The 57,671-nt window shown below is 68.9% G+C and carries 50 protein-coding genes and 3 pseudogenes; 28 read left to right on the top strand and 25 right to left on the bottom strand.

What is annotated here, in order from left to right; genetic code table 11:
* Positions 1-7: 7 nt before the first annotated feature.
* Positions 8-487: a VOC family protein gene (locus VJT49_RS25135; protein ID WP_324167377.1), complete on the bottom strand. Its 480-nt coding sequence runs from the start codon at positions 485-487 to the stop codon at positions 8-10.
* Positions 488-608: 121 nt separating this feature from the next.
* Here VJT49_RS25135 and VJT49_RS25130 point away from each other — a divergent pair, with 121 nt between their 5' ends.
* Positions 609-1,490: a 4Fe-4S dicluster domain-containing protein gene (locus tag VJT49_RS25130; protein ID WP_324167376.1), complete on the top strand. Its 882-nt coding sequence runs from the start codon at positions 609-611 to the stop codon at positions 1,488-1,490.
* Entirely contained in the window at positions 1,487-2,401 is a 915-nt protein-coding gene (gene nrfD / locus VJT49_RS25125) for an NrfD/PsrC family molybdoenzyme membrane anchor subunit (protein WP_324167375.1), read from the top strand. Before VJT49_RS25130 ends, nrfD begins: the two co-directional genes overlap by 4 nt.
* On the opposite strand, the gene VJT49_RS25120 is transcribed toward nrfD, so the two are convergent.
* Positions 2,358-2,900 (bottom strand): hemerythrin domain-containing protein, encoded by a 543-nt coding sequence (locus VJT49_RS25120; RefSeq protein ID WP_324167374.1) that lies wholly within the window; start codon positions 2,898-2,900, stop codon positions 2,358-2,360. The two genes, nrfD and VJT49_RS25120, sit on opposite strands and share 44 nt — an antisense overlap.
* A 56-nt stretch (positions 2,901-2,956) precedes the next feature.
* Complete coding sequence (locus VJT49_RS25115) at positions 2,957-5,626, bottom strand: LuxR C-terminal-related transcriptional regulator (protein WP_324167373.1); 2,670 nt, start codon at positions 5,624-5,626, stop codon at positions 2,957-2,959.
* Positions 5,627-5,781: 155 nt separating this feature from the next.
* Here VJT49_RS25115 and VJT49_RS25110 point away from each other — a divergent pair, with 155 nt between their 5' ends.
* On the top strand, positions 5,782-6,984 hold the full coding sequence (locus VJT49_RS25110; protein ID WP_324167372.1) for a helix-turn-helix domain-containing protein: 1,203 nt from the start codon (positions 5,782-5,784) through the stop codon (positions 6,982-6,984).
* A 40-nt stretch (positions 6,985-7,024) separates the two neighbouring features.
* Positions 7,025-7,246: a hypothetical protein gene (locus VJT49_RS25105; RefSeq protein WP_324167371.1), complete on the top strand. Its 222-nt coding sequence runs from the start codon at positions 7,025-7,027 to the stop codon at positions 7,244-7,246.
* A gap of 587 nt (positions 7,247-7,833) precedes the next feature.
* On the opposite strand, the gene VJT49_RS35445 is transcribed toward VJT49_RS25105, so the two are convergent.
* Both VJT49_RS35445 and VJT49_RS25100 read right to left on the bottom strand, forming a co-directional pair.
* Entirely contained in the window at positions 7,834-8,130 is a 297-nt protein-coding gene (locus VJT49_RS35445; protein WP_414636090.1) for a cutinase family protein, read from the bottom strand.
* Positions 8,131-8,158: 28 nt separating this feature from the next.
* On the bottom strand, positions 8,159-8,368 hold the full coding sequence (locus VJT49_RS25100) for a cutinase family protein (protein WP_324167370.1): 210 nt from the start codon (positions 8,366-8,368) through the stop codon (positions 8,159-8,161).
* A gap of 264 nt (positions 8,369-8,632) precedes the next feature.
* Between VJT49_RS25100 and VJT49_RS25095 the strand changes: the two genes are divergently transcribed.
* Both VJT49_RS25095 and VJT49_RS25090 read left to right on the top strand, forming a co-directional pair.
* On the top strand, positions 8,633-9,838 hold the full coding sequence (locus VJT49_RS25095) for a CaiB/BaiF CoA transferase family protein (RefSeq protein WP_414636089.1): 1,206 nt from the start codon (positions 8,633-8,635) through the stop codon (positions 9,836-9,838).
* 67 nt (positions 9,839-9,905) lie between these two features.
* A complete protein-coding gene (locus tag VJT49_RS25090) occupies positions 9,906-10,055 on the top strand; it encodes a hypothetical protein (protein WP_324167368.1) in 150 nt (49 codons plus the stop codon).
* 153 nt (positions 10,056-10,208) lie between these two features.
* On the opposite strand, the gene VJT49_RS25085 is transcribed toward VJT49_RS25090, so the two are convergent.
* The 3 genes from VJT49_RS25085 to VJT49_RS25075 all read right to left on the bottom strand — a co-directional run bounded on the left by VJT49_RS25085 (position 10,209) and on the right by VJT49_RS25075 (position 13,266).
* The gene (locus tag VJT49_RS25085) at positions 10,209-11,345 is read right to left on the bottom strand and encodes a glycosyltransferase (protein ID WP_324167367.1); all 1,137 of its coding nucleotides are present in this window, start codon (positions 11,343-11,345) and stop codon (positions 10,209-10,211) included.
* Positions 11,346-12,082: 737 nt separating this feature from the next.
* Complete coding sequence (locus tag VJT49_RS25080) at positions 12,083-12,658, bottom strand: DUF3558 domain-containing protein (protein WP_324167366.1); 576 nt, start codon at positions 12,656-12,658, stop codon at positions 12,083-12,085.
* 47 nt (positions 12,659-12,705) lie between these two features.
* Positions 12,706-13,266, bottom strand: coding sequence for a DUF4240 domain-containing protein (locus VJT49_RS25075; RefSeq protein WP_324167365.1), 561 nt, complete (start codon positions 13,264-13,266; stop codon positions 12,706-12,708).
* Positions 13,267-13,509: 243 nt separating this feature from the next.
* Here VJT49_RS25075 and VJT49_RS25070 point away from each other — a divergent pair, with 243 nt between their 5' ends.
* The 3 genes from VJT49_RS25070 (at position 13,510) to VJT49_RS25060 (ending at position 16,704) form a co-directional block, all read left to right on the top strand.
* A complete protein-coding gene (locus tag VJT49_RS25070) occupies positions 13,510-14,160 on the top strand; it encodes an NUDIX hydrolase (RefSeq protein WP_324167364.1) in 651 nt (216 codons plus the stop codon).
* A gap of 154 nt (positions 14,161-14,314) precedes the next feature.
* Positions 14,315-15,424: a toll/interleukin-1 receptor domain-containing protein gene (locus VJT49_RS25065; protein WP_324167363.1), complete on the top strand. Its 1,110-nt coding sequence runs from the start codon at positions 14,315-14,317 to the stop codon at positions 15,422-15,424.
* 8 nt (positions 15,425-15,432) lie between these two features.
* A complete protein-coding gene (locus VJT49_RS25060) occupies positions 15,433-16,704 on the top strand; it encodes a helix-turn-helix transcriptional regulator (RefSeq protein ID WP_324167362.1) in 1,272 nt (423 codons plus the stop codon).
* 110 nt (positions 16,705-16,814) lie between these two features.
* On the opposite strand, the gene VJT49_RS25055 is transcribed toward VJT49_RS25060, so the two are convergent.
* A complete protein-coding gene (locus VJT49_RS25055) occupies positions 16,815-17,750 on the bottom strand; it encodes a helix-turn-helix transcriptional regulator (protein ID WP_324167361.1) in 936 nt (311 codons plus the stop codon).
* Positions 17,751-18,186: 436 nt separating this feature from the next.
* Here VJT49_RS25055 and grpE point away from each other — a divergent pair, with 436 nt between their 5' ends.
* From grpE to VJT49_RS25010, 9 genes are read left to right on the top strand one after another with little or no spacing between them, the layout of a single operon-like run.
* Positions 18,187-18,768: a nucleotide exchange factor GrpE gene (gene grpE, locus VJT49_RS25050; RefSeq protein ID WP_324167360.1), complete on the top strand. Its 582-nt coding sequence runs from the start codon at positions 18,187-18,189 to the stop codon at positions 18,766-18,768.
* On the top strand, positions 18,761-20,431 hold the full coding sequence (locus VJT49_RS25045) for an Hsp70 family protein (RefSeq protein WP_324167359.1): 1,671 nt from the start codon (positions 18,761-18,763) through the stop codon (positions 20,429-20,431). Before grpE ends, VJT49_RS25045 begins: the two co-directional genes overlap by 8 nt.
* Before the next feature lie 2 nt (positions 20,432-20,433).
* Positions 20,434-23,085, top strand: coding sequence for a hypothetical protein (locus tag VJT49_RS25040; protein WP_324167358.1), 2,652 nt, complete (start codon positions 20,434-20,436; stop codon positions 23,083-23,085).
* Positions 23,085-24,272, top strand: coding sequence for a zinc ribbon domain-containing protein (locus VJT49_RS25035; RefSeq protein WP_324167357.1), 1,188 nt, complete (start codon positions 23,085-23,087; stop codon positions 24,270-24,272). The genes VJT49_RS25040 and VJT49_RS25035 overlap by 1 nt, the downstream gene beginning before the upstream one ends.
* Positions 24,269-26,686 carry a GTPase-associated protein 1-related protein gene (locus VJT49_RS25030; protein ID WP_324167356.1) on the top strand — a complete coding sequence of 806 codons (2,418 nt, stop codon included), beginning with the start codon at positions 24,269-24,271 and terminating at the stop codon, positions 26,684-26,686. Before VJT49_RS25035 ends, VJT49_RS25030 begins: the two co-directional genes overlap by 4 nt.
* 3 nt (positions 26,687-26,689) lie before the next feature.
* A complete protein-coding gene (locus tag VJT49_RS25025; protein ID WP_324167355.1) occupies positions 26,690-28,279 on the top strand; it encodes a TRAFAC clade GTPase domain-containing protein in 1,590 nt (529 codons plus the stop codon).
* Positions 28,276-28,461: a hypothetical protein gene (locus tag VJT49_RS25020; RefSeq protein WP_324167354.1), complete on the top strand. Its 186-nt coding sequence runs from the start codon at positions 28,276-28,278 to the stop codon at positions 28,459-28,461. Before VJT49_RS25025 ends, VJT49_RS25020 begins: the two co-directional genes overlap by 4 nt.
* Positions 28,431-29,990: an Hsp70 family protein gene (locus VJT49_RS25015; RefSeq protein ID WP_324167353.1), complete on the top strand. Its 1,560-nt coding sequence runs from the start codon at positions 28,431-28,433 to the stop codon at positions 29,988-29,990. The genes VJT49_RS25020 and VJT49_RS25015 overlap by 31 nt, the downstream gene beginning before the upstream one ends.
* Positions 29,991-30,000: 10 nt before the next feature.
* Complete coding sequence (locus VJT49_RS25010) at positions 30,001-30,636, top strand: vWA domain-containing protein (RefSeq protein WP_324167352.1); 636 nt, start codon at positions 30,001-30,003, stop codon at positions 30,634-30,636.
* Positions 30,637-30,806: 170 nt separating this feature from the next.
* Here VJT49_RS25010 and VJT49_RS35440 read toward each other — a convergent pair.
* Positions 30,807-31,109 (bottom strand): annotated as a pseudogene (locus VJT49_RS35440) (YceI family protein); the annotation flags it as partial.
* Between the two features lie 481 nt (positions 31,110-31,590).
* Here VJT49_RS35440 and VJT49_RS25000 point away from each other — a divergent pair.
* Positions 31,591-31,929, top strand: a pseudogene (locus tag VJT49_RS25000) (UTRA domain-containing protein); the annotation flags it as partial.
* Between the two features lie 181 nt (positions 31,930-32,110).
* On the opposite strand, the gene VJT49_RS24995 reads toward VJT49_RS25000, so the two are convergent.
* The 5 genes from VJT49_RS24995 to VJT49_RS24975 form a co-directional block, all read right to left on the bottom strand.
* Positions 32,111-32,425, bottom strand: coding sequence for a hypothetical protein (locus VJT49_RS24995; protein WP_324167350.1), 315 nt, complete (start codon positions 32,423-32,425; stop codon positions 32,111-32,113).
* A 313-nt stretch (positions 32,426-32,738) separates the two neighbouring features.
* Positions 32,739-33,383 carry an RES family NAD+ phosphorylase gene (locus VJT49_RS24990; protein WP_324167349.1) on the bottom strand — a complete coding sequence of 215 codons (645 nt, stop codon included), beginning with the start codon at positions 33,381-33,383 and terminating at the stop codon, positions 32,739-32,741.
* A gap of 4 nt (positions 33,384-33,387) precedes the next feature.
* Positions 33,388-34,053 carry a hypothetical protein gene (locus VJT49_RS24985; RefSeq protein ID WP_324167348.1) on the bottom strand — a complete coding sequence of 222 codons (666 nt, stop codon included), beginning with the start codon at positions 34,051-34,053 and terminating at the stop codon, positions 33,388-33,390.
* Positions 34,054-34,063: 10 nt separating this feature from the next.
* On the bottom strand, positions 34,064-35,683 hold the full coding sequence (locus tag VJT49_RS24980; protein ID WP_324167347.1) for an Hsp70 family protein: 1,620 nt from the start codon (positions 35,681-35,683) through the stop codon (positions 34,064-34,066).
* Positions 35,684-35,697: 14 nt separating this feature from the next.
* Complete coding sequence (locus VJT49_RS24975) at positions 35,698-39,570, bottom strand: CHAT domain-containing protein (protein ID WP_324167346.1); 3,873 nt, start codon at positions 39,568-39,570, stop codon at positions 35,698-35,700.
* A 335-nt stretch (positions 39,571-39,905) separates the two neighbouring features.
* On the opposite strand from VJT49_RS24975, the gene VJT49_RS24970 reads away from it, so the two are divergent.
* Positions 39,906-41,483 (top strand): Rieske 2Fe-2S domain-containing protein, encoded by a 1,578-nt coding sequence (locus VJT49_RS24970; protein WP_324167345.1) that lies wholly within the window; start codon positions 39,906-39,908, stop codon positions 41,481-41,483.
* An 87-nt stretch (positions 41,484-41,570) separates the two neighbouring features.
* On the top strand, positions 41,571-42,086 hold the full coding sequence (locus VJT49_RS24965) for a hypothetical protein (protein WP_324167344.1): 516 nt from the start codon (positions 41,571-41,573) through the stop codon (positions 42,084-42,086).
* 199 nt (positions 42,087-42,285) lie between these two features.
* On the opposite strand, the gene VJT49_RS24960 is transcribed toward VJT49_RS24965, so the two are convergent.
* The gene (locus tag VJT49_RS24960; RefSeq protein WP_324167343.1) at positions 42,286-42,573 is read right to left on the bottom strand and encodes a hypothetical protein; all 288 of its coding nucleotides are present in this window, start codon (positions 42,571-42,573) and stop codon (positions 42,286-42,288) included.
* A 6-nt stretch (positions 42,574-42,579) separates the two neighbouring features.
* Here VJT49_RS24960 and VJT49_RS24955 point away from each other — a divergent pair, with 6 nt between their 5' ends.
* Positions 42,580-43,359, top strand: a complete 780-nt coding sequence (locus VJT49_RS24955; protein WP_324167342.1) for a MerR family transcriptional regulator — start codon at positions 42,580-42,582, stop codon at positions 43,357-43,359.
* Between the two features lie 166 nt (positions 43,360-43,525).
* On the opposite strand, the gene VJT49_RS24950 is transcribed toward VJT49_RS24955, so the two are convergent.
* Positions 43,526-43,885: a hypothetical protein gene (locus VJT49_RS24950; protein ID WP_324167341.1), complete on the bottom strand. Its 360-nt coding sequence runs from the start codon at positions 43,883-43,885 to the stop codon at positions 43,526-43,528.
* Positions 43,886-44,330: 445 nt separating this feature from the next.
* Positions 44,331-44,777 carry a hypothetical protein gene (locus tag VJT49_RS24945; RefSeq protein WP_324167340.1) on the bottom strand — a complete coding sequence of 149 codons (447 nt, stop codon included), beginning with the start codon at positions 44,775-44,777 and terminating at the stop codon, positions 44,331-44,333.
* A gap of 293 nt (positions 44,778-45,070) precedes the next feature.
* Between VJT49_RS24945 and VJT49_RS24940 the strand changes: the two genes are divergently transcribed.
* From VJT49_RS24940 to VJT49_RS24900, 6 genes and pseudogenes are all read left to right on the top strand, one after another.
* Complete coding sequence (locus VJT49_RS24940) at positions 45,071-45,541, top strand: hypothetical protein (RefSeq protein ID WP_324167339.1); 471 nt, start codon at positions 45,071-45,073, stop codon at positions 45,539-45,541.
* 287 nt (positions 45,542-45,828) lie between these two features.
* Positions 45,829-46,098, top strand: coding sequence for a GlsB/YeaQ/YmgE family stress response membrane protein (locus VJT49_RS24935; RefSeq protein ID WP_324167338.1), 270 nt, complete (start codon positions 45,829-45,831; stop codon positions 46,096-46,098).
* 283 nt (positions 46,099-46,381) lie between these two features.
* Positions 46,382-47,450: pseudogene (locus VJT49_RS35435) on the top strand (zinc-binding dehydrogenase).
* 116 nt (positions 47,451-47,566) lie between these two features.
* The gene (locus tag VJT49_RS24910) at positions 47,567-48,097 is read left to right on the top strand and encodes an EF-hand domain-containing protein (protein WP_324167388.1); all 531 of its coding nucleotides are present in this window, start codon (positions 47,567-47,569) and stop codon (positions 48,095-48,097) included.
* A gap of 15 nt (positions 48,098-48,112) precedes the next feature.
* Positions 48,113-48,493, top strand: coding sequence for a recombinase family protein (locus VJT49_RS24905; RefSeq protein ID WP_324167387.1), 381 nt, complete (start codon positions 48,113-48,115; stop codon positions 48,491-48,493).
* Positions 48,494-48,605: 112 nt separating this feature from the next.
* Positions 48,606-48,743 carry a hypothetical protein gene (locus VJT49_RS24900; protein ID WP_324167335.1) on the top strand — a complete coding sequence of 46 codons (138 nt, stop codon included), beginning with the start codon at positions 48,606-48,608 and terminating at the stop codon, positions 48,741-48,743.
* 463 nt (positions 48,744-49,206) lie between these two features.
* Here VJT49_RS24900 and cas2 read toward each other — a convergent pair whose 3' ends face one another.
* Genes cas2 through cas3 form a run of 7 tightly spaced genes read right to left on the bottom strand, consistent with a single transcriptional unit; the run spans position 49,207 to position 56,632 of the window.
* Complete coding sequence (cas2, locus tag VJT49_RS24895; RefSeq protein WP_324167334.1) at positions 49,207-49,497, bottom strand: CRISPR-associated endonuclease Cas2; 291 nt, start codon at positions 49,495-49,497, stop codon at positions 49,207-49,209.
* Positions 49,497-50,513 (bottom strand): type I-C CRISPR-associated endonuclease Cas1c, encoded by a 1,017-nt coding sequence (gene cas1c, locus VJT49_RS24890; RefSeq protein ID WP_324167386.1) that lies wholly within the window; start codon positions 50,511-50,513, stop codon positions 49,497-49,499. Before cas1c ends, cas2 begins: the two co-directional genes overlap by 1 nt.
* Positions 50,506-51,138 carry a CRISPR-associated protein Cas4 gene (cas4, locus tag VJT49_RS24885; protein WP_324167333.1) on the bottom strand — a complete coding sequence of 211 codons (633 nt, stop codon included), beginning with the start codon at positions 51,136-51,138 and terminating at the stop codon, positions 50,506-50,508. The genes cas1c and cas4 overlap by 8 nt, the downstream gene beginning before the upstream one ends.
* Positions 51,139-51,148: 10 nt before the next feature.
* Positions 51,149-52,036 carry a type I-C CRISPR-associated protein Cas7/Csd2 gene (gene cas7c, locus VJT49_RS24880; protein WP_324167332.1) on the bottom strand — a complete coding sequence of 296 codons (888 nt, stop codon included), beginning with the start codon at positions 52,034-52,036 and terminating at the stop codon, positions 51,149-51,151.
* The gene (gene cas8c / locus VJT49_RS24875; protein WP_324167384.1) at positions 52,033-53,778 is read right to left on the bottom strand and encodes a type I-C CRISPR-associated protein Cas8c/Csd1; all 1,746 of its coding nucleotides are present in this window, start codon (positions 53,776-53,778) and stop codon (positions 52,033-52,035) included. The genes cas7c and cas8c overlap by 4 nt, the downstream gene beginning before the upstream one ends.
* The gene (gene cas5c, locus VJT49_RS24870; RefSeq protein WP_324167331.1) at positions 53,778-54,443 is read right to left on the bottom strand and encodes a type I-C CRISPR-associated protein Cas5c; all 666 of its coding nucleotides are present in this window, start codon (positions 54,441-54,443) and stop codon (positions 53,778-53,780) included. The genes cas8c and cas5c overlap by 1 nt, the downstream gene beginning before the upstream one ends.
* A complete protein-coding gene (gene cas3 / locus VJT49_RS24865; protein WP_324167330.1) occupies positions 54,440-56,632 on the bottom strand; it encodes a CRISPR-associated helicase Cas3' in 2,193 nt (730 codons plus the stop codon). Before cas3 ends, cas5c begins: the two co-directional genes overlap by 4 nt.
* Between the last annotated feature and the right edge of the window lie 1,039 nt (positions 56,633-57,671).

The following is a 57,671-nucleotide window of genomic DNA, read 5'->3' as shown; positions in this document are numbered from 1 at the left end:
TACCGGTTCAGGATTGGGCGGAGTCGTGCGCCCGCTTCAGTTCGGCGATGTCGAGTTTCTTCATCTTGTACATGGCCTCGGTGGCGGCGCGGGCCTTGACCGGGTCGGGATCGCCGATCAGCTCGTGCAACTGCTTCGGGACGATCTGCCACGACAGGCCGTAGCGGTCCTTCAGCCAGCCGCACGGGCCTTCCTCGCCACCCTCGGACAGCTTGGCCCACAGCTCGTCCACCTCCTCCTGCGTCTGGCAGGTGACGGAGAACGAGATCGCTTCGGTGAACTTGAACTCCGGGCCACCGTTGAGCGCGATGAACGGGACCCCGTCGAGTTCGAAGCCCACCGTCATCACCGACCCGGCCGGCCGCGGCCCGGCCTCTCCGTAGCGGCTCACGTCGGTGATCTTCGAGTTCGGGAAGATCGAGGTGTAGAGCCGCGCCGCCTCTTCGGCCTGGCTGTCGAACCACAGGAACGGGACGATCTTCTGCACGGCGTTTCCCCTTTCCGGAAAGTTGACCTGCCAGGTAGACCGGGCGGCGGTGGAAAATTCGTCGGTGCGCGGGCCATCGGCTACAGGTGTGAAGCAGGCGGAGAGCGGGTACCCCGGCCGGATGATTCGCGACCAGCTGCTCGACGACCGGGGCCGGGTCGGGTTCTTCACCGACACCTCGGTGTGCATCGGCTGCAAAGCCTGCGAGGTGGCCTGCAAGGAATGGAACGGCGTGCCCGACACCGGGCTCGACCTGCTCGGCATGTCCTACGACAACACCGGCCAGCTCGGCGCGAACTCATGGCGCCATGTCGCCTTCATCGAACGGCGGCCGGTCGACCTGGGGATGCCGTCCGTGCTCCCGGAAGGCCCGCTGGGGGCAAGCTCCCAGACCCCCTTCGACCTGCCGGGGGCGACCGCTCCGGAGGAGACCCGTACGGACTTCCGCTGGCTGATGAGCTCCGACGTGTGCAAGCACTGCACCGAAGCGGGCTGCCTCGACGTGTGCCCGACGGGGGCACTGTTCCGGACCGAGTTCGGCAGCGTCGTCGTGCAGCCGGACATCTGCAACGGCTGCGGCTACTGCGTCTCGGCCTGCCCGTACGGCGTGATCGACCGGCGCGAAGACGACGGAAGGGCATGGAAGTGCACGTTGTGCTACGACCGCCTGCGCGACGGCATGGAACCCGCCTGTGCCAAGGCCTGCCCGACCGACTCGATCCAGTTCGGGCCGCTCGACGAGCTGCGTGAGCGGGCCGCGCGCCGGGTCGAGGCACTGCACGACGAAGGCGTGACGGACGCCCGGCTGTACGGGAACGACCCGGACGACGGGGTCGGCGGCAATGGTGCCTTCTTCCTGCTGCTCGACGAGCCGGAGGTCTACGGTCTGCCACCGGATCCCGTGGTGCCGACCAGGGCCGCGCCGTCGATGTGGAAGTTCGCCGGGGTGGCGGCCTCGGCGCTGGTGGCCGCCGTGGTGTCGGCGTTCTGGGGAAAATCATGACGTCGTACTACGGCAGGCCGGTGCTCAAGCCGCCGGTATGGGAATGGAAGATCCCGGGCTACCTGTTCACCGGCGGGCTCTCCGCCGGTTCCGCCCTGCTCGGCGCGGGCGGTGACCTGACCGGCCGCCCCGCACTGCGGCGCGCGGGACGGCTGGGCGCCCTGGCCAGTCTCGGCGTGAGCACTTACCTGCTGGTCGCCGACCTCGGCAGGCCGGGCCGGTTCCACCACATGCTCCGGGTCGCGAGACCGACGTCGCCGATGAGCGTGGGCAGCTGGCTCCTGATGGCGTATGCGCCGGGCACGGGAGTCGCCGCGCTGTCCGAGCTGGTGCCGCGGCGGCTGCCGCCCCGGTGGCGGCCGGTCGTGCGGGCGGCCGGGCTGGAGTCGGCCACCGTGGCTCCCGCCGTCGCCTGCTACACGGCCGTCCTGCTTTCGCAGACCGCGGTACCCGCCTGGCACGAAGCCCACCGCGAGCTCCCGTTCGTCTTCGCCGGCTCCGCCGCCGCGAGCTCCGGCGGTCTCGGCATGCTGTTCGCCCCGGTCGAGGAGGCCGGCACGGCCCGCGTCTTCGCCGCCTACGGCGGGGTCACCGAGCTGGTCCTGTCGCGCGTGCTGGAAAACCGGCCCGGCCTTCTCCGGGAGGTTTACCGGACCGGCCGGGCGCACCGGCTGCGGAAGTGGTCGGAGGCGCTGACCGCGGCCGGGCTGGTGAGCGGCATCGCCGCCCGCCGGAGCCGGGCGGCCGCGGTCGTCTCCGGGCTGGCGCTGCTGGCCGGCAGCGCGCTGCAGCGGTTCGGCGTGTTCGAGGCCGGTGTCGCTTCCACCAGGGACCCGAAGTACGTCGTCGAACCCCAGCGGGAACGCCTCAGGGCAGCATCTTCCGGATCCCGTCCCGTACCCGGTCCATGATGGCCGCGGGCGGGCCGAGCAGGATGTTCGCCACCGAGCTTTCCATGCCGGGGTGGGGGCGCGTCGGCGCGATGGCTTCGGCCGCCCGCACGGTGGCGGCCATCGCCTCCAGCCGCTTCTGCTCGGTTTCCCGCCGTAGCATCGGAAACTCTTCGCGTTCCTCGTGCTGGGCGTGGGCGATGACGTCGTCACGCAACTGCAGCAGCAAGATGTCGAAGCCCTCCGCGTCCGGGCCCATATCGTCCAATGTGGACAGAAGTTCCTTGGCGCGGTGCTCCTCACCGACCCGGGCGTCCGCCACGGCGTCCCCGCCCTGGATCCGCCGCACCTCGGGGTGTACCAGTTCCTCCTCGGCGGTCTCGTGCACCGACAACAGCCGGACCAGGCTGTGGAACGCCTCCTTGCGCTGGTCCCCCTTCGCCTGCTCCACCTCGTCGAACAGTTCGCGGATCTGGAGATGCTGGCGTTCCAGCAACGTCACCACGTCTTCTTCGGCCACGGGTTCCTCCTCCCAATCGCTTGCCGTTCAGGGGTACCCGGGCGCGCCGCGTCCACTCACCGGAAGAGCGCCGACAGCTCGACGCGCGAGCGGATGCCGAGTTTGGCGAAGATGTTGCGGAGATGGTGGTCGACCGTGCGTGGGCTGAGGAACAGTTGCGCGGCGATCTCGCGGTTCGTCGCGCCTTCGGTGACCAGGCGGGATATCTGCGCCTGCTGCGGGGTGAGGTCACCGATGCTCGCACGGCCCTCCGGCTCGACGGACTCGCCTGCCGCGCGGAGTTCGGCACGGGCGCGGTCGGACCAGTAAGCCGCGTCGTAACGCTGGAACGTCTTCCAGGCGTTACGCAGGTGCTCGCGCGCGGCTCGCGGCTTCCGGTTGCGCCGCAAGCGTTCGCCGTAGAACAGTTCGGTCTTGGCCAGCTCGAACGGCCGGTCACCGCGCCGGTGCAGCCGCACGGCCTCGCGGAACCGCTCGTCCGCCTCGGTGCCGCTGGCCAGCAGCGCCTGGCACCGCTGGGAGAGCGCGAGCTGGCCGGGGTTGCGGGTGCTGCACGCCCAGTCGTCGAAGACTTCGAGCGCGTGGGTCGCCTTCTTGCGTTCCCCGCAGCGCACCGCCGCCTCGATGAAGTGCGGGGTGGCCATGATCCGCACGAACGGGCTGCTGCCGTCCAGGCCGGTGATCACCGGGCGAAGCCGGGTGAGCGCGTCCGAGGGCCGTTCTTCGGCCAGGTCGAGGCAGGCCAGCGCCCACCTGGTGACGGCGCTGGGCCAGGCGAGCCTGCGCCCGCGGGCCTGGTCCGCTGCGGTGGTCAGGCGGGCTTGCGTGGTGTCCTTGTCGCCCTGCAACGCGGCGATCAGGGCGAGCAGGCACAGGTGGCTGATGGTGGAGTTGTGGTGCTTCGCCGCCTGGGCCAGCCGCAATCCTTCCACCGCGCTGGTCAGGGCCGACGGGTAATGGTCCAGCCGGAGCGCGGTGTGGGCCAGGAACTCCAGCGCCCGCGGCGTGTGGACCCCGGTCCCGTCGGCGCGGGCCACATTGACCGCCTGCGCGGCCAGGTGATGGGCCCGCCGGTCGTCCCCGCGCACGAGCGCGGCCAGGCAGCCCCAGAACTTCGGCGTGCACCCGTGCACCTGCCCGGCCAGCGTGACCACCCGGTGCAGCGGCTCCTTCGCACGGTCGTACTCACCCTGCACCATCGCGGACAGACCGGCGCAGTGATCGCGCATCAGCCGCACCAGCGGATCGTCATGGCCGGACAACGCCCTCACCCGCCGTGCGGTGGCGATGTAGCCATCGAAGTTCCCGGCCGCGATGCTCGCCTCACCCGCGCGCATCAGAGCGGTGATGGCCAGGGCTAGGTTCGTCCCGGTCAGCCGGTCGGCGGCGTCGAGCAGGATCTGGTGCCCCACCGTCGGCACTCCCTCCCGCAGTTCGATCTCGCCCTCGAGGATGTCGGCGAGACTCCGCACGGTGTCGTTGCCCGCCATCGGGCGCAGGGTGCGGAGCAGTGCCCGGCTGCGGTGGGTGTGGCCCGAGAGCCAGAAGTCGCGCGCGGCGGTGATCAGCCGCAGCGCCTTGGCGTCCGGATCGGCGGTCAGTTCGGCCGCCTGCTGGTAGGCACGGGAGGACGATTCGTAGTCCTTCGATCTCCGGGCCTTGCCGGCGGCGAGGTCGAGCTCGTCCGCCAGTGGCTCGTTGGGTTTCGGCGCGGTCGCCGCCCGGTGCCAGAGTGCCTTCAGGCGCTGCTCCGCGCGGTCGAGCACGCCGGCCAGCAGGTCGTGCGTGGCGCGCCGGTCGGACAGCGGGGCGTCGGCGTAGAGGGAGGAGCTGATCAGCCGGGTGGGTATCTCGGCCCGCTGACCCGAGACTCTCAGGAGCCCGGAGGAGGCGGCCTCGTCCAGTGCGTGGAGATCGATCCCGGCGTGCGCCGCCGCGCGAACCACCGTGTCGAGGTCGAGCGCCTCGTCGGCCACGGCGAGCAGGACCAGCTTTCGCGCGTCTGGTGAAAGCGCTTCCAACCGCTCCCGGTGTCGGGTGCGCAGGCTGCTGTTCGCGGGGAGCGAAACCGGGGGAGGCTTCGTTCCGGCCAGTTGTTCGAGGCTGAGCGCCGACACCAGTTCGACCAGCGCCTGCGGGTTCCCGGAGGCCAGCGAAACCAGTTCTTCGCACAGCTCGGGGGAAAGCCCGTCGGGGACGTGGTCGTGCAGGATCTGCTGCCCGGCGACATCGCTCACGGGGTCCAGGACCAGCCGGGGAAGCCGGGTCGGCCGCTCCGGGCAACCGGCGAACAGCAGGATCACCGGGTCGCCGCCCAGCCGCCTGGCGGCGAACACCAGCGCCGCCCTGGACACCTCGTCGAGCAACGGGAAATCGTCCGCGCAGCACAGCACGGGCTGGTCACGGGCGACCTTGGCGAGCAGTCCGGTGACCGCCGAGTACACCGCGAAGGCGTTTTCTTCACTGGCGACGCCGGTCAGGTCGTGCTCGTCCAGTACCGGTCGCAGCAATTGGTGCAGACCGGCGAATGGAATCGTCCTTTCGGCCGACACGCCTTCGGCGTCCAACACCAGAAAATCCGAAGCGGCCGACTTCGCCGCCGCGAGCATGGCAGTTTTGCCCATACCCGCGTCGCCGTCGATCTCGAGTGCGCCGCCACGCCCGTCCTTTACGTGGGCGAGGAGTTGGTCGAGCGTGGCGAGTTCGCTGTAGCGGCCGCGGAGCATGGCGCCAAGTGTTGTGCCTGGGTAACGATTAGGGAAGGGACTGGCGATTTCACCGATGCATGCAGCGACTGATCGCACACAAGATGCGACGGCCGGAGTTACTGCTCAGTTCTATTCGGGAGGCCTCGATGCGTGCGCATGCGGGGAACGTAGCCGTGGACGATGACCGCCTGTCCGGGATCGCGGCACGAAGACACCGCCTGGCGGCGATCCTGCGGCCCGAACTGCCCAGCATCGTGGAGGAGCTGGTGCGCGAGGTCCGCCGGGCCTTGCCCGAGTACGGCCGGTTGCTCGACCAGGCGCAGGGCGCCGTGCTCAGACAGCGCGTCGAGTACATCGCGAAGCTGTTCGTCGACCTGGTCGAGTACCCGGAGCTGCCCAGGACCGAGTCGGACAAGACGTTCCGCGCGATCGGCCGTGCCGAAGGTCACGCCGGGCGCACACTCGATCCGCTGCACGCCGCGTTCCGCATCGGCGGGCGGCTCGCGTGGCGCCGCATCGCCCGCGTGGAGCGGCAGCGCGCGCTGTCCGCCAACGACGTGTCATGGCTGGCCGAGCGGCTGTTCGCGTTCCTCGACGAGCTCACCGCACTGTCCGTCCAGGGGTACCGCCAGGCACAGGACCAGGCCCGCGACGCCGGCCACGGGCTCCGCCGGAGGCTGCTGCAGCTCGTGCTCAAGCGGCCGGCCGTGTCGCGCGCGGTGATCACCGACCTGGCCAGGGCGGCCGGCTGGACGGTACCCGAACAATGCGCCATGGTGGCGCTGGACGCCGAGCCGAGCGGACGTCTGCACCCCGACCCGACGCTGGGCGCCGACGTGCTGGCCGACCTGCGCGAGCCCGAGCCGTGTGTGCTGGTGCCCGGGCCGGTCACGCCCGAACGGCTCCAGCGGCTGTCGATGGCCTTCCGCGGTGCGCACATCGCGATCGGCCCCACCGTGGCGCTGGGCGACGCCGCCGCGTCCCTGCGTTGGGCACGCCACGCACTGCGCCTGGTCGGCGACGGCGTGCTGCCCGACGTCCCGGTGACGGTGTGCGCCGAGCACTGGTCGACCCTGTGGCTGCTCACCGACCCCGCGCTGCTGCGGCAGGTCACCAAGCGGCGGCTGTCACCGCTCGCGCAGTTCCCGGTCAAGCAGCGGTCACGGCTGGCCGGCACGCTGTTCGCCTGGCTACGCGCGCAGGGCAATGTGCAGGAGACCGCGGCCAAGCTCAAGGTGCACCCGCGCACGGTGCGGTACCGGATGCGGCAGATCGAGACGGCGTTCGGCGACGACCTGCGTGATTCGGACGCCAGGTTCGAGATCGAGGCGGCGCTGCGGGCGCTGGAACTGCTCGGCGTTCCGTACAGCTCATGAACGGAGCACCCGCCGGCCGCGCCGGCGGCTGCTCGACCAGTTGATCTCCGGCCGCGGGCGGGACCGGGTGGCGGCCACCGGCACCGCCCGGCTCGCGGGCTGGCCGAAGCCCGACAGCGTGCGCGTCGTGGTCGTGGACGGCCCGGCCCACACCCGCTTCGCGGGACCTGGCCCACCCCGGGTGCTGGTGTCCGATCCGGTGGGCCGGGAGTGGACCGAGACGGCCGCCGGCGGGTCATCCTGGGGCCGATCGTCCTGCTGAACGACGCCGCCCGGTCCCTGCGGCAGGCCATGGAGGTCCGCGAACTCGTGGTGGCCGGCCCTGCTGCCCAGCGCGCGGCCGATGTGGCGCGAGGACCACCTGCGCGCACTGCTGCTGATGTGCCACCGGGGCCTGGTCAAGCAGCGGGCCGACCGGACGCTGGCCGCAGGAAGCGGGCCGGCGCCAGGTTCACCTTGCTGGCCTGGCTGCGGCCCGCGGGAATCTCGCGGAGGTCGCCGGGCTGCTTGTGGCTGCGTCCGCGGACGATCCGTTACCGATGAAGGAGCTGAACCGGCTCTTCGGCGACCGGCTCGACGACCGGGTTCCGGTTCGACCTGGAACTGGTGCTTCGCGCGCTGAACGCGGTCTACGCCGGCTACACCGAGCACGACGCGCTGCCGAGGCTGGAACGTCTGCTGCGCAAGCGCGGCATCCGCGATCTCGCCGACCGCCCCTGCTCCACCGGACACCCCCGGTTCTTCTGGGGGAAGGAAACCCCCAAACCCTTGATGTCTTCCGGGGCAGCCCCCAGGCCCTCTTGCCGGTCGGGCGCTCCCGCGGCGGGGAGGAGGCGCCGTGGCTGGTTGTTACCGCAGTTTCTGGGCCGCGAAATCGGCGGCCTTGGTCGCGCTTCCGTCGAAGCCGTGGGTCAGGTGCGCGAGCACATTGGCGCCCGCGCCGCACGCCGGATCCCCGGTATTGCACAGGTCGATCGCCTTGGCGCCGGATCTCGGGCTGTTTCCGGCGATGTTCCGCCCGGACAGGCAACCGCTGCCACCGGTTGTCCAGATCGGGCGGAATCGAATCGCCGGAGCCGAGCAAAGTGGGGATGCCGAGTGCGATGTCGGTGGCGCTCGCGCCCTGCGAATTTCGTGTTCGGGCACTGCTGCGCGACCTGCTTGACGTGCTTGGTCATGTCGGTCGCACCGGCCGCAGAACGTCCGCCGCGTAGTCGACACCGTAGGTGTTCACGGACTTCCCGGGCAGCCTCGATTTCGTGCCGTCCGCGAGCGGGTTGCCGACGATGCCGGAACCGGGCGGTTCGAGGGTGCCGCGGGCGGACACCACCTCCACGTCGGCGCGGGCGGCGGCATTCGTTACCCCCGCGGAGAATGTGCACACACCCGCCACGCGGTCGTGACGGACAGCCCGATCAAAGCACGTTTGAGCACGGAAGCTGAATGCATTTCAATGATTTTCCTTTTCCTTCGTCGTCGTTTCCTGCTGGCCGAGCGAAGGGAAGAGTACCGCTGCAAATCGGTACAAGCACGCCGAATCGACGGCTTCTTTTGTTGCCGGCACGCTATTCGTTGCCGGACTGGTACGGTTCCGGCAAGGCCGGTGCGCCCATTACCCTGGCCGTTGTCCCGGAGTACACAACAGGAGGTGCGTGTGGAAGCGAGGCCACTGGACGGCATCACGGTCGTCAGCCTGGAACAGGCCGTGGCGGCCCCGCTGGCCACGCGGCACCTCGCGGACCTGGGCGCGCGTGTGATCAAGATCGAGCGGGTCGACGGCGGTGACTTCGCGCGGGCCTACGACACCGCGGTGCGCGGGATGGGCTCGCATTTCGTATGGCTCAACCGGGGCAAGGAATCCGTCACGCTCGACGTGAAGACCCCCGAAGGGCTCGGGCTGCTGCGTGAGCTGATCGCGGGAGCCGACGTGTTCCTGCAGAACCTCGCCCCCGGCGCGGCCGCGCGGCTCGGCCTCGCCGCCGGGACGCTGCGGTCGGAGCGGCCAGAGCTGATCGTCGTGGACATGTCCGGGTACGGCCCCTCGGGGCCTTACCGCGACCGGCGCGCGTACGACCTGCTCGTGCAGAGCGAAGGCGGGCTCGTGTCGATCACCGGGAAGCCGGACTCACCCGCCAAGACCGGCATCCCGACCGCCGACATCGCCGCCGGGATGTATGCCTATTCCGGGGTCCTCGCGGCCGTGCTCAGGCGGTTCAGGACCGGTGTGGGCGCGCACCTCGAGGTGTCGATGCTGGACGCGGTCGCGGAGTGGATGGGGTATCCGCTGTACGTCACCGCGTACACCGGTGAGCAGCCGCCCCGCGCCGGCCTGAGCCATCCCGTGATCGCGCCCTACGACGCCTATCCGGCGGCGGACGGCGAGGTGCTGATCGGGATCCAGAACGACCGCGGCTGGGCGCGGCTGGCCACCGATGTCATCGGGCGGCCGGAGCTGGTCACCGACCCGGACTTCGCGACGAACGTGGCGCGGGTCCGCAATCGGGCCCGGGTCGACGCCGTGGTGGCGGAGGCGACGAAGAAGTTCACCGCCGGCGAACTGGTGCGCAGACTCGACGAGGCGGGTATAGCGTCGGCGAGGCTGAACTCGGTGCGCCAGTTGATCGACCACCCGCAGTTGGCCGAGCGGGACCGGTGGCGCGAGGTGGACACGCCGGTCGGCAAGATCGACGCGTTGCTGCCGCCCACGACGTTCGCCGATGTCGAAGCCGCCATGGGCCCGGTCCCCGCGCTGGGCGAGCACACGGCTTCGGTACTCGCCGAACTGGGCCGCAACCCGGACGAGATCGCGGAACTGGCCGCGCGCGGGATCGTCTCGGTACCGTCCGGGCGGTGAAGATCCGGAAGCTACGACCCGGAGATGACCGACCCGGAAGCCCGCCTGGATCGAGACGCCGCCCGGATTGACCGTGGTCGCGGTCGAGGACGGCCGCGTGGTGGGCACCGCCAAGTGGGCCCGTATCGCGCTCTCGACCCACTGCGCCCTGGATGACCACGGCGCGGCGTTCGATATGCCGCCGGTGGACACCGTCGTTTCCGGCAGTGCGCCATGAGTGCACGCGAAGGGGCAACTCGAACGTTGCGAAAGCCCGACTTGAACGTTGCGAAAGCCCGACTTGAACGTTGCGAAAGCCGGACTCGAACGTCGCGGAACCCCGACTCGCGTGTTGTGGAAGCCGGACTCGCGCGCTCCTTCGGTCGGCCACTCAGGACGCGGCGAGTTGTTCGAGCGCGTCCGCGGCCGCCGGAGCGCCGCCGGCGCCGTGAAAGGATTTGCGCACCTGCTCGGCGCCTTCGCGGAAAACCGGCTCGTCGAGCACCGCGTCCACGGCGGCGCCGATCTGGGTCGCGGTCGAGCGGGAGAACCGGAGCCGGATGCCGGCGCCCGCGCGGACCACCTGGTCGGCGATGGTCGGCTGGTCGTCGCGGATCGGCGCGACGACCAGCGGGACGCCGTGGTACAGCGACTCGCACACCGTGTTGTACCCGGCGTGGCAGACGAGCGCCGACGCGCGTTCCAGCAACGCCAGCCGGGGCACCTTCCGGCGCACGATCACGTCGCCCGAGCCTGGCAGCGACCCCGTCGGGTCCACCACGACCGCCTGTAACCGGCGGGAGCGGGCGCGCAGGGCCGCGGCGCATTCGGTGAGAAAGCGCGGGCCGGTGCCGGCCGTGCCCAGCGTGACCAGGACGAGGCGCCGGGCGGGGTCGAGTGCCTGCCACGGGAAGTCGACGTGCGACGTCCGGTCCTGGATCGACGGGCCGACGAACCGGACGGGGCCGGCGGCACGGGTCCGCGCCAACTCCTCGGTGGTGAACGCGAGCACCAGCGCAGGGGAGAACCGCGGATCCTGGCCGGCCTGCGGATCGCCGAAGCGTTCCTGCAGGCCGCGCATCAGCCCTCGCAACCATTCGGCGACCTTCGGCAGCCCGGCCGGCGGATCGGAGAGTTCGGCCGAGGTGCTTGCCGACGTGGCCCACCGGAGTCCCGCGCGGTTGGCGACGAGTGCACCCGCGACGGCCTGCTGGTCGACGACGAGCACGTCCGGCCGGAACTCGGTGACGGCCGCGCGGACCCCCGGCTCCATCGCCTCGCCCAGCGGCACCAGCACGTTCTCCCACCGGAACTTCAGCGCGGCGAAACCGTGGATGCTCTCCGGTCGTTCCGGGAAGGGCGGCACCGCGCACTCGAAGATCAGCGCTGCACCCGTGAGCGGCCGGATGACCTCGGGCGTGCCGGCCCACGCGATCTCGTGGCCACGCCGTCCCAACTCGGCGGCGACCCCGGCGGCGGGGCCGACGTGCCCGGCGAACGGTGGCATGACGAACAGGAAGCGGCTCACGAGTTCTCCTTCGCGAGCATGCTACCCACGAGCCGGTCGCGCACTCATTTCGGCGGAGTGCTGGGCAAACCAGCCGAGCAGCAGCCTTTGCCCGGTGCGCCCTGCCGGAACCGGCTGGGCCGCGGCAGGAACTGGTTCACGTGCGCGGGGCGGCCGGCGTCCAACCGAGCCCGCGACTCGACGAGCACCGAGTGGTCCTGCCCGGGGTGCAGCTTGGTGCGGCGGCCGGCAGCACCGAGACCAGCTCGGTCAGGTCGTCCTCTCCGAAACCCTCGCTGTCCAAAATGGACAGTACGAGTTGGATGGCCGGCGTCGTGACCACCGGGCGACGCGCCGGGCGGGATCTCCCCGGTCATCGTCGTGGGCCCGCAAGCAAGGAGGTGACATCTCGACGCCGTCGCTTGCCGCCCGTCCGGGTATGCCCGAGTTCAGGATTCGCGGCGCGAGAGCCCGCCTTCCGCGCTCGGGCGGAACTCGGACGCGCTGAACGAGGGACTCGCGTGCGGCCGATGGGACTCGCGCGCTGCCAACGGGGCTCGGGCGCGGTCTATCGGGGACTTGCGCTCGGCAACGGGGCTCGGGCGCGGCGGGTGGGGACTCGGGCGCGGCCAACGCCCGACTCGCCTGTCGCGAAAGCCGGACTCGCGCGTCGCGAAAGCCGGACTCGCGCGTCACGAAAGCCGGACTCGCGCGTCACGAATGGGGCACTCGCGCTCGGCAACGGGGGACTCGCGCGGTTACCGTGTGGCGAGCAGCGTGGCCATCGCTGCCTCCACGACCTTGTGGGCAGTGTCGCAGAGTTCGTCCTGGGAGCGGGTCGTGCTGTTCGGTCCCTGGGCGCCGAATGCGACGTCGACAAGCTGGTCGTCGGCCACGCCAACGGCTGTGTAGCACGCGTATCCGACGCCGTCGAACCGGTAGAACAGCGCGGGAAAGCCGGTTACCTCGGTCGGTCTGTACTGCATATTGGCGAACCGGCCGCGGTAGAAGTCCGCTATTCCTGAGGTGGACACCGCGGTCACCGACGCCGAGTGCACGTGCCCGGCGTCCCAGATGCCGCAGGTGTTCGCGACCCAGGTGGTGTTGAGCTTCGTCGTCTGTTCCCCGGTCAGGCCGAGTTGGCGCCGCTGGTCTTCGGTGAGCAGGTCGCAGGGTTTGACGTCGTCCACGTCCAGCGCGGGCGGCCGGTTCGCCGGAGCGGGCGGCACGCGGCCGTCCGGCTTGGACCAGCCCGGCTCGCCACCGTTGTCGGAGCACGCCGCCAATACCAGCAATGCGACAAGAAACCCAGCCGGCCGACCCCAGGAATTCATCGCATCAACGTAGCACCTGACCGTGCCCGCCAGGGGCGCTTGAGCCGTCAGGCGGCCGGGGTTCGGTCGGCCAGGTACAAGTCGGCCAACCGGGGCAGACGCTCGCGCACCTCCTCGGGATCGTCGACGTCGAACGACTCGCCCATGTCGTCGCCGCCCGGCTCCGGGGCCGCGGCGCGTTCGGCGCGGTAGCTTTCCCATGCCTCCCAGAAGTCGTCTTCGTCGCCAAAGGCGCGGACGGCGGCGAAACCGAAGTCCTCGTAGAAGATGGCGTCGTCGTCGGACCCGGCCACGGCCGCGCGTACGGCGGGGTGGTCGGCGAGCGCGTCCGCGGAGGCCGCCGCTCGTTCGTACCAGTCGCGGCCCAGCGCCACCAGGCCCGCCGTGAAGTCGCCGAAACGGTCGTCCGAGCAACCCTCGCCGATGAGACACGCGGCCGCCCACACATCCCAGCGATGGACCGCGCGGCGCAGCTGGTCGAACCGGTACTCGAACGCCAGGATCTCTTCTTCGGGCCGGGTTGCCAGGTAGGCGGCGACCGCCACGTCGAGGGGCTGGTCGCTGCCTTTCGCGGTGTCGAGCACTCGCCAGAATTCTTCGGTGTCCATGATGGCCAGTCTGGCAGCGGGGTACGACAGTTTTGGGCGAGGTGGCTCACGACGGCCGGTGCGACGGGCGCTTTCGATCCGGTGCCGCCGACCTCGCGTCTCGCCGCCGACGGCAAAGGGCACGCGAGCTTGGCCGACCTCGTCGACGCCCTCCCGGCCTACCTGCGCACCGCCACTCACCGACCCGATCATGTCCGGTGTGGACGGTAGGACCGGCGCACCGGTCCGGTTACCCTGGTCGGTGTGACACCCGACGGCGAAGGTGACCGGGTCGGCGCGAAACCGGCCTGGCGGCGGCTCGACTCCGCCGTGGTGCACCGGAATCCCTGGTTCGAAGTGCGGCAGGACTCGGTCATCCGGCCGGACGGCGAGCTCGACGTTTACGCGCATGTGGTCGCGCCCGGCTCGGTGACCGTGCTCGCGATCGACGAGGCCGGCGACGTGGTCCTGACGCGTCAGTGGATCTACACCCATGAGTCCACCCAGTGGCGGCTGCCGGGTGGCGGTGTGGAACCCTTCGACGCCGATCCGCTCGCGGCCGCCCGGCGCGAACTCGCCGAGGAAACCGGGCTGCACGCGCGTGAATGGGAGCAGCTCGGCCTGATCCACGGCGCCGACAGCCTGAGCAACCACGTCGACACCGTCTTCCTAGCCACCGGCCTGACCACCCACGCCCCGGCGCTCGAACAGGGGGAGGCGGATCTGACGGTGTGCCGGCAGCCCTTCGCCGCCGTGCTCGAGCTGGTCACCTCCGGCCACATGCCGCACGCGGGCAGCGCGCACGCCGTGCTCGCCATGGCGGTCCGCCGGGCACGCCGAGGTTTCCCGTTTCCCGGGCAGGGCGAGCACGGGAAGCCGGTTCCCGGCAAGAGGCCGGACGCGTCATGGTGGTAGGGAGAACAACCGAGAGGGGTGCACAAGATGCGTTCTTTCCTTACGCTGTCCGTAGCCGTCCGGATCGCGGTTTTCTGCCTGGCGCTGGGCTTCTTCCTGGGGCTGTACGTGGGGGTCGCGCCGCGGTGACGTGGTAACGAGGGGAGCGTTGAGGATGACCGTCCGGCAGGTGATCAACCCGGGCACCCTTTTGTGGCGGGTGCATCCGGCCGGACTCGGGCCCGCGGAATTCGAATCGGGCGAGGCCCGTTTCTCCCCGCACCACGAGGCCGCGCTCGTCGAGGCGCTGGTGCCCGATCCGAAGTTCACCTCGACCGGCCGGCGGGTACTGCCACGGGAGCTGCTGGAGGGCAAGGTGGCTTCCGCGTTACGGACGCGCACCGAGCTGATCGTGGCCCGGCTGCCGTTCGGCGCGGACCCGGCCGGAGCCGATCTGGAGGGTGTCTCGGGGCTCGCCCCCAGCGGGGGTGTGGGGGCCGTGCCCCTACGGAACGGTGGGGGTGTGGGGGCTGTGCCCCCGCGGAACGGTGGGGGTGTGGGGGCCGTGCCCCCACAGAACAGAGTGACGCCGCCGATCCACGGCGTCAGCTGGCCGTCGGAGCGGGCGATGCCCCACCAGATGATCGTCCTTTTCGGTCACCGCTGCCCGCCGGACGCACTGGCCCCCGATCGTCCCATCGCGCTCGACGACGAAGACGGTATGCGCTGGCTGAGCGGGGTGCTGGCGCCCTACCGCGTGGAACTGTCCGGTCCCGCGAAGCCCGGCCCGCCGTTGGTGTTCATCAACTACCGGACCACCGGCGGCACCCAGGAGGTCTACTGGCTGGACGACGAGCTCCGCCGCAGGCTCGGCGAGCACGCGGTCTTCCGTGACCACCGCAGCCTGCGCGCCGGCCGCGAGTTCGGTCCGGAGCTGCTTCGCAACGCGCGGGGCGCGAAGGTCATGCTCGCGGTGATCGGCGAGCGCTGGGACCGCACCTTCGACGACCGCGGCCGCCGCCTGATCGACGACAGCAGCGACTGGGTGCGGCGGGAGGTCGCCGAGGCGCTGGCGCACGGCGTGCACGTGGTGCCGGTGCTGGTGGGCCTGCGCCCGAAGCTCGACGCGGACGCGTTGCCCGAGGACATCCGCAAGCTCGCCGGGCTGCAGGTGCTGCACCTGCGCCACCGCAGCACCGAGCGGGACGTGGCGAGCCTGGTCGATCAGCTCTTCGACGAGGTACCGCTGCTGGCCAGGGCGCACGCCGAGTACGCGGCGAGCTAGGAGCTGCCATGGATTCCTTCGGCGCCGAACTGCGCAGGCTGCGCGAGCGGGCCGGTATTTCGCTGTCGCAGCTGGCCCGGCAGGTCCACTACAGCAAGGGACATCTGAGCAAGGTGGAATCCGGGCACAAGCCGCCGAGCGCGCAGCTGGCCCGACTTTGCGACTCGGCCGTCGGCGCCGGGGGCAGCCTGATCCGGCTGGTCGCCGATGGCGTGCCCGAGCCGTCCGGGCCGTCTGGGCAGGCCCCGTCCGGAGAGTTCGATCAGGACATGTGGACGCTCGGCGTCTCGTCGGGTGGCTCCGGGTTCTTCCTGCCGGGGCAGGCGAACGGGGTCCCCAAGGCGTCCGGGATGTCCTTCGGGGTGTCCGCCGAGCCGGTCGACACCGACTTCGCGGTCGAGGCGTTCCGCGCCCGGTTCGCTTCGGCTCGCACGCTCGGCCAGGTCGCCGGACCCGCCATGGTGCTGCCCCTGGTGATCGCGGACGCCCAGACGCTGCGCGCGGTGGCCGCCGGTGCGCCACCGGACAACCGGACCGCGGTCTGGCGGCTGGCCGCGCGCTACGCCGAGTTCGCCGGGTGGATGACCCAGGAAGCCGGGGACGACCGGATGGCCATGTGGTGGACGGACACCGCCGTGAAGATGGCCGGTCTCGGCGGCGATCACACGCTGGAGGCCTACGCGCTGGTCCGCCGGGCCGAGATCGCCTTGCACAACGACGACGCACTCACCACGATTTCCCTGGCGCAGCGGGCACAACGGAGTGAGCACGCGACCGAGCGGGTGCGTGGCCTGGCCGCGCAGCGGGAAGCGCAGGGCCACGCACTGGCCGGCGACCACGACGCGTGCCTGAGCGCGCTGGAGCGCGCCGCGACGCTGCTCGCCTCCGGTGGTGCCGAGCAGCCGGGCCTGACCTTGGGCACCACGAACACCCCGGATCTGGGCACGTTGGTCGGCGGCTGGTGCCTGTACGACCTGGGCCGCCCTGGTGAGGCCGCGGAGATTCTCGACCGTGGCATCCTAAGGTTCGCGCCGGGGGCACATCGCGCGAAGGCCCGGTTTTTGACCCGGGCGGCGCTCGCGTACGGCAGCGCGGGCGAACTGGACCGGGCCTGCGGGCTCATGGCGGAGGCACTGGACGGAATCCGCGTGCTCGACTCGGCCACGATCCGCCGCGACCTGAAGGACCTGGTTCGGGTGCTGGCCCGCTGGCGTTCCCACCCCGAAGCCCGCGAGCTGCGGGGCCGGCTGCTCGCGGCGCTGCGAACCCCGGAACCCTAGGCCGCGAATCCGGAACTCGGGCGTCGCTAGCGCCGGACTCGCCTGTCGCGGAAGGCCGACTCGCGTGTCGCGAAGGGCCGACTCGGGTGTCGCGGGAGCTGGACTCGCGGTCAGAGCCAGCCTCGTTTCACGGCGGCCACGCCCGCGGCGAACCGGTTGTCCACGCCCAGTGTGGCGTAGATGTGTTTGACGTGCCGGCGGACCGTGGTGATGCTGATCTTCAGCCGCCGCGCGATCACTTCGTCCGCGTCGGCGGCCATCAGCTCCAGGACCTGGCGCTGGGTGGCCGTCAGGCTCCGGTCCGGCGTGGCGGGTGGCGCGAGGGTGGCCGGGTCGTCCCACAGCAGGTCGAACCATTCCGCCAGCGCCGCCAGCAGGCCCGGCGCCCAGACCAGTACCCCGGCCTGGGCGGCCCGGTCCAGGGAAACCAGCGCCACCACGTCATCGACGTGCAGCATGGTCATGGGCAGGTGGTGCCGGAGCCGGACGTGACCGGACGGCCGCGCGGTTGCGGCCCGGCAAATCAGCTGGGTCCGGACGGCCGGTGCGGGTTGGTGGGTAAGCAAAGCGCCGGTGTCCGTGCCGCGCAGGCGGTGTTTCACCGACGAACACAGTTTCGCCGCACGCGCGAGAACCTGGTCCTGCTCGGTCAGCGGCAGGATCCCCTCGACATTGCCGACACTGCCGATACTGCCGACACTACCGATACTGCCCGCCGGGACGTCGGAGTCCGGCAGCAGGGTGACCAGCCGGGCCCAGCCGTCGAGCACGCGCCGCTGCGCCTGCGCCAGTTCCCGCTGGCGGCGGTCGAGCAACAGCCGCAGCCCGGTGGGCTGGCCGACGGGGCGGATCAGCTCCCCGTCGGGCCCGGACCGGACCACGAGCCCGAGGTCGAGCAGTTCGCCCGCGGCGCCACCGGCGAGGTCGGCCTCGTCGATTCCGTCGCCGATCCGGGCCACGCCGTCGGCGTGGAGCCGCAGAAACAGCGCTTCGGCCGCCGGGCTCACCAGCCCGGCCAAGGGCCCAACCCGATTGTTCCCGTGCACCACAGTTCCCCGGTTGTTGTTTGTTTGATTGATTGAACGTCAACGCGAGACCGGCACCTGTGGTGACCGAGCACGATGCGTCACGGGGGCGGGGCGGCAGGCCGTCGTGATCGCCCGGCGCCGGGGGTGTCCCGGCCTGGCCGCCCGCACCCGTGATTCGAATATCTCCGGTCCCAGAATGCGTTTGCCGCGCCCGAAAGTCGCCGGGTTTCCCGGTTTCCCGGACGATCGGCAACGGGAAACGGTCGCTGCTTTGATCCTCCTCCCCGTAGGGTCGATACCAGATCGGAGCCCGGCGGGAAAGGATGGTTGGCCCTCGGTGACAACAAGATGCCATCGGTGCCGGCGAGAGCGTGGAAAACCGGCCCGGAACCGGTAAGGTCCCGACGGCGTCCATGCCAAGTGGTCCGGGGAGAAATCGTAAGGAGCTGCCGTCGTGGGTGATGCGGTTGTTGACGAGCCGCCGGTCGGTCCGCCCGGGGATGAGGACCGGCCGGAACTGGCCGAACTGGTCAAGGCGGTCGCCGGGCTGGCCGACGAGATGCGTGGCCAGCATGCCAGAGCCGAGGCCAGGGAACGGGTGATCGACCAGTTGCACACCGAGGTGGAGCGGCTTCGTGTCGGCGAGGAGGGCATCCTGCTGCGCCCGGTGGTCACCGATCTGCAGCGCCTGCGCGCCGATCTGCTGCACCAGGCCAGGACCCTGCCCGCCGAACTCGGCCCGGAGCAGGCGGCGAAACTGCTGGAATCGTTCGCGCTCAGCGTGGAGCTGGCGCTGGAACGCTGCGGCAGCGTGCCGGTCCGCCCGGAGATCGGCGCCGCGTTCTCGCCCCGCGAGCACCGCGCGATGAAGGTCGTCGAGGCCGCGTCCGAGGAGGAAGACGGCACCATCGCCGAGGTCGTCGCGGACGGCTACCTGGACACGAAGACGAACCGGGTCACCGCACCGTCGCGGGTGCACGTGCGGCGCTGGACTTCGGCGGAAAACCCGGAAAGCGAAGGGAACACCGATGTCTGAGCACAATCGTCGCGTCTTCGGCATCGACCTGGGCACGACCTACTCGGCCATCGCCTACGTCGACGAGACCGGGCGGCCCACGGTGTGCCGCAACACCGACAACCTGGAGACCATCCCCTCGGTGGTCTACTTCGAGAACGAGTCCAATGTGGTCGTCGGTTCGGTGGCCAAGGAGTCCGTGGCCACCGAACCGGACCGGGTGGTCTCGCTGATCAAGCGACAGATGGGCACCAGGGCGGTCTTCGAGTTCGACGGGCAGGAGTACACGCCGGAGTCGATCTCGGCGCTGATTCTCAGGCAGCTGACGCAGGACGCGGCCGCCTACAGCGGGGGCGAGGTGTCCAGCGTGGTCATCACCGTGCCCGCCTACTTCGGCATGCTGGAGCGCGACGCGACCCGCAACGCCGGGAAGATCGCCGGGCTCGACGTGATCGGCATCGTGCCGGAGCCGGTGGCCGCGGCGCTGCACTACGAGGCCACGACCGGGGCGCAGGGCAAGACGATCCTCGTCTACGACCTCGGCGGCGGCACCTTCGACACCACGGTGATCCGCGTGTCGGAGACCGAAATCGAGGTGATCTGCACCGACGGCGACGACCAGCTCGGCGGCGCGGACTGGGACGCCCGGCTGCGCGACCACCTGCTCGCCGCCTTCGCCGAGCAGGTGCCGCCGGGCACCGACCCGGAGGAGGACGAGGAGTTCGTCCACTCCCTGTCCACGATCGCGGAGAACACCAAGAAACAGCTGTCCAAAGTAGACTCACGGCCGGTGGCGCTGCGCGGTGCCGGGGCGAGCGCCCGGATCGACGTCACCCGCGCCCAGTTCGAGCAGCTCACCAAGGACCTGCTGGACAAGACGATCGAAATCGTGCAGCGCACCCTGGACACGCTCCGCGAGAAGGACCCCCAGGCCACAGTGGACGATGTGCTGCTGGTCGGCGGATCCACCAGCATGCCCGCGGTGGCGCAGCGGCTCAAGGCGGAGTTCGGCTGGGAACCGAGGCTGCACGACCCGCACCTCGCGGTGGCCAGGGGCGCGGCCTTGTACGCGCTCGGCCGGGTGGTGCACAAGGAGCAGCAGGAGGCCAGGGAACAGGCCACCTCGGCGGCCGAAGCGGAATCCGCGGCGGCGGACGTGGTGGAGCAGGTCGCGGCCAGGCACGGAATCTCCGAAAACACCTTGCGCCAGATCGCGAAGGAGACCCGGAACGTGCTGCCCAAGGCCTTCGGGGTCAAGCTGCAGGACACCTCCGCCGCGGACTGGCAGAACCACCCCGAGAAGTTCTACGTGGCGCACCTGGTGCACGCCAACGACCCGCTGCCGACCGGAGCCCGCGAACTCACCGCGGCGACCGTCGTGGCAGGCCAGCGGCAGGTGGAAATCGAGCTCTACGAGCAGTCCGGGGCCAAGGCGGGCAAGGAACTGGCGGAGAACAAGCCGCTGACCGACGGGGCCGGGCTGATCGACGGGCTGCCCCCGCTGCCGGTGGGCTCGCCGATCCACATCGAGATGCGGGTGGACGACGAGGGCCTGCTGACGGTCGACGCCACCGAACCGTCGACGGGGAAGACGCTGAACATCCAGGTCCGGGTGAGTGTGCTGTCCGAGGAACAGCTCGCCCAGGCCACCGACCGCGTGTCCGCGCTGACGGTGTTGAGCTGATCATGGCTCCCTTCGACCCCAAGGCCTACGAGGAAACGGTCGTCAAGCCGCTGCGGCGATGGTCGGGACGCGAGCTGCCCGACGATCTCGTCTCCCGGTACGCGATCGAGCCCGGGATGTCCGACGCGGAGGTGGCGCGGCGGCTCGTCGAGGTCAGGTCGAAGTGGAACAAGGGGATCGCGCGGCCCGGCTATGCCCAGCGGATCTACAAGGCGTTCCTCCGTGCGGACGACGGCCTTCAGCGCCGGCACGGGGACAAGCTGGCCAAGGCCGAGTGGTGGCGCGAATACGCCAGGACGAGAGCGGGCGCGCGGCAGGGTCAGATCGACGAGCTCGCGAAGACCCTCCGCGCGAACTTCGGCGAGCTCGGGCTGATCACGCCGGGCCAGCTCGACGCGACCGTGCGGGCCACCTACGGCGCGCTCTCGCCGAACGAGGTCGGCGACGCGCTGGCCACCGCCGGGGTGCGCGGCGCCGCCCCGCGCGAGCTGCCCAAGTCCAGTGGCCTGCTCGGCACCACCTACCGGACGTTGGCCGGCCAGCTGGTCGACGCGGAGCTGACCAGCGTGGTGGAGCTGGTGCACGGGGAGGTGACCGGGTTCCGGATCCTGGACACGTTCAGCTGCCGGCCCCCGGCGCCGCACGGCTTGACGGCGGAAGCCGTGCGGGCCGCCGTTTCCCGGGAAGATCGGCGGTCGGGCAACCAGCCGGAACGCCAAGCGCTCGGCATTCTGGCCACGGCGGCCGCCAGCGGTGTCGACCTGCGCGGGCTGACGTTGTTCCACCTGCTCGACGAAGTGCGCAAGCACCACGCTCAGGGGGCGCCGCCGAGCGCGTTGCTCACCCAGTTGCTGCGGAGCAAGCTCGACCGGGACGAGGCTTGCCAGGCCGTGTTCAGCGTGCTCAACGAATCCGGCAGGGCCCGGATGACCGGCCTGGACGAGATCCGGGCGTTGCTCGAGGCGGGCAGGCTCACCGGCGCGCAGCAGGCACTGGCCACGGTCACCGGCACCGAGGACGCCGCCGCGGCCACCGCGCTGGTCGAACGTCAGGTGACCAAGGTGCGCGAACTGCGGGACGCGGCCCGCCGGTCGCTGCGTGCCGGCGTCGAGGCGGACGCGCTGGACAAGTTGCGCCGGGCCGCCCTGCTCGCGGCCGACGACGAGGACCTGGCCGCGGAAATCCGCCGTATTCCGCCCGAACCGGTGCTCGGGCTCGCCGCGGCATCCACTGCCGATGCCGGGGTGCGGGTGTCCTGGCGCGCGGCGCCGACCCACGGTGAGGACACCCGGTACCGGCTCGTGCGCGCGGACGGGCGGGTGCCTGCCGACCCCGATGACGGGACGGCGGTGGCCACCGTGGAAAACGGCACGGTGGGCCTCGACCGGACGGCGCCCGCCGGCGTGCTGCTCGGCTACGCGGTGTTCGCCTCGACCGATGGGGGAGCCTGGTCCCGGCCCTCCGGGGTGACCATCGAAGCGCTGCCCGCGGTCCGGGATGTCCGGTTGACCGTCGAGAACGGCGTCGTCGAGGGCCGGTGGACGGTGCATCCGGGGGCGATCGGGGTGCAGGTGCGCCGGGGAGACGGGAAAGTCGTCAGTGAGTCCGCCCGGACCATGTTCCGGGACGCGGGAATCCCGGATGGCACCGATCTGGTCTATACCTTCATCGCCCGCTACCGTCGTGCCGACGGCACCGAGGCGGTTTCCCGCCCGGTGGTGGAGAAAACGACGAGCAAGGCGAGTGCGCGGCCCGTCCGCGCGCTCACCCTCGCCGCCGTGCCGGGCGGTTCGGGGCCGCGGGTCGAGATCAGCTGGCGGCAGCAGCCCGACGCCGAGGTCGTGGTGCGGCGGGCCGCCACGCCGTGCCGGTGGGAGTTCGGTGACGTGATCCGCTCCGCCGACCTCGCCACTCATGGCGAAGAGGTCACCGGTTACCGGGAAGACCGGGACGGCTGGCAGGTGCTCACCGCCGACGTGCCCCTCGGCCGGTTCCACTACGTCACCTTCACGCTGGGCCCCTCCGGCGCCATCCGCGGGCACGAAGCGGCGCTGGCCGTCACGCTCGACGTCCGCGGGCTGTCCGCCCAGCGGCTCGGCGACGAGGTGGTGCTGTCCTGGGAGTGGCCGGACGACTCCGGCATGGCGGAGGTCCGCTGGAACGGCGGGGGGAAGTCGGGGCGGGAGCGGATCACCCGGCAGCAGTACCGGTCCGGCGGTGGCTGCCGTGTCCACTGTGGACCTGGCAGGGCCGAGGTCGTGGTGCGCACGCTGATGTCCGCCCCCGACGGCGAGTGCCGCTCCGCGGGTGTGGAGCTGGTGGTGCCGGAGGTGCCGCCGACGGTGGGCTACACGGTCGAACTCGCGCGCAGGCCGGTGCTCGGCGGCGGCACCGTCCGGGTCAAGCTCACCGCGGACCGGCTCGTGTCCCGCTGCACCGTGCTGGTCGTCGCCGCGGAGGGCCGGATCATGCCCCGCGGGCCCGCCGATGGGCGGGTGCTGCTGCGCGGTGACCACGCGCTGCACCCCGGCGGGGAAGTCGAGCTGACCGCCGTGCTTCCCCGGTTGAAGCGGCCTTACTGGGTCCGCTGTTTCGTCGAAGACGGCGCCGTCCGGCTCGTCGATCCCCCGACCTCCCAGCTGAAGGTGCCGTGATGTCCAAAGTAGCCTGCCCGTACTGCTATCACCGCATCGAACTGGCGAAACTCCACTTCCAGTGCACGGGCCGGGTGACGCCGGGGCGCCAGCGGTGCGCGAAGGCGGTCGACGAAGAGCGTAAGCGACTGACCGGGTACGCGTCGCCGTCCTGGCCGACCTTCCCGCGGCCCCCGTCCGGTTCACTCCGGTTGGTGCCGTGCCCGGACTGCGGAACCCCGAGCGGTATCCGGGCCTGCCCGGTCTGCCACACTCCGCTCCCGGCGAACTTCGCGGACAGCCGCAGCCCGCTGATCGGCATGGTCGGTGGCAAGAACGCGGGAAAAACGGTCTATACCACCGTCCTGGCCCACGAAATCCGCCACAACATCCGCCGCCGGTTCGCCGCGGACATCTGGTTCGCCGGTGACCAGCAGGGCGGGATCGGCTCGGTCAGCGACTGGCTGGCCGACTACGAGCAGGCGCTGTTCACCGACAGCAGGCTGTTCGAGTCCACCGCGAGCGCCGCGGACGGCATCAAGGTGCCGCTGGTCCTGCAGTGGCGGCAGCCGAAACGCAGCCTGGGCCGGGAAGTCCACAGCACCACCACGCTGTCGTTCTACGACGCGGCCGGTGAGGACATGACGACCCAGGAGTTCGTCAACGCCCAGGCCTACCTCACCTCGGCCGACGGGCTGATCGTGCTGCTCGACCCGTTCCAGCTCAAGGGTGCGCAGGACCGGATCAAGGTCCCGGCGGCCGGCAGGCGGGACTCCGAGCCGCCGATCAACGTGCTCACCCGGATCACCGAGTTGCTGCGCACCAGCCACGCCGTGCCGGCCAAACGGAAGATCCAGATCCCCGTGGCCGTGGTGTTCTCGAAGATCGACGCGTTCTTCCCGGTGCTCGGCGACGGTCATCCGCTGCTGCGCGCGCCCGACGCGGGGCCGTACTACGACGAGGCGCACGGCCGCGACACCGACGAGCACCTGCGTGCCCTGCTCGCCGAACTCGACGCGGACGACATCGACGCCCACCTTCGCGCGCACTACAAGAGTTTCCGGTACTTCGCGGTCTCTTCCCTGGGCGCCGAACCGGACTACGACCGCAACCGGGTGGACGCCGGCGGGGTGCGGCCGTTCCGCGTCGACGAGCCGCTGTTGTGGCTGCTCGGGCTGTTCAAGGTCGTGGCGAGGAGCAACCCGTGACCTTTCATTCGCTGTATTACACCGACTGCTTGCCGGGGCAGGGTTTGCGCGGCGGCGCGGGCTTCCAGTTCCAGGCCGTGTCCCCGGGCGTCACGCACGAGATGATGGCACTGGTCCAGCGAACTTCCCTGTACGAGGCGCCGGTGTCGTGGATGCGGGAACAGCGTCCCGTCGCCGACTATCCGCCCTCGCTGACGCACGTGTTCGACGGCCTCTACGCGACGGCTCGCGGGGTGTATCTCGGCGCGGAAGCCAACGGGGTGCGGGAAGGCAACCAGTTCACGCACGCGCTCGCCACCGCGGATTCGGAGGCATACGGCTTCACCAGGCCCGCACAGCTGTGGGACGCGCCGTGGTGGGCGGAGAAACCGGCGCCGGGCACGGAATGCGAACCGCTGGGCGCCGAGCCGGAAACCGGCCCATGGGGGGTCGACGTGATCCGGGAGTGGGTGCTCGGCAGGCCCGACGGCGAGGAATGGCTGCTGGCCGTGCATTCCGCGTTCGACCAGGTGCACGACGAAGGCGCGCGGCGGGTTCTGTTCGTCGCGGACGACCCGTCGGCGGTGCTCGGTTGGATCGCCGCGGGCACCCTGCTGCTGCCGCAGGAACGCGCGCTGCGCGTCGGTTTCCGCGTGTTCGCGACCAATCCCCGGCAGAGCCAGCAGCACGTGCTCGCCCTGCACCAGGAGTGGGCGGGGCAGTTCGCCGATCCCGGCCGGGACCACGGGTTCATCGTGTTCAACCTGGCCACCGGCAGGCATTCCGACGTCACCCCGGCTCCCGCGGCCCGGCACTGGGTGCCCCGGTTCCTCCGCCAGGACCCCTACGACGTGGTGGACGCGATCGAGCTCGCCCACCAGTTCGCCCGCACGAGGGGGGCGGGCGAACCGGCCTCGGCCGCCGACTTCTCCGCCGCGGGAGTGGTGACGCTGGGCGAGCCCACCGAAGCCGGCCTGCTGACCGACTGGCTTTCCATCCAAATAGGACAGTCCAGTGAGGACCTGACGCAGCCGGTGGTGGAGGCGGTGCTGGCGAGCGGGCCCGATGCGGCCGCCCTGCGGAAGCTGGACGAGGCGATGCGGGCGGCGGGTTTGCGGTGGCCGGTCGCCGAGCGCGTCCGCCGCATGCTGTTCGTGGCCGAACTGGCGCCGTTCACCACGGCTTCGCTGGGCGAGACGGAGCCGTTGGCGAGCCTGGCCGAAGCCGCCGCGGACGCCGCGTATCCGGAACGGATGGACGCCCTGCTGCGCGTGGCGGCCCGGTTCGGCGTCCAGCCGCGCATCGGTGGGTTCCACGACGGCGCCCACCGGTTCGTACGGTGGTGGGCGGACCACCCGGGTGCGGGACTCGATCCGGACGCCTGGTCGTGCGGTCACGAGCTGGTGGACCTGCTGCGGGACGAGTTCGACAGCCGGCTGAAGCGGCCCCCCGCGGCCCCGGTGGCCGAGGACATCCGTGCCCACTGGTGGCGTCTTTTCGTGCCGAGGGTCAACGATCCGACGGACCTGCTCGACGCGACGGTGATTTCCGCGGCGGTCGAGCGCGGCGGAGCGGGAACCCGGTCCGAAATGGTCGACTACGTGCTCGGCGACGTGCGGCAAGGCCATCTGGCGAGCCTGATCTGGCGGGCGCTGTTCCTCTTCGGCGACCCCACCCTCGAGGAGCTGTCGCGTTACCTGAAGGCGCTGCCGCCGAAGGGGCTGACCGGCTGGCCCGTGCACCAGGTTCTGCGTGTCCTCGAGCAGGTGGTGAGCGAGCCTCCGGCCGCCGCCCACCTCGAAGTGATCAGGCTGGTGGAGGCTCAGGGTGTGCTCGCCGCGGGGACTCACCTGCACCACTTGGCCGGGCAGGACGGCGCGCTCGAAACCTGGCTGAAGACTTCGCAGGAGCGCCCAGGGGCCCCGCTGCCCGGCGTGCCCCCCACCGTGCTGGCCGCGCGGGCCCGCGAGGTCACCGACGCGCTGGTCGCGATGCCGCTCGCCGCGGCCGCCGCCGTCCTCGAACGAAGCCACCGGAGCCTGTGCCGGCTACTGGCGGATCGGCTGCCGAAGATCTGGCACACCTCGGCCGTCGCGGAGCCCGCCGCCGCGCTCGCGTACCTCACCATCGGCTACTGTCCGGAATCCGTTGCCCTCGATTTCGAAACGCGGCTCCGGCGGTGGGTGAAGGCGGCGGACGCGCAGCAGGTGCAGCAGGTCGGGAGGCTGCTTGCCGATCTCGATCCGGACGACGGGGCCGGCTGGCGCGAGTTCGCCGGGCGCAAGGCCGGTCCCACCGGGCAGACCGCACGCAACAAGCGCATCGAGGTGGAACGGGAGGCCAAGGCGGCCAAGAAGGACACGAAGAAGGAAGCCAAAAAGGACGGTGAGAGGACGCCGGGCTGGCGGCTCGGCCGCCGGGGACGGGAGCGATGAGCCATGGGATACCTGATCCTGGCCGCGGTCGGGCTGGTCGCGGCCTATCTCGCGATCTGGCTCCTGGTGGCCGGGTTCCTCCTGTTCTACCTGCCAGGGCTGGTGGTCGCCGTGCCCGCGACGGTGGGACTCGGTGTCCTCCTGGCCGTGGTGACGGCCGTGCGTGCGGTGGTCGCCGGTGGTCCGGTCATCACCCCGGAAATGGTCGCGGACGGCAAGGCCGGGCTGCCGGAACTTCGCGGGAACAACCCGTTCGGTCGTGACCGTGCCTGGCCGAGCTACCTCGTCGCGCAGGGCCGCACCGACCTCCGTCGCGTGTGGACGGAGACGGTCAAGGCCGTGCGCCGCGGCTGGAAGTGGATCAGCGACTTCTTCGACAACAAAGATTTCGCGTGGGTTCCCGGGCTGTTGCTCGCCTGCCCGCTGTGGCTCGGCGTGAGCGTCGGCGCGCTGGCCGGCGGTGCGGCGATCGTGCTGGCGGGCGGCCTCGTGCTGTTCGCGATCTGGGTTCCGTGGGCGCTGCTCGCCGGTTTCCTGCGCGGCGGTGACCAGCTTGTGCGCCGGCTCCGTGGCGCTAGTCCGGCCAGTTGCCCGCACTGCCACCACGTGAGCCCGTTGCCCGTCTTCCGCTGCGCCGGCTGCGGCCAGACGCACCGGGACATCCGGCCCGGCCGGCTCGGCGGGGTGTGGCGCCGGTGCGACTGCGGCAGGCGGTTGCCGACGACGGTGCTGCGGATGGCGCTGCGGACCACCCCGGAATGCCCGCGCTGCGGCAAGTCGATGCGCGCCGGGACCGCCGCGCTCACCGAGATCCGCGTGCCGGTGTTCGGGCCGGTTTCCGCGGGCAAGACCAGGCTGGTGTACGCCGGGATCATGGCGCTGCGCGACGCGCTCGCGGCGACCGGGGGCAGGCTGGATTTCGTCGACGACGAAAGCGAACTGGCCTTCGAGAACGGCAGCGCGATCATCACCGGCGGCACGGACACCGTGAAGACCCCGGCGGGCGAGGTGCCCGGCGCGCTCACCGTGCGGCTGACCACGGGCCGGCGACGGGCGCTGCTGCACCTGTTCGACGCTGCCGGAGAGATCTATGTGGACCGCGAGGAGAACAGCGGCCTGGAATTCCTCGACCACGCGCAGGGGATGGTGTTCGTGGTCGACCCGTTCTCCGTGCCGTGGGTTCGCGACCAGCTCGGGGAGGACGTGGGCCTGATCGCGCGGGCGAATCCGGCGTCGGAGGACCCCGAGCGCGTGTACCACGTGACGGCCCAGCGGCTGCGGGAATACCGCGTCGACACCCGCAAGCGGAGGCTGGCCGTGACGGTGGTGAAGGCCGACCTGCTCGCGGGCCTGCCCCTGGCGAGCGACCTCTCGCCGGCCAGGTGCAAGGAATGGCTCAACCAGGCGGGATTGGACAACCTCGTGCTGGCCGCGGAACGGGATTTCGGTGAGGTGCGGTACTTCGTCACCGCCTCGGTGTCCGGAATCCCGGCCGGGGACGCGCGCTCGCCGGGCAACCCGCTCGGCTGGCTCGCCGGGCTGACATCCGCGCCGGTGCCCGGCGTGCCGGATGGTGAGAAGGAGACGGTGTGAAGCGTTCGGTACCGCCCGCTTATGTGGCCCACCGCACGGTGTTGCTGGCCGTGCTGCTGGTGTTGTTCGCGGCGGCGGGCTACGGTCTCTCCCAGGCGATCCCGGAACTCTGGCAGGGCATGTCGTCCGCTGCCCAGACCGTCCGGAACTGGTGGACGGAAATGGGCTGGCACCTGTTTTGATCATCGGCATCGATCTCGGCACCACGTTCTCGGCCGTGGCCACGGTGGGCGGCGACGGCCGTCCCGTCGTGCTGCCCAACCGCCTCGGCGAGCCGACGACCCCGTCGGTGGCGCACTTCGAGTCGGGCGATTCGGTCGTGGTCGGCTCGGCCGCGCGGGAAGCGGTCACCGTCGATCCGGACAACACGGTCGCGCTGATCAAACGGCGCATGGGCACCGAGTTCGCGCTGCTGTTCCACGGTGTCGAGCACACCCCGGAATCGGTGTCGGCGTTGATCCTGCGCAGCCTTGTCGAGGACGCGCGGGCGGAACTCGGCGAGGACGGGCCGGTGCGCGCGGTGGTCACCGTGCCCGCCTATTTCGGCATCCGCGAGCGGGAAGCCACCTTCCAGGCGGCGAGGCTGGCGGGTATCGAGGTGCTGGAACTGCTGAGCGAACCGGTCGCGGCGGCGCTGCACTACGGCGCGGGGGCGAATTCACCGGGTTCGATTCTGGTGTACGACCTGGGCGGAGGCACCTTCGACACCACCGTGCTGGAAGTGTCCGCCGACGGCGTCCGGGTCGTCGCGACGGACGGCGACAGCAGGCTCGGCGGCGCGGACTGGGACGAGCGGATCGCGGACTTTTTGGTGGAGAGCTTCGCCGAGGCGGCCGAAGACGTCGATCCGTACGAAGACGAAACGTTTCTCCAGCAGGTGCGGCTGATCGCCGAAACCGCGAAACGGGAGTTGAGCCGCAAGACCTCCAGACCGGTGGTGCTGCGCTGCGGCGGAGCCGCCGTGACGGTCCCGTTCGACCGCGCCGTCTTGGAGCGGGTCGGCGCCGACCTGGTCGCACGGACCATGACCATCGTGTCGCGGGTGCTCGAGGCGGCCGCGGCGAAGGGGGCGGGCCGGCTCCGCGAGGTGATCCTGGTCGGCGGCGCGAGCAAACTGCCGGCGATCGCCGGCGCGGTGAAGGCCGGGCTCGGCCTCACGCCGAAACTCGCGGAACCCGACTTCGCGGTGGCCTACGGCGCGGCGATCCGGGCCCGTCAGCTCGCCGGTGCCGGTGCCGGTGCTGGTGCTGGTGCTGGTGCTGGGCGTACCAATTCCGTGGTGCCGCGCAGTTTCGGGATCCTGCTCGAAGACAGCCGCGACCCGGCCGGGCAAGGGCGTCTGGTGAAGCACACGGTCCATCGCAACGATCCGCTCCCGGCGAGCGCGACGGCAACCTTCTGCACCATTGTGGATGGTCAGGACCGGGTACGGATCCAGGTTTTCGAGCAGGCGGGCGACGTGCCGTCGGAGGTGGTCGCGGACAACCGGCGGGTGCTCGACGGCGAGCTGACCGGGCTGCCGCCGCTCGCCGCGGGCTCCGAAATCGAGGTGACCCTGCGGGTGAGCGCGAACGGCCTGCTGAGCGTCACCGCGCGCGAGCCCCGTGGCGGCGGCACCCTGGAACTTCAGGCCTATGTGGACGGTGTCGTGGACGCCGAGTCGACTCGGGAGCTGGCCGGTGCGCTCCGGGCGCTCGAAATCCGGCAGTAGGGCGGTTCGCATGAGTTCGTGGCTGCGGAAGAACTTCGACGGCATCGGGCTGACCCAGTCGCCGCCGGGACCGCACCTGGCCGCGCTGCAGGCGAAATACGGCGGCACCGTGCTGCTGTGCATCGACGTCAGCGGGTCCATGACCGGTAAGCCGCTGCGGGAGGCGATCAAAGGCGGTGAGCAGTTCCTCACCGAGGCGTGGGGCGCGTATTATCGGTGCGGGATCGTGCTGTGGCACGACAAGGTGGCCCGCTACGTTGCGCCGGACGCCTCGCGCGAGAAGGTGTTGTCCGGACTGCGTTCTTCGGTCCGTTCGGGCGGCACCAATATCGTCCCGGCGCTGGAACAGGCGCTGAAGGTGTTCCGCCCGCTGACCGGCGACCGCGTACTGTGCGTCTTCGGCGATGGCGACCTCGGCAACCGGCGGCGGGCGGTCATGCTCTCCCGTGAACTGTGCGCGATGGGCGTCCGCATTGTGGTCCGGGGGCTGGGCCGTGGAGCCGCCGAAGCGCTGGCGGAGCTCACCTGTCCGGGCCAGCACGACGACGAGCAGCTGATCACCGGCGAACAGCACATCGGGGCCGGTATCGCCTCGATGGCCAAGGGCCTGACCATGCGCCGGAAGAACGGCGGTTGGACGGGGTGAACACCAGCCCGATGTCGTTGGCGGCGCACCAAGTGGTTTGGCTTCTGGTTGTCGCATACCAGATGTAGGCGTCGTCGGGAGCGGAGCTTGCGACCCGTCATGCCCGGGGCCGTCTTGACGCCGAACGCGAAGCGGTCAGTTGCCGTGGTGGCCCGAGCGGTGAGGCCGTGCTCGTCGCCGGAAACCGTTGTGATGCCCCGAGTGACTTGCTGCGTAACCCCTTTGACGGTCAGGCGCCCGAGCAGTATCCCCTGGTCACAGGACCACTCGAAGCGCTCACTGAGAAACGGGAAATGCGGATGCGTTTCGACGTCGAGGTGGTCCGACGAGCGAACCTGCTCGTCACGCTTGGCGTTACCACTCGAGACCCGGCAGCCGACACCGCGGACTCGACCGTGGACTTCGCGACGTGATCCGCCACGTGACCTTTCCTCTGTCGACGTCGAACGTGCCACGCACAGAAACCCGAACATCGCTCTGGTCTGGAACGAGATCACTGATCGCGCGGGATCGATGGTGTACACGCCAGCAGTAATCCGTCGCCTGTGGACGTTACCGCTGTCAGCAGCACTCATCGTGCTTACCCCCGTGAAGTATCCACAGGGAGCGTGGCATCGCTCCGGCCGCGGTTGGAGCGGACACCGGTCTCCGCACCGGAAACCCCTATCGATCCCCTCAATCATCGCCTAACCTGAAATAGGCCGCTGATCTGCGGAAATACCATTGCCGTGGTAACGAATCCGGGAGCTTGGCGCGGTGTGTCATTTCATCATGTCGATCCTGGTGATCGCGGCGGCCGCGGGCACGCGCATTAGAACGGCGGATCGGTGTCGGGCTGGGGGAGGGGGTTGGGGCGTGGTTCGTGGAGGGGCTGCGGATGACTGGTGTATTGATCACCGGTCGGGGTGGTGATGGTGATCCTGCCGGTGGTCTTGTCCATCTGGTAGGTCCAGCCGGGTGATGCGGGCCAACGGCCTGGTGGTGCAGCTTGCCGTGTCGCGGCTTCCTCGGATGTTCACGCGCGGAACGGTGATCGAGGAAGTGGACACCGGTCCTGGTGGCGCATACGCGCGGCTGGAAGACCAGGGCCACACGATCGGCCGGTTCGTTGAGGATGTGGGCGCGCGGATGCCGACAGCCGAGGAACGCTCACAGCTTCAGCTTCCGCCCGGTACGCCTGTGCTGACCGTGACCCGCATCGCCTACCGCGAAGACGGGACACCGTTGGAATGCAACGACATGATCCTACCGGCCGACCGGTACCGACTCGGCTACGAGTGGCCAGCGGAATAAAGAACGCGCCAACTACGATAGACAGCCCCCGCGTCAAAGTGCGGAAGACGAGCCGTGAACGCGGGGGCTGCTGTGTGGGCGCAGCGACGGCTACCGAATCATGGGGCTGGTCGGATCAAGGCCGCGCTTTTCCGCTGTCGTCACGGCGTTAACGCCCATACAACCAGTCTACATGCGACGGTCACCAGACGGCCGCACCGACGTTCCGGAGCTTGCCCGCGGGCGACTTCTCCTCAGCCGTGAGCGCGCCGACTTCCTGGGGATACCAGAGACCAGGCCGACATCCTTCGGCGACGCACCGCCACAGGCGAAGATCCTTATGTGTGGTCACAAGGTCGCCATCTCGAAGATGGCTAAACTTCTGCCAGTTGCGGTACGTCAGCGCATAGCGTGGTGCTCCGTCTTCCTGCCGCTCACTGCCAAAGCCAGCAGCACTCCTCACGTATTCGGCGGCCTGCTGAATAAGCCAAAACCGGTCGCCTTCGCGGGCGATCACGGAAAGGCTCTCCTGGTGTTCGGCACTCCTGGCCAAAACTTGAATGGGGTCGGGATCATGCCACACTCCCGCAGGGGCTGCGGGCAGCGCCTCGAAGCGGTCGATACTGTCCTTTGCTGCCCTGCGCAGGGTTTCGAAGATCGGACCGGCCGACTCCGCGAGTGCGATATCACACCGCCCGGCGGCGGTCCGCTGCGCATCCGATTACCCCCGTACGAAAAGTCGGTTTTGCCTGTGGGCAAAGGGATCCCGACACCTGCTTGGCCTCGCGATAAGCGTCACCGCCACAACCCGATGACTACCTGGGCACGCGTCACTTCGCCGGTGGCATGATCCGAACCCGGTAACGGACAAGAATCCCGTTCAGCCACACCGCCCCGTACTCGTCGTCCAGATCCACTCCGAACAGCGGTTCGGGGTCCAGCGCACCGGAATCGCACCGATCGCCGAACAGCACCACCGCTCGTTGCGACACGTCTCGCCGGGGTGGCCAGATGAAGCCCGCCGCCCACGGCGCCTGCGCGCGCAGCCACTCGGCCCAGCGGCGGACGCGGGGGTCGTGGCAGTCCTCGGCGTGGATGAGCCAGACGTCTTGCGCGACGGCGGCGAGGTCGACGGCGTCGCACAGGCTCACCAGGCTCAGTTCGGCGGCTGTCGCTACCGCGCTGACCCGCCTGCCCGCGACGCTCGCCCGGCGGAGCGTGCGGAAGCCCTTGGCGGGTAACGGAATGCTGCCGAGCAGCAGCTCGGCCAGTGTGGTCGCGGCATCCAGGCCCGCGTTGTAGGCCGGGTAGGGACCGTCGAACCGGCCCGCACCGGATCGGCGGCCCTGGCGGTACGGGGTGAAGTCGGTCGCCTTCCGGTTCTTAGGGTGGATGTGCCACAGCGTCGAACCGGCGGGCAGCAGGTAGCGGCGAGGGGTGCCGTCGTAGTCGGCCGGCGGGTCGTAGTCGGGCACGTCGCTAGTCCTCCTCCGCAGCCGGGCGTTCCGCCATCGCGGCGTCGACCAGGACCTGGTCGGCCACCTGCCCGATCAGCCGCACCGGCGCGTCCCCGAGCCGGGCGTGCTCGCCGAGCCACCAGTCGGCCACGCCCCACGGATCGCCAGCCGCGTCGAGGATCTGGTTGATCGCCGGGACGATGGCGGCGGTGAACTGGAACGCGGGCCACTGGCGGCCACCGTCGTCGCGGTCGAGCCGGATCAGGCCCGGATCGCCGGGATCCCAGCCGCGGTCACGGACTTCGGGCTCGCTCAGCGACTCGGTGGCGAGCAGCCATTCGGATGCCCTCCGCGCCACCTCCTCAGCGCTCGGCACACCGTCGTCGAGCACAGCCAGGCGAAGGGATTCCCGGTTGGCGGACCACCGCGAGAGCTCCCGCGGATCGCGTGACGACGCCAACCTGGTCCCGGTGTCGGCCAGCGCGCGACGGACGGGATGCTCACGCGGCAGCCGCCTCGCGAGAAACCGGGCCAGGTCGTTCGACCGTTTGAGCATCGCGTCCGGAACAGCCTCATCGGCCAGTTCACCGACCATTTCGGACACCCGCCGCAGGTCCGCTTCGCCCAGCAGGGACCGCACGCCGTCCCAGTCCCGGGCGAGGATTTCCAGCGCTTCCGGAGTTCCCACCGAATCCCCCTCAGCCGCGCACGTCGTGCCGTGCGATACCGGCGCGTGCCTTGTCGACCGCGGCTTGGTCCATACCACCGATCTGGAGGTCGAACCGTACCTGCGCGCCGGAAGTGGGTTCCTCCGCGTGCACGGTCAGCTTTCCGGTCTCGGACATGAAGAACGTGACGTCGAAAGGCGAGCCCGCGGGCCGGGGCGGCAGGTTGCGCAGCATGCCCCGGCCGACCAGCGCATTGTCGGTCAGCTCGTCGGATTCGTGCGGACTGGTCTGCTCCCACACCTCGATCTCCACCATGCGCTGGTTGTTCACCGCCACCGCGAACGGGTAGGGCCCGCTGTCGGCCGGCAGCGGGGTGTTCGCGGGCAGCAGGTGCGCGATCATCTGGCGGGCCTTCATCGGGTTGGTCATGGCCAGCGGATCGCGGGTGTCGACCGCCTTGACGCCGAACGCGCGTGGCAGCACCGTGGTGACCTTCTTGGCCGCCAGCGAGGAGACCTGTTCCTCGCTGAGGTTGAGCTGGTCGGCCACCTGGGCGGTGATCCCGTTGCGGGCGCGGTGCAGGAGCGCGAACAGGGCCGCGCCCTTGGCCACCGCGAGATCGGGCTCGTGGTGGCGCGGGGCGAGCCCGAGCCGCTCGCTCAGCCGGGCGGAGATCGCGGGCATTTTCGACATGCCCCCGACCAGCACGGTGTCGTCGAAGTGGTCGACGCCCTTGCGCTTGGCCAGCGCGATGGTCCGCTCGGTGATCTCGACCACCCGGTCCAGCAGCCCGGCGGTCAGCTCTTCGAGTTTGGCCCTGGTCAGTTCTGTCCGGGCGACGGCGCCGGCGAAGCGCAGGTCCACCTTCCGGGTCATGATCCGGCTCAGTTCCTTCTTCGCCTGCTCGGCCGTCTTCTGCAGGTCCTGCATGAACTCCTCGTCCGCGGTGGGATCGAGCCGCGGGTGCTGCGCGGCGAAGGCGTCGAGCAGGTACTGGCGGATCTCGGCGTCCCAGTCCGCGCCACCGAGCCGTGGGTCGCCGTCGGTGCACACGACCCGCACGTCGTCGCCCTCCAGCCGGATCACCGTGGTGTCGAAGGTGCCGCCCCCGAGATCGCACACCAGTACGTGCCGGGTCCCGGCGTCCTTCTCGACCGTCTGGTAGTGCAGGGCGGCGGCCACCGGTTCGGCGAGCACGTCGAGCACGTTCAGTCCCGCGATCTCACCGGCACGCCGCGCCGCTTCCTTTTCGGCAACGCCGAAGTACGCGGGCACCGTGATCACCACGTCCCGCACGGTCATCCCTGTAGCGTCCCGAGTGGACTGGACCAGTTCCCTGAGAACCAGCGCGGAGATTTCCTCGGGCGAGTACTCCCGGCCGTGGTACCTCCCGGCGATCTTCTCCCGCCCCATCAGGCGCTTGGTCAGCTGTGCCACCAGGTGCGGCGCCAGGATGGCGGCGTCCTTGGCGGACGTGCCCACCACGACCTGCTCGCGCTGGGGGAAGTACACCACCGAAGGGGTGGTGTCCTCGCCGAGCATGTTCCGCACGATCACCGGCTTTCCCGTTTCGTCCACGTAGGCGATGCAGGAATGCGTGGTGCCGAGGTCGATGCCGAACGTCTTTTCCATCTTTTCTGTGGAGGCCATTTCCGTTCTTTCTCCTACCTGCCCTGGTAGGTGAACGCGGCCCAGCTCGCGATCGCGTCGAGGGGCACAGTGGACAGTTCGTCGGCCAGCAACCCGCCCACGCCGGGCGGCAGCCGCCGTTTCGGGTTGAGCATCCACAGCTGGGTGGCGCGCAGGGCGGTGGCCGGGTCTTCGTAGCCGGAGTTCAGGTAGTGGTGGAACATGATCATGAACAGCGCGGTCGGCACGTCCCGCACCGGCCACCGGGCGCCGAGCACACCGACCGCCCCGGCGGCCAGGAACGAGGTGGCGAGGGTGAGCGCCTCGTCGTGTGAGGAGTGGGTCAGGTCGCTCACACAGGTGGCGAGCACGACCAGGCCGCCGGGCGCGTCCGGTGGCCTGTTCCGCGTATGCCGGAGGATGTCCCGCACCCGCAGGGGCCTGTCTCCGCTCAGCTTCAGCCAGGTGTCGATCGGCGGGTCCTCGCGGTAGGCGTGGCAGCTGAGATGGAGTACGGACGCACTCGCGCCGTTCGGGCCGGGCAACTGCGCCTTGACGTCCTCCGGCCGGACCCGGCCCGACGAGCCGAGGTGGACGGCTTCGGGGTAGTAGTGCTCGTTGAGTTCGTCCATTTCTTCCGAAACCCACAGCAGGTTGTCGGCGACCTCGACGAGCGCGGGGGCGCTCTGCCAGGGCCGTCGTTTTCGGCGGCGGGCGTCGACGAACTGCCGGGCGGAGGCCGCGTAGCAGATGATCGTGTCCTGGCAGGCGTAGCGCCGGCCCCCGGTCACCTCACGATGCGCGGCATGCCACGGCACGGCCCCGAGCTTCCCCACCGGCAGCAGGACCAGCCGGGCGGGCCGGGCGTGCGGTTCGGCCAGGGTGTCGGCGAACAGGGGGCCCATCGCCGTGGTCCATGCCCACTCGCCCAGTTCCGTCACCGCGTCCTCCCAGCGTCGCTGGACTGGTTTGTCCTCTGTGGGGGTCTGGGGGCTTGCCCCCGAACGGGGTCTGGGGGTGGCATCCCCAGAGGGCGGAGCGGTCTGGGGGCTTGCCCCCAGGCCCGGGGTGGCACCCCCGGAAGGCGGAGCGGCCTGAAATGCCTGCTGCGCGGCCTCGAACGAGTCGATCACCCCGTTCCGGCCCGCGCGTAGCCCGGGCAGGGGCAGGTCGCGCACCGTGCCGTCAGGCCGCACGACGATCGCCAGCCCGTCGCCGTACTCGTCCCGTGGCACCAGATAGACGATGGCATTGGCGTTCGCGTTCCGCAGTTCGCCGGCTATTTCGGCCACCGAAGGCGGCGACAGCAGCCGTTTCTCGGCCTCGGTGCCTTCCACCGCGGCCAGGACGCGCCGCCGGAGGTCGCTGGGCACCTGCGCGGCCGACAGCTCGCCCGGCAGCGTGCCGCCCTCGAGCGAATCCCACGGCGAATCCTGTTTCTCGGCTTCCCATTCCGTGGCCAGGTCGTCGTGCCCGTTCTCCCGCAGCAGGGTCGCCACGTCGGCGTCGACCGTCGCGGAGTGCAGTACCATCGCGCGGCCGAGTTCGAGCGCGTGGACCGCCGATTCGTGCTCTTTCGCCGCGACACACCACCGCATGACCTGCGCCGCCTCGCCCGCGGCGGCGAGTGCGGCGTCGAGCGGCCGCTGGGCGCCGGTCTGCAACAGCACCTCCTGCATGCGCAGGCGCAGCCCGTCGAGCCCGGCCGAAACGGCCCGTGACGGGTCGTGGCGGTTTTCGTCGCCTCGCATGAAGTAGCTTTCGCCGAGCGAGATGAAAATCGATGCCGCGTCGCTCATGCCGGACTCGCGCCGGGTCAGCAGCCGGGCTTCTTCGAACCGGCTGATCGCGTTGTCGAGATCGCGGCCGGCGCGGCTGAGCAGATGACGATTCCGGAAAGCCTGGCCGAGACAGCCCAGCACCCGCAGGCGCTCCGCGGGCGCCGCCGATTCGTTCGCGCACCGGGTGGCCAGCATGGCGATACCGCGGTCCAGCATGCGCAGGTCGCGGCCGGCGAATCCGGCACCGACCAGCGCCATGCCGTCCTCGGCGTCCCAGTTCATGAGGCCGGGCCCAGCGGAGAGGACCGCCTCGGCCGCAGCGCGGAAATCGGCGAGCGCCTTGCCGGACGCCGGAAAATCGAAACCGTCTTCCCGTGCGGCGCTGCGGAACATACGGAGAACGTTGGTGAGCCGAGCGCCGCCGATCAGGCGCCGGATCTCCTCGGGCGCCGCCCGGTCCACCTCCTCCAGTTCGCCGATCATCCGGTCCAGCATTTCCGGGGTCATCCGGTGCTCGTGGCGCTTCAGCTCGGCCGCCACGTTCAGGTAAGGCGTGATCCAGCGAAGGCGTTCTTCCGAAGGGGCCGGAGAATTCCGCAGGTGATAGCGGACGGCGTCGATGTCCTCCAGGCTGCCGGTGGTCATGGAACGCATCCCCAACAAGCCCGCGACCGCGCCGCCCAGCACCTTGTGCAGCTCGTGTTCGGGCGGCAGCAGTGCCGAGGCCCGGCGTGTCTGGTCGAGCGCCCGGGTCAGCCGGTCGGCGTTGGTCTCGAGCGTGCCCTGAATTCCGTCGGCCCAGCTCGACATCAGGGTTCTCAGTCCCTCGCCGAGCGGGGATCCGCCGTCGAGCGTGTCCGGGAGGAGGTCACGCGCCCGTTCGATCTGTTCGGGAGACTGGTTCAGCGCTCCGGCTCGCATCAGCATGCCGGCGACGCGGGTCGTCACCGCCGTCCGTTCCGGATGATCCTCGGGCATCCGGGACAGTGCCTGCTCCAGCCCCTCGGCCGCCCTGGTGAGCTCCTCCGCCGAACGAGGGAGGCTTTTCGAGGTGGCCACCATGTTGCCGTAAACGCTCTGGAGCAACGGGAACGCGGGATGGCCCGAGAGCTTGTCCAGCACCTCGGCCAGCCGGTCGGTCGCCTGGTCCGCCAGTCCGTTCTCGCCGCTCAGCCGCGCCCGGTACAGAAGGGCCATGGCCTTGAGAGCGTCCAGTGTCTCCGCGTCGGGACTACCGGGCTCCTCGCCGGCAAGGGCTTCGTCGAAAAGAGCGGCCACCTGGTCCAGATCTTCCGGCGACAGCTCCTGGCCCTTCATTCCTTTCTCGAGCAGTGCCAGCGCTTTCAGCACCGAAAGAGTTCCCGCGACGAAAGGGATTTGGGCGGTTTCTTCGGAAACGCCTTCGAGTTGCCGCAGCGCCGATTCGATGGTTTCCGGTGTGATCAGCGGGCCCTGCCACTGCATCCGGCCGACGAGTTCGGCGGTCAGCCGGTCCGTCCCCTGCCGCAACTCGGCCCGGGTGGTGGCGAACAGTTCGAGCTGGGAGATCATCACCCGGCAGAAATCGCCGGTCGCGGCGTCGGTGTCCGGGGACGCCAGGATCGCGCCGAGTTCGGCTACGGCCGCCTTGCGCTCTTCGTCGGTTCCCCCCGCCGTCAGGTACTTCAGGGCGAGCAGCATGCCGAGCCGGTAGCCGGTCAGGGCGTGCAATGCGGTGTCCTGGAGCAGGCCCGACACCCGGCCCGCGGTCAGTGCCGCGATCGCTTCGGGCAGCCGGCGGCTCGGCTTCGCGGGCCGCAGGAGAATGCGGTGGGACAGCAGCAGACCCAGGCACAGCGACACGTCCGGCGCGACCGGATGCCCCGGCGGGAGCAGCGCCAGCAGCGTCCGCAGGTGGGACGTGGCCTTCCGGCGGTCGGCGGCGGCCCCGCCACCCGGGCTGTCGTAGCGGATCAGGCGGGCCATCCCGGCGTGGAACAGCGGATAGGTGCGCTCCGGGTGGTCCGGGGGCAGCAGGTCGAGCAGGCGCTCGGCCCGGTCGACGACCGCCGCCGTATCGTCCCGCGCCACGGCCTCGTCGAGTTCGGCCCACAGCGCGGCGGCGGGATCTGGAGGATCTTCAGTCATCGGAACCGAGGGTATCCGCGCGGGAGGTGGACCGGTGGCCGAACGGCTTCGATGGCGACAAGTTGTCACCTCCGCTGGGCGGGCCCCCGGTCGCCCGGGGGCAGCAGGTCGTCGCGGAGGCCCCGGAGCCACGCCTGCGCGTCGGTCAGTTCGCGCCGGGGGGACGCGTGTGAGCCGGGTGCCGAACAAGCTGGTGGCCGGCCCCCCGGCTGGTGGTTCCCGGGGCGGTCCGTCACAAGCGCGTCATAGGTGACACATCATCGAGTGAACGCCGCACGCCGTTCTTCCCCCGGGTTTGCGGGCTGCCCACACTGAGGAAAACGAGAAGGGCAGCGATGAAGGTTACCTCGATCGGCCACGCGGGTTTCCATATCGAGACGGCCGCCGGCACCGTCCTGTGCGATCCGTGGGTGACGCCGGCCTATTTCGCGTCCTGGTTCCCGTTCCCCGACAACAGCCACCTGGACTGGGCCGCCTGCCGGAGCCCGGACTACCTCTACATTTCCCATCTTCACCGCGACCACTTCGATCCGGACCATCTTCGCGAGCGGGTTTCCCGCGACACCACCGTGCTGCTGCCCTGCTACCGGACTTCCGATCTGGAAAACGCCCTTCGCGACCTCGGATTCAGGGACTTCCTCCAGTTGCCGAACGCCGAACCCGTCGAGATCGGCGGGCTCCGCGTGATGATCGTGGCCCTGGTGTCACCGAGCGACGGTCCGATGGGCGACTCACTACTCGCACTCGATGACGGCCACGCGCGCGTGCTGAACCAGAACGACGCGAAACCGGTCGATTTCGGCGCGTTGCGGAGATTCGGCTCCTACGACGCCCACTTTCTCCAGTTTTCCGGGGCGAACTGGTGGCCGGTGGTGTATGAGTTGCCCGAGGTGGCCAAGGCGAATTTCGGTGCGGCGAAGCGGGCGAACGGTCTCGCGCGCGCGTACCGGTATGTCAGCGAGGTCAACGCCCGGTATGTGGTCCCCTCTGCCGGGCCCCCGGCCTTCCTGGACGACGACCTGATGCGGTACAACGACGTCACCGAAGACGCGTCGAACCCGTTTCCCGACCACCAGGTCTTCCTTCGCTATCTGGCGCGGAACGGCAAGGACAACGGTGTGCTCATGGGACCGGGCAGCGTCCTGGAGATTTCCGGCGGCGACTGCTCGGTCACTCATCCCGGCGACCCACTCGAGGCATACCGGGACAAGGCGCGCTACCTGCGCGAATATGCGGACCGGGTGCGACGGCGGATGCGGGAGGAGAAGGAGTCGTGGCCCGTTCCCGGCGTCGATGTCCTGACGGAAATCAAGGCGTGGTTCGAACCGCTGATGAAAATCGGGAACCACGTCTGCACCGGGGTCGGGGCGCAACTGCTTCTCGAAATCAGCGACGCCTCCGCGGGTGAGCAGATCGTCGTCGACTTCGTCGACCGTGAAGTGCGTCCGCTGGCCGGCGAAAAATGCCGATACCGTTTTCGGATCGAGCGTCCGCTGGTCGAGCGGTTGATCGCCGACCACGAGACCGACTGGGTCAACAGCCTCTTCCTGGGCATGCGGTTCGTGGCGTCCAGGATCGGCCCGTACAACGAGTTCGTCTACACGTTCTTCAAGTCCCTGTCCGCGGAGAAAATGACCTACGTCGAGCAGTGGTATTCGCAGCAGGAGGACGAGGTCGAGGAGATCCAGCTCGGCGGCTGGGTGGTGCAGCGGCGGTGCCCCCACCGGCAGGCCGACCTGACGTACTTCGGTGAGGTCCGCGGCGACGTGCTCCGCTGCACCATGCACGGCTACGAGTTCGATCTCACCACCGGTCGCTGCGTCACGGCCAAGAACCGTCGAATCAAGGCCCGGCGGGCCGTGCCCGGTCAGCGGTTGGCGTCGCGAGAACCCTATGAGGACCCCGAGGACTGATCTTCGTCCCCGGAAGGCGCAACCGGATGTCCTCGCCGCGCGTCTGACGCGGTGAGTCCACCGGAACCGGCCCGTGAAGGGGATGCCTTGCGTAACCACGTTGTGCCGCTGGCCGCGGCCTTGACGGTGCTGGCGACGGCGGGCTGCGGCACGAAGTCACCAGCCGGGACAAGTGCACCCGCGGGTGGCGACGGACAGGCCGCGCTCGGCCACGCCGTCACCGACCAGGTCGCGGCGGAACGCCGGCTCAAGTTCCCCAACACCACCCGGACCACGAACCTCGTCGGCTACGACGACGGTGTGGGAATGGTGCGGTTCCAGCTCGTCGTCTGGCAGAAGGGCGGCGCGGACAACGGCCACTACGTGCCCGACCCGGCCGATCCGGCCACGCACCGGCTGGCGCTCTCCGCCAATCCGGCCATTCTGTCCGCCTACGAGATCTGCTCGGACCACCTGACGCTGGACGGTGACGGCAAAGCCGCGCGACCCTGCGCGCCGCAGCAGTTGATCGACGCACTGCACAACGGAAAGAAGCCCTACGCGACGCTCCGGATCGACGGCGACGACCACATCGCCCAGCTCTCCGAGCTCTACACGCCCTGACGACGCCGGCCGAGCTTCCATCCGTCAGGCGATCAGCGCGTGTGCTTTCGGGCCGGCTTCGCGAAGGCCGCCACCTCGCCGGCGCCGCGGGCTTTGCGCAGGACTCGATCAGGGTGATGGCGTCCGGCCCGCATGAAGTATCGATCGGCGCCTTTCCGTCACGGAAGGCGAACGCCGGAGAGCCACAACATCGAAGGTGTCAATCCCGCTGCTCGCGGATCGGTGTCCTCAACAGCCGCTCCAGCTCTTCGCCGGCCTCATCGAATCCGGCGTCCGAGATCCGTTGCAGTTCGAGCAGGTCTCTCGCCGCGACCGCGCGCCGGGTGAGCAGGTGCCCGGCATGCATGCATCCCTCGTCCAGCAACTCGCTCAGCTCCTCGAGATCCCCGCGGGCGTCCGCGAGGTCCGCCAGCCGGTCCATGGCGGTCTCGTTGCCCTCGTCAGCCAGGGTGCGCAAAGTCTCTCGGTCGAGGTTCACATTCACCATGACCACATGGTGCGACCTTGCCCCTGGGGCAAGGTCAAGTGCGACCATGGCCAGGTGATCACCATCGGACAGCTCGCCAAGCATGTCGGAGTGTCGACCAAGACGATCCGCGTCTACCACGACAAGGGACTGCTACCCGAACCGGACCGCGACGCGTCCGGTTACCGGCGGTATGGTGCCGGTCACGCCATTGATTTGATCAAGATCCGGACCCTGGCCGAGGCCGGCGTTCCCCTGGCCCGTATCCGTGACCTCCGGTCCGCCACCGACGATGAGTTCCGGCAAGCCCTCCACCAGATCGACACCGATCTCTCCAGCCGGATTCGTGGCCTGCGGGCAACCCAGAAGCGTCTTCGACAGCTCGCTGACGGATATTCGCTGGCGATACCGGCGGAGGTCAGAAGTCACCTCGCGCAACTGCCACGCTTCGGGTTCACCGAACGATGGGTGGCGCTTCAGTACGACTTGTGGATCCTCGTGTTCGCCACCCAGCCCGATACCGCGATGACGCGGTTCCACGACGAGGCCCAGATCCTGGCCGACCCGGCACTGCGTGAGGTGTTCCTGGACTACGACCACGCGCACGACCTCGACCCCGACGACCGTCGCATCGACGACCTTGCCCGGCGGATCGTCAGCGCAATCTTCGAGCGCTACGGAACCGGCGACCTGCCCGGCCACGACGCCAGGGCCGAGATCCCGGCACTGATCCAAGCAGCCGTCAACGCCTCGTCACCGGCATGGCGCCGGCTCGACACCCTGATCCGAGAGCAACTGGGCGCCTGACGTTGACATTCACAGAAACATGGCGCCCGTCGAGTCATGCCGACGTCCGTCTCCAACGACGCCGAAAACGCCGGTCACAACCGGCGGCTCGCCCAGCGGAACAGGCGCCCGGATAACCCTTGACCGGGCGGGCGGCACCGGTTTTTCGGCCTACCGTGATCATCGTTCACAGGGTCGGCTGGCCTTGGTCGATGCGTTGCAGGACCGGTGCCCGCCGGTGAAGGTCCTCGCTGGTCTGCAACTGCCGTTCGTCCCACCAGGGCGCGCCGACCTCGGCCAGCGGTGCGATCAGGTCGCGCGCCTGGTCCGGATCACGCGGGCCGACACCACCGAGGACGATCTCGAACGGGCTGTCCTGCCGGTCCTCGCGGTGTTGGTGGACGTAGGCAACCCGGTCCCGGACCTGGCCGACGGGTGGGATGTGGCCGCGCCGGGCGGTGGTGAACAGGGGTACCACCTCGTCCCGGCGGGCGGCTTGGCGCTTCGGTCGGCGGTGCGGCCAGTATCCGCCGATCCAGACCGGCAAACGGCGCGCCGCACCGATGCGGGGAGCAAGGTGACATCCCGGACGTGATGGTGCGGTTCGTCATGGTTCACCAGCTCGCGCTCGTCAAGGCGCTCGGCCGGCACGACCGGATCGATTACCTCCCCGAAACTGCCGGATTCGTCCTCGATCGGGCCGCCGAGGCCCGCGCCGAAAATCACCCGCGTCCCACCCCGCTTGCTCCGCCGTTCCGACCACCGTCGCCACCTCCCTGGCATCGGCGAAGTCCCCGAAGTTCGGGATGTTGATCGAGAAGCGCATTCCGGCATCGTGCTTTCCGAACGTCAGGGCCCAGCAACCGAATAACCGGCAAACCGCACTCACCTGAGTCGGCGCGCGGCCTGAGAGGAGCGAGATCGGCTGGAACGACGGAAGAAAATGCCCGGCCTTCGGAAGTTCCGAGACCGGGCACCGGCGAACCCCGGGGTCAGGCAGGCCTGCGTGACGTGCGGAAATTGATGACCGCCCCGGCGCAGGACGCGATGGCGACGATCAGGCCCACGACAAGCCCGAAACCGGCGCCGGCGGACCAGCCGGTGCCCGCGATTCCGGTGTCCCCCAGTCCGGTGTCGGGGAGGGTGACCCAGCGGAGCAGGATGATCACAACCGCCGCGGCGGAGGCGGTGAGCCAGATGAGCGGGGTGTTCGGCACCTGCTTACCGAAGTGGTGGGTCAGCAGGACAGTGCCGCATCCGATCAGGAGCAGCACAGGTCCCCAGCCGCCGACGCCGACGTTCCAGGCGCTCAGGCTTCCGCTGATGATGCCCATGTCGAACGAGAACCAGGGCAGAAAGCTCGCGACGAAAGCCACCAGGCCGGCGCCGACGGCGACCCACTCGAGCTTGGTCACCTGCTTCAGGTCGAATTTGTCCATGAAAGTCAGCCTTTCCGTCAAGAACGAACAAAACGGTCTTCGGTGGATGCAGTGTGGCAGAATCCATGCCGTGCCGGTCTCGAATCGGCCAGGGTCAAAATAGTTTCGTGATCTTGCCACCGTCTTCGAAAGAATCATGCGGAACCGGCGAATAAGGTGTGAAGGGCTGTCCAGGCCCGGGGTTTCCGTGACCGAGATGTCGGGCACCTGCTACGCTCCGTGATGTGAGCGCGGCAATCCGACGTCTTCCGGCCCGGAAACCGAAAGTGTTGCGCTGGCTGGTGCTGTGGGTGTTGTTCGGCCTGCTGGCGGGTGCGGTGTTTCTGGCCGGCTCGAGCTACCAGATCGGAAAACTGGTCCTGGGCTCGGACACCATCGGCGTCAACCCCTCGATCAGAGTGGATTTCTCCGAAGGGGACCGCTTCGGTTTCCGTAGCGATTCGGGTTTGACCGCGTGCACGGTGACTCCGCGGAACGGCATCGTGCGCTCCTATCAGGTGTATGACCTCAAGCAGGTTCGCGGGGCGGGGAAGCCGGTCGCGGACCGCGCTTGGTTCACCGGCCCGGCCGAGATCAACTGTGCACGACCGGCCGAAATGTTCAGGCCGTCGAGCTATCGTCAGGACGAGGCTGTCCGGTATGCGCTCATCGGCTCCCTGTCGGCAAGCGGTCTGTGTTTGATCGTTGGAATCGCGCAGCTGTATCGCCGAAATCGGTGGGGCCTGCTCACCAGTGAGCCGAATACTTCCCGTGCGCCGGAGTAGACCACCAGCCGGGCGGGTCCAGTCGTCGCTGGTCTTGTCCGGCCTCTCCTGTCCGGCCTCCGAGAATATCCAGATGGGCCGCGCGTGGGCTCTTCGCCTCGATGCGTTCCGTCTCGCGTGCACGGCACGACGGCACGCCGTGTCAAGATCACAGCTGGGCTGGCCGGTGCACCACGACGAGCGCTGTCTGCCATCCTGTGCCGTCAGGAGGGCGGGTCGTAGTTGCGCGGCAGGCGGTTCCGCCGAAAACTACGGGCCACGCCGTCGTGCGAACGAGAGGACAGCCAGTGGGCGTCATCAGTTGGATCGTGCTGGGCCTGGTCGCCGGTGTGATCGCCAAGCTACTCATGCCGGGCAAAGACCCCGGCGGCTGCATCATCACCGTTCTGCTCGGGATCGCCGGAGCCTTCCTGGGCGGTTGGGTCGGCAAGACCCTCTTTCACGTCCAGCTTGGCAGGTTCTTCGATCTGCGGACCTGGGGCCTGGCCATCCTGGGTTCGCTGATCATCCTCGTCGGCTACCGATTGCTCATCGGGGGGCGCGACCGCGACCGCTGAGGCAGGCCTGCGGGCGGCGGGGTGCTCAACCAGGCACATCGCGCCGGTCATGGGCCGGGCACCTCTCGGCCTGCCCTCGGCCATCCTGGTTGTGCTCGCGGCCAGGTGTCCTCGATCGGGCTCCGGCGGGGCCTGCGACTGGCCCAGGCGCCACCGAGGACGAGTTGAAGCAGGCCAACACGCGCGTGGCCTTCTACGGGTAGCCGACGGCCATGTCCGCGAGGGCTGGTCGTCAAGCAGGTCTTCCAGCACAACCGACTCCACCCGGGAAAGGGGAAACGCCATGCGTGGTGCTGTCCTGCACGTCCCCGGCGACGTCCGCGTCGAGCAACGCGACGACCCGGCGATCACCGACCCGGCCGACGCGATCATCCGCATGCCCGCCACCTGCGTGCCGCTTGCCTGAAGGGCTCATGGCAAACGAGCACTCACGTGGTCCCATACTCGCGGCAGGCGACAGGCGTGTACGGGTCGGATCTTTGGGACTACCGCGGCATCAACCCCGTCGCCGGCCCCACTCCGATGGGGCACGAGTACTGCGGCATCGTCCAGGAGGTCGGCAGCGAGGTTACGACGATCAAACCGGGCCAGTTCGTGATCGGCAGCATCTTCGCCTCCGACAACACCTGCCCGCACTGCCGGGCCGGCTACCAGACCTCCTGCCGGCACCGCGAATATGTCGGCGCGGGCGGCGCGCAGGCCGAGGCACTGCGCGTTCCGCTCGCCGACGGCACCCTCGTCGCCACGCCCGAGGCGCCCGGCGACGAACTGTTGCCCGGGCTGGCCGCCTCGGATGTCCTGGGGACCGGCTGGTTCGCCGCCGTAGCCGCGGGTGCCCAGCCCGGCTCGACCGTCCGTGGTCGGTGACGGCGCTGTCGGCCTGCGCGGTGTGCTCTCCCCGAAACAGCTCGGCGCCGAGCGGATCGTCGCGATGAGCCGGTACGAGTCCCGTCAGAACCTCGCCCAGGAGTTCGGCGCCACCGACATCGTGACCGAACGCGGCGACGACGGCGTCGCCCGCATCGAGGACCTCACCGGTGGGGTCGGCGCCGATGCCGTCCTGGAAGGCGTCGGCACCGCCGAGTCCTTCAGTCAGGCCCTGTGCTCGACCCGCCCCGGCGGCGGTGTGGGCATCGTCGGCGTGCCGCAGGGCGTCGCCATCGACCCATGTCCGCGTCCAGGGCGGCCCCGCGCCGGTCCGGCGGTTCCTCCCCGAGCTGATCGACCTGATCTGGACGCGGCAAATCGATCCGGGCAAGGTGTTCGACCTGGCCCTCCCGCCGGACCAGGCCGCCGAGTGTTACGCCGCCATGGATTCTCGGCGCGCCATCAAGGCCTTGCTCCGTTCCTGAAACACCACGCCGGCGCCCTGACACAGATGGCGGACACCGACAGTGACCCAGGCGGCCGATTGTCGTGCGGGCACCTCCTCGGCCAGCCTGGAGGTCGACGGAAGGAACGGGGTTTCATGGCGAGCGAATTCCAGCGCGAAAAGATTGCCCGGGCGTTCACCGCGATGGACGCCGACAAGGACGGTTTCCTCGAGGAGGCGGATTTCGCGGCGCTGGCCGCTCGCTGGGCCGGGGTGCGGGGCTGGCCACCCGGCTCGACGGCCGACACCCGGCTGTCGAGCCTCATCATGGGCTGGTGGGAAACCCTGCTGGCCGCCTACGACGTCAATACCGACGGCAAGGTCACCTTCGACGAGGTCCTCATGGTCGTCGACGGGCTGGACACGATGTTCGACGTGGTCACCGCCACCGCCACGGAAATGTTCGACGCGATCGACGAAAACACCGACGGGATGATTTCCGCCGTCGAATACCACCGGCTCATCCAGACCTGGACCGGTCAGGAGATCGACACCGACGAGGTCTTCTCCATGCTCGACCTCGACGGCGACGGTCGGATATCCCGCGACGAGTTCGCCCAGCTGTGGAAAGAGTTCTGGGCCGGTGACGACCCTGGCTCGCCCGGCACCTGGGTCTTCGGCAGGTAGCCGCTCGCTGCTCCGCTGACAAGGAAACATCAGCCCTACTCGATCGAGGTCCAGGAAGACCGGCTCAACTCCTACGTGCAGTCCCAAACCGGTTGGCGCGGGGCGATGCGGTTCTCCGACGACGTCTTCGGGGGAATCACCGACCGCCCTGAGCTGCAACGCGCGCTCGCTGCCGCCCGCGCCGCGTTGATCGACGTGCTGCTGGTGTATCGCGTGGACCGGTTCTCCTGGAACCTGCGCGACATGGCCATGCTGCTCGACGAACTCGACGCCTGCGGCGTGGTGTTCCGCTCGGCCACCGAACCGTTCGACACCGCGACCCCGATGGGCCGCATGCTGGTACAGATGCTGGGCATGTTCGCCCAGCTCGGACGGACACCATCATCGACCGCGTGATCGGCGGCATGGAACGCAAAGCCGCCAAGGGCTTGTGAAAGGGCGGCAAGCGGCCCTTCGGCTACCAGCCCGACCGACCACCTGGACGCTTCAGGTGGACAAGGATGAAGCGGTGATCGTGCGGCTGATCTTCGATCTCCACACCAAAGACCGGCTCGGCGCCCGTGCCATCGCCAACCTCCTCTACGAGCGCGGTCACCGCACCACCAGCGGCAACGCCGGTCCGGCTACCCAGTGTCGCGCGCGTTGAACAACCGCGTGTACCTCGGCGACTTGAGCTCCAGGGACATCACCACCACCGACACCCACCTATTCACCGCGCAGACGGTGTTGCGATCCTCGCCGGCTCCGGGGAGCCGACGCTGCACGACTGATGCGCTATTTCTACGCGCGCTGGAACCAGTTGCGATCCTCGCCGGCTCCGGGGAGCCGACGCTGCACCTGCTCGTCCCAGGACGGCAGCGTCTCGTCGTGTTGCGATCCTCGCCGGCTCCGGGGAGCCGACGCTGCTGCACGCGGGGCGCCCCGGCGGTCCAGGAGATCAGGTTGCGATCCTCGCCGGCTCCGGGGAGCCGACGCTGCCCTGCGCGAGCAGGGACGATTCGTGTTGGCCGCGTGAAGGTATGGGGCAAGTCTCACACTGCGGGATGACACGCCGTGGAACGGTTCCGAACCTCCCGGCGTGTCGGCCGACGCTTGGGGTTCCGAAGCTGTCAGATGATCCACGGCTGTCGGTGGCCGGGGTCGATGGCGGCACCGAGGTGTTGGGTGTGGTGGAAGGTGCCGTGGTCGAGTTGGTAGATCCGGACGGAGTCGGTGGCGGCGTCGATGACGTCGAGCAGGCGTGTTTCCAGGCGTAGTCGTTGGGGCGGATCGCAGACGACTTCGAACACGGATTTCTGGACACGATGTCCGATGCCTTCACATATCTTGGCTACCTGTCGCAGGCGTCTTTGTCCGTCCGGGCTGGTGGTGTCGACGTCGTAGGTGATGAGCAGTTCCATCAGGTGACGGTCCAGGGCAGGTAGGTTTCGCTGTCGCCGCGGAGGTGACGCGCGAGCAGGCGGGATTGGATCAGTGGCAACAAAGCGGCCGGTATGTCCCGGTCCAACGCCGCGTGGCGCCAGGTGCGTTCGCGGGCTTGCGACCATTGCTCGAGGAAGAATTTGCGACCGTCGTCGGTCAGTTGGACAGCACCGCCGGGTAGTTGTTCTGTGTGGCGGTCGGTGAGCTGTTTACGGTTGACCAGCGTGACAACAAGTCGGTCGACCAGTAGCGGACGAAGTTCTTCCATCAGGTCCAAGGCCAACGCCGGCTTACCCGAGCGGATGCCGTGCAGGTACCCGAGGTAGGGGTCCAGCCCGACTTGTTCCAGAGCGCCGTGGACGGCGACCCGGAGCATTCCGTAGCCGAACGACAGGAGACAGTTGATGGTGTCGGTGGGCGGTCGTCGGGTGCGTCCGATGGCGACGCCGGGTACCAGTTCGTCGAGGCCTTGGAAGTAGTCGCGGGCCGCCCGTCCTTCGATGCCGAGGACCTCGGCCAGTTGGCGTGCTTGGGCGAGGTCGGCGAGCGCTTGTGCGTGTCGTTCGGCCATCTCGCGAAGTCGACATTGCCGGGTCCCGGACACGTCACGGGCGGCGCGCAGCAGCAGTTGACGGTAGTTGTGGAGTTTGCCCGCAACAAACGACTTCGCCAGCATCAGCCGTCGAGCGGGGTCCTCGTAGGCGCGGAATTGCGCCAGGCGTACGTGGGGATTGCCGTTTTGCGCTCCGCTGGTGCGGGCAAGGAACCGGCCGTTGCGGGTTACCCAGGTGACCGAGCGTCCATCCGCTGCGCACCGGTGAACGAGGTCGTCGGACAACGCGACGCCATTCCAGGCCACGATGTGGTCCAGCCGGACCAGCGGCAGGAGGTGCCTGCCGGGTCGGTCGGGATGTGCGACGCGCAACGCGTCCCCATCCAGACGCAAGCTCGTACCTGGCGTGGTGACGTACAGAGTGCGCAGGAGTTCAGTCATCCAAACTGCCTTCCGAGCGTGGCATGAACAGTTGCGCCGGAGCGACGGAAGGTGCTTCGGGAAGGCAGCCAGGCCGCAGTGAGCAACGTCGGCAGCGGGCATCGTTGACCGCTTTCGGCAAATGCTGTTCCTCCAACAACTCCCGGACCGCGCGAGTGGTTTCAATGACACGCTCGCGTAAATCGTCATCAACCACGACGTCGTGGCGCCGTCGGTCCCGACCAGAGAACACCACGCCACAGGGCACGGGCACGGAGAACATTTCGCGCAGGCACAGCACTTGAGCGGCTACCTGGAGATCGGCAGGGCCACCCGGGCGGTAGGCGCCGGATTTGTGTTCCATGGGTGTCGGGCGGTCGCTGTAGAAACGTACGGTGTCGCACACGCCGTGGAGTCCAAGGCTGTCGCTCCATACCGGGAGGGACTGCCACACGCGCTGCCCGCGCCGGTCCGTTCCTGCGCCGATGCGATCAACGGCGGCGTGCGCCAAGTCGCCGCGCACCGTGTCGATGTTGGATTCGAAGTAGGCGTCGAGGTGGATCAGAGCCGCTTGGCGCGGGCAGTACGCGTGGTGTTCCAGCGCCGATATGGGAATGCTGCGCAGGCAGTCGATGTCGCGGTCCATTATTGGTCGATTAGCTGATCATTTTGGTGAGGGTGACCCCGGACGGCAGCCCGTCGTCGTCAACCGAAACCACATAGTCGGTGAATGAGCGGGCCGGCAGTTCGCTGTCAGGGCGCGTGCGGTCGACGGCGACGCGTTCGGTGAGGCGATGTGCAGGTGCGGCACCGAACGCGTTGGGGTGACTGAACACATACAGCCCGCGCGGGGTCAAGCGGCCCCGGGTCGCGGAACGGTCGTGGTCGAACATCATTTCCAGGCTGCGGTAGAGCAGGTCGAGGTCCTTGGCGTCCACGCCGGTTTGCTTTCCGCGGTTGGCCGAGTAATACAGCTCAGCCCGATACAGGCCGTAGGGGACGGTCCACTTGCCGCCCATTTCGGTTGTCTCGCCCTTGTCGATGTCTTCTTGTTTCGTTTGGGTGACACGGGTGATGGCGTGGTCGGTGGGGAACACAGGGTCAATGCTGCGCGCCATGCTCAGCTGGAGGGGGCCGCGGATTTGGCCCAGCGCACCGGTCTTGCCGACCGACAGTACAGCGCCGAAGAGGCGGATGTCGGCGTAGCGGTCGCAGAGCCATGCTCGGGCTTCTGTGGCCTGCTCCGCGGTGATCTTGCCGCCCAGTTTCAGGCCGGTGGCCTCGTAGGATGCTTCCAGCCGTGGGTTGAGAGCATGTCCGGATTGGACGAAGATGCCGTAGCGGGGGTCGTCGCCGGCGGCTAAGGCCAAAGTGTCTCGGATCTTGCGCTTGAGGGCGACATCGGTGACCAGGCCCTGCCCGGATTCATCGTCGGTGCGGGGACGGTTGCCTGCGTCGGGGTCGCCGTTGGGGTTGCCGTCGGTGACGTCGAACAGGAAAACCATGTCATGGCGGACGGCCGGGTCCAAATGCGGGGTGGTCATGCGGGGATCTCCTCGGTGGTGGGCTTGCTCTGCGCGATCGTGGCGAAGCGGTGGGCTCGCTGGTGGTGGTATCCGACCAGGAACAGTGACTGTTGTTTCAGGCTCGCGCGGGCCGGAATCGCCTCGGCGGGCAGCAATCCGAACAGTTCGTCCAGGGTCTTTTCGTGGTTGACCGCGGTACCACGGCGCGCACCGCGTAGTTTGCGGAGCCACGCCTTGGCGTCCTTGCGACCGTTGATGAGCGCGGCGCGGGGGTTCGTGATGGCGCCAGCGAAGTAGCGGTCAGCATAGGTGGTGTTGAGGCTGCCATTGCTGGCGTCGTACTGCAGCGCCTCCAACGCGGCGAAGATCCGGCCCGCGACATAGGCGGGGTCGGTGTTGGCGGGGTCGAGCCCGGGCATCACTTTCTCCTTCATTAGGGGGGATCGCGTCAGGGCCAGGCGAATGAGTGCGGCACGGGCGGTGTCGAGTCGTCCGTCGGTGCAAACCCGGTGCACCAGGTGTGCCAGTAGCGACGGCGGCAGCGGGACGTTCCTGATCGCCGCGGCGAGTAGATCGCGTTGCACATCGTCGGGCCGGTCTGCTCCTTTTGCACCGAGCGGGGCGTAGCGATTCTCACGGCGCAGCCACCGTCCGGTCGCCCGGACGAACGTGGGCAGTGACCGATACCCGGATTCCCGAGGGAACAGGGGAGTGATCTGGTGGTCGTCGAACCACGCCGCGACGTTGCGCGTCAGCGCTTCGAGAGGTATTTCCAGCCAGTCCCGGACCATGACCCTGGCGACGTTGCCACCAACGGTGAGCGCGCAGAATTTCGCCGTGTCAAAACCCGACCGTTTCCGACCGGTGTGCACGGAAGCCAGCAGGGAGTTGACGGTCTCGGGATCGGCGTCGAAGACTGGCATGACGGGGTCGAAGGGCACCGGCTCGGTCACCCACCACGCGAGCCTGCTGTCCTGGCCCCCGTACGAGGTCGACTGCGGTGAACTCAACACGCCTGCCAGACCCGCCGAGACGGCTTCCCCACATGTGAGGCAGATTGGGGAGCACCCCAATTGCGTGGTGAGGTCGTAGCCGAAGACCTGTTTGTTGATGCTGACCAGAGCGGCATCGTTCCCAGCTCCGGGCACGAACCGAGCGGGTACTTTCCCGGGTACCGTGTTCAGTAGGAAAGCGGCCTTTCCGCAGACCAAGCACAGCCCGGTCTCACCGCCGCCCTTACGCCGGGCTACCTCGTTCGTCCAGAACGACACGACCGAGGCAGCCTGATAGGCGGGTACGTCGTTCACCGTGATCAGCACACCCTGTTTGGCCGTGCACGTCTCGTCCCTGACGATGTCGGCCAACGCTCCGGAACGGTAGAAACCAGCTACTGCCTGAGCGACAGGGTCTTCGCTGCCCTCCGGACTGCCCGCCCACGACTCCACCAGTTCAACGAATGCTTGATGGCATTGGGCAACCCGACTTGGCTTGCTGTCCGCATTTGCCCAGCCCAAGACGTACTGGACGTCGTCGGCCGTGAGGTTTGGCGCGACACCCCTTGCGCGTACGGCTGTGGGCACGACGTGATCGGCTCCGCGTGGTCTTCCCCTGGCGTCGGGAGTAACCAGTGTTTCCAGTCGGGTGCCGAGTAGGCGCCCGTTTCCATCGATGCGCAGTTCCCAGTGGAATTGCCGGCTGCGGTGGAACGGCTTGGCGTCCTCATCGCGACCGGCGTATTCCACCAACCGCTGTAACAACATCATGCCACCCCCGCGGCCTGGATGCCCTGCGCGGGCACATGAAGCACCCCGGCATCCAGCCGCGCCGTGAACCAGGTGAACGACGGCGGCTTGGTCGAGTGGTCGACCGAGTGCAGCATGATGCCCAAGTCCTGCGTCAAATTCGATTGGGCGGGCCGGTCGTCCGGATCGCCAAAGAACGCGGAGAATTCGCGAGTTCCAAGGTAAGGCTGGGAAAAGCAGCTCCCCTTGGTCACACGGCGCCGAAACTGATCCCGGTAGGCGGCTTCGGCCTTGTCCGCGTGCTTCTTCAACTCAACGTGCGCGTGGATGCGGTAGGCCACGTCGCGCAAGCAGACGGCGTTACGTTGCACCCGGTTGGCGGCGGTGTCGATGCGACGGTGACCCGTGGCCGCGTCCGCCAGCGATGCCAGGTCAGTAGTCTCGTTGCGGCGAAGCGTGAACTGCTTGATCTCGTTGAGCACCTCGATCGCCACAACCCGCCAAGCAAACTCGGGCTTCCAGTAAATAGCCTCCAGGACTCCGATCGCGGCCGATGGTGTCATTACCGGGTAGGACACCCGTTCTACTTTCAATTCTGGCCGGGTAAACAGCGCGGCGTCTCCCCATACCTGCACTACTACCGGTGGTGCGCCCGATAGGGAACGCGGTAGATCCAGAGTCACCAGACAGTCTCCTTGCCGAGGTCGCCCTCATCGATTCCCACTTGCGAGTCGTAATCGCCGACCCACTCCCACACGTTCTCGTCCCCGGCGATCAATGGACGGCATACTGCTCGTACCGCCGGATCGGCTGCTGTCTCCCGTGGAATTGATACCGTATAGCTGCGCAACTCCCGGAAGGTCTCCCGCAGTGGCCCTTCGCCTGATCGCAAGCGGTCCAGCAGTTCCGACACCCGCTCGCCATCGCCGTAGCTGGTTACCACCACGGTCACCGGGTCCTCGTCGATCATTCGGAAAGCCAGCCGACGGTCCCGAGTTTCGCCAGCTGCGCTGTCGACGACGGGGCCTTCGGCAACTGCCCGGAAGTCCAACGCCCGTCGGGACGACTGGATCGCGACGCCGCGCCCAGTCGCGTCGACATTCAACCCCGTGTAGAGGGATCGGTAATACTCGGCCAACGCTGCCGTGTCGTCCGGATCGGCCCGACCAGGTCCAAAATGGGCCAAAGTTTTGGCGACGCCGGCCCGGTAGAAGGCGGGAACAGAGCAATCAACGGCATCGAACACCACCACTCGGCCTGGCTCAGGGTGTCGGCCTTCCCGGTTGGCGCGACCCGCTGCCTGCTGTAACGACTCCGCAGGAGCAACAGCTCGAAACACGACCGGGAAATCTACGTCCACTCCGGCTTCGATGAGTTGTGTGGACACCACGATCACAGGCTGCCCATCAGTGAGCAGCTCCTTGACCTTTTTCAGGACCGCGCGTCGATGCGCGGGGCACATCCGGGTTGACAGGTGAAATATCTCAGCGTCCGGCTGTCGGTCCGCGAGCAGTCGGTACAACCGCCGCGCGTGTGCGACGGTGTTGACTACCGCCAGGACCTGCCGTTCGGCGGCGATTTCTTCGGCTATCTGCTCCAGCGTGGGCCGCGGGTCGAGCTGCCATTCGTACCGCACCCGCCGCAGCCGATCGAACAGCTCGACCGGGTCGTCGACCAGTTCGCGGATATCCAGCGATTTCCACACCGACAAGTGCTCGAACGTTGGCTGGGTCGCCGAGGCAAGCAGCACCGTCGTGCCGAAGTGCTGGGACAACACCCGCAGCCCGTCCAGAATCGGCAGCAGCAGCGGCACCGGGAGCGCCTGCACCTCGTCCAACACGACCACCGAGTTCACCAACCGATGCAGCTTTCGCGACCGCGCCGGCTTCCGCCCGAACAACGAGTCGAACAGTTGCACCGTTGTCGTCATGATGAACGGCGCGTCCCAGTTCTCCGCAGCCAACCGCAGGCGGTTGTCGTCTACTTCGGTATTGGAGTGATGCTCCAATACTCCCTCGTCACCCAGCAACTGCCGATAAACTCGGGCGTTCTGCTCTGTGATCGTGGTAAACGGAACCGCAACGATCACTCGCGCTTTGCCATGCTCGGCCGCGTGATGCAAGGCGAACCCGCCGCCGGTCAGGGTCTTGCCCGAACCCGTCGGAGCCGGTAGCCGATACACCCCCGGCTCCTCGATCGCCTGGCGCACCACCGACTCATACAGTTCGGCCCGAACTTCATCCACGCTAGACGGTTTCCGGCCCGCCAGCATCGCGAGGCGGTTTGCCTCGAAGCGCCGAACCAGCGCAGGCATGTCGGCGGGATCAGCCACGCGAGGAATCGAAAGATCGTCGAAATGCGCACCTGTGTCGAGATGATCGGCATCCACCAGAGCCGAGAAGGTCAGCCGAATTCCCATCTCGGCCACGAGAGGGTCCGTCCGCCAGGCAGGAGGAATCAGTGCAGGACCAGCCTGGAGTTCACGGGCTTCGGGAACGATGTCAAGGAACCGCTCCAATGCATCCCGATCAGAAGGACCATGACTAAGCGGCTCGAGGTCCCGAGGTCTTCCGAGTCCACCGTGGTGCCCCAACACAGCCAACGCTGCCGCTCCAGCCCGCGGAAACAGTAGTTCAGTCCCCAAAGTCTTGTGATCGATGCCGACCCTGCGGCCGGTATCAGCAACGCGGGCCAACCCGGCTTGCCACTCACACGATGCCTTACCGGCGTCATGGACAAGTCCCAATGCCGATGCCAGATCGCCCGCGCCGAAGGGCTCCGCGAACTGACGAGCCAGCGCCGCTGTCGACCGAACATGTGCAGCCAACGGATGCCATTGACCAGCACGTTTACTGCTGCTGTGCGCCCACACTCAACCCCCTCAAGCCGTTCCCTTCCAACAAGCACGGAAACCTACCGGGACCCACCGACAAAACGAGAACGACGCCCTTCCCGTTACAGATCTACTCGATCGGCCCGGCATGGCCGAGCTTGGTCTCGCGACCCTGACTCGGCGGAAAGAGGGATACAGGAGAGCACCGACAAAACGGAGCGCCTCGGAGGCCTGGACATGATCCTCCGGGCTGTTTTCACTCGATTGGGTGACAAGCCTGCCCAGGCTTGCGGGCTGACGAGGGCGTCGTGGAGTGTGCCGACAGTAGCGCCAACCTCCCGTCGCGATCCGGGTCGGCGCTGGGGAGTCGACGCTGCCGTCGGAGGTGGCGGGTAGCTGCCGCCAGTCGGTGTTGCGATCCTCGTCGGCTCCGGGGGCCCGACGCTGCTTTGATCAAGGAACTGGAGACGTGATGAACTGGCGAGTTGTGATCCTCGCCGGCTCCGGGGAGCCGACGCTGCGGCTGAACAATTCCGGATCCTGGCGCCCCTGGTAGTTGTGATCCTCGCCGGCTCCAGGGAGCCGACGCTGCGAGCTGCTGGAACTGGCCGTCGCTGATCTTGGTGAGTTGCGATCCTCGCCGGCTCCGGGGAGCCGACGCTGCCCGGTGTTGTCGCGCCACTCGTCCCGCACCACGGTGTTGCGATCCTCGCCGGCTCCGGGGAGCCGACGCTGCCCTCACGATCGGGGTCCCAGCACATCCACTGTGGCTCGTTGCGATCCTCGCCGGCTCCGGGGAGCCGACGCTGCGCCGCCGGCGGATCGCCCGGCACCGTCGACCTGCTGCAGTTGCGATCCTCGCCGGCTCCGGGGAGCCGACGCTGCCTTCGACGCCGTGCGGCTCGTGCCCGAAACCGAGGTGTTGCGATCCTCGCCGGCTCCGGGGAGCCGACGCTGCACCGGCATCACCGAAAAGTCCACGTTCACGACGGTGTTGCGATCCTCGCCGGCTCCGGGGAGCCGACGCTGCCCAAGACGCTCACCTGTGTGGCGGGTGGGACAGCGTTGCGATCCTCGC

The sequence above is a fragment of the Amycolatopsis sp. genome, from assembly GCF_035276945.1.
Classification (GTDB): domain Bacteria; phylum Actinomycetota; class Actinomycetes; order Mycobacteriales; family Pseudonocardiaceae; genus Amycolatopsis_E.
This window is presented reverse-complemented; position numbering and strand designations above follow the sequence as displayed.

What these genes read in the sequence shown, in the direction of transcription:
- VJT49_RS25130 (WP_324167376.1), top strand. Translation starts at nt 609, where the DNA reads ATGATTCGCGACCAGCTGCTCGACGACCGGGGCCGGGTCGGGTTCTTC.
- nrfD (WP_324167375.1), top strand. Translation starts at nt 1,487, where the DNA reads ATGACGTCGTACTACGGCAGGCCGGTGCTCAAGCCGCCGGTATGGGAA.
- VJT49_RS25115 (WP_324167373.1), bottom strand. Translation starts at nt 5,626, where the DNA reads ATGCTCCGCGGCCGCTACAGCGAACTCGCCACGCTCGACCAACTCCTC.
- VJT49_RS25080 (WP_324167366.1), bottom strand. Translation starts at nt 12,658, where the DNA reads ATGAATTCCTGGGGTCGGCCGGCTGGGTTTCTTGTCGCATTGCTGGTA.
- VJT49_RS25075 (WP_324167365.1), bottom strand. Translation starts at nt 13,266, where the DNA reads ATGGACACCGAAGAATTCTGGCGAGTGCTCGACACCGCGAAAGGCAGC.
- VJT49_RS25065 (WP_324167363.1), top strand. Translation starts at nt 14,315, where the DNA reads ATGACCGTCCGGCAGGTGATCAACCCGGGCACCCTTTTGTGGCGGGTG.
- VJT49_RS25060 (WP_324167362.1), top strand. Translation starts at nt 15,433, where the DNA reads ATGGATTCCTTCGGCGCCGAACTGCGCAGGCTGCGCGAGCGGGCCGGT.
- VJT49_RS25045 (WP_324167359.1), top strand. Translation starts at nt 18,761, where the DNA reads ATGTCTGAGCACAATCGTCGCGTCTTCGGCATCGACCTGGGCACGACC.
- VJT49_RS25040 (WP_324167358.1), top strand. Translation starts at nt 20,434, where the DNA reads ATGGCTCCCTTCGACCCCAAGGCCTACGAGGAAACGGTCGTCAAGCCG.
- VJT49_RS25035 (WP_324167357.1), top strand. Translation starts at nt 23,085, where the DNA reads ATGTCCAAAGTAGCCTGCCCGTACTGCTATCACCGCATCGAACTGGCG.
- VJT49_RS25025 (WP_324167355.1), top strand. Translation starts at nt 26,690, where the DNA reads ATGGGATACCTGATCCTGGCCGCGGTCGGGCTGGTCGCGGCCTATCTC.
- VJT49_RS25010 (WP_324167352.1), top strand. Translation starts at nt 30,001, where the DNA reads ATGAGTTCGTGGCTGCGGAAGAACTTCGACGGCATCGGGCTGACCCAG.
- VJT49_RS24980 (WP_324167347.1), bottom strand. Translation starts at nt 35,683, where the DNA reads ATGGCCTCCACAGAAAAGATGGAAAAGACGTTCGGCATCGACCTCGGC.
- VJT49_RS24975 (WP_324167346.1), bottom strand. Translation starts at nt 39,570, where the DNA reads ATGACTGAAGATCCTCCAGATCCCGCCGCCGCGCTGTGGGCCGAACTC.
- VJT49_RS24970 (WP_324167345.1), top strand. Translation starts at nt 39,906, where the DNA reads ATGAAGGTTACCTCGATCGGCCACGCGGGTTTCCATATCGAGACGGCC.
- VJT49_RS24960 (WP_324167343.1), bottom strand. Translation starts at nt 42,573, where the DNA reads ATGGTGAATGTGAACCTCGACCGAGAGACTTTGCGCACCCTGGCTGAC.
- VJT49_RS24955 (WP_324167342.1), top strand. Translation starts at nt 42,580, where the DNA reads ATGGTGCGACCTTGCCCCTGGGGCAAGGTCAAGTGCGACCATGGCCAG.
- VJT49_RS24945 (WP_324167340.1), bottom strand. Translation starts at nt 44,777, where the DNA reads ATGGACAAATTCGACCTGAAGCAGGTGACCAAGCTCGAGTGGGTCGCC.
- VJT49_RS24910 (WP_324167388.1), top strand. Translation starts at nt 47,567, where the DNA reads ATGGCGAGCGAATTCCAGCGCGAAAAGATTGCCCGGGCGTTCACCGCG.
- cas2 (WP_324167334.1), bottom strand. Translation starts at nt 49,497, where the DNA reads ATGGAACTGCTCATCACCTACGACGTCGACACCACCAGCCCGGACGGA.
- cas1c (WP_324167386.1), bottom strand. Translation starts at nt 50,513, where the DNA reads ATGACTGAACTCCTGCGCACTCTGTACGTCACCACGCCAGGTACGAGC.
- cas4 (WP_324167333.1), bottom strand. Translation starts at nt 51,138, where the DNA reads ATGGACCGCGACATCGACTGCCTGCGCAGCATTCCCATATCGGCGCTG.
- cas7c (WP_324167332.1), bottom strand. Translation starts at nt 52,036, where the DNA reads ATGACCACCCCGCATTTGGACCCGGCCGTCCGCCATGACATGGTTTTC.
- cas8c (WP_324167384.1), bottom strand. Translation starts at nt 53,778, where the DNA reads ATGTTGTTACAGCGGTTGGTGGAATACGCCGGTCGCGATGAGGACGCC.